The following is a 57,671-nucleotide window of genomic DNA, read 5'->3' as shown; positions in this document are numbered from 1 at the left end:
AAGTTCCGCGGCCCCGAACAGCAGCAGCCGATCGCGTTCCGTGGGGGTCAGACGCACGCCACCACACCTCCCGTACAGGTTTAGAACTTCACTCTAACCATACGATTCACAACTCGAAAACATTGACGTGCCAGCTTGTGATGAGTCACATTGAACGCTGCTCTAAACCACCCGACGTGACCGATGCAACGACGCAAAGATCAGGGGTCCCCCATGGCGATAGAACAGCGCGGTGTAGACACCATCCCCGACGAGGAACGCACCAGCGGTCCCCGGGACATCGTCTCGATCCTCCTAGGCTCGAACCTCTGCCTCGGGGTGATCGTCTTCGGCTGGCTGCCCGTGTCGTTCGGACTCGGCTGGTGGGCCTCGGTCACCTCCGTCGTCGCGGGCACGCTCCTCGGCACCGCGCTCACCGCCCCGCTCGCCCTGGTCTCCCTGCGCACCGGCACGAACCTGTCGACGTCGTCCGGCGCCCAGTTCGGCGTCCGCGGCCGGCTCGTCGGCTCGGTCGTCGGCCTGCTCCTGTCGCTCGGCTACACGGCGCTGACCGTGTGGATCGGCGGCGACGCGATGACGGGCGTCCTGCACCGCCTGTTCGGCGTGCCCGAGTCGGGCCTCACCTACGGCGCCGTCTACGCGCTCCTGGCCGCCGCCACCGTGATCGGCGCGGTCTACGGCTACCGCGTCCTGCTGCGCCTCTCGCGCGTCCTGGCCGTGGGCATGACCGCGCTCCTGGCGCTCGGCGTCGCCGCGTACGCCCCGCACTTCACGACGGCGCCGCTGCCGGCCGCGGGCGGCTACCTCCTCGGCTCGTTCTGGCCGACCTGGCTGCTCGCCCTCGTCGCGGCCGGCCTGTCGGGCCCCATCGCCTTCATCACGCTCCTCGGCGACTACACGCGCTACGTGTCCCCGGCCCGCCACTCCCAGCGCAGCGTCCTGCGCGCCACCTGGCTCGGCCTGATCGTCGGCCTGCTCACGCCCCAGCTGTTCGGCACGTTCACCGCGTACGCGGCCCGCGCCGCCCTCGACTACGCGGGCTCGCTCGTCTCCGCCTCGCCCACCTGGTACCTGATCCCGCTGCTGCTCGCCGCCTCCGCGGGCTCGGTCGGCAACGCGGGTCTGATGCTCTACTCCATGGGCCTCGACCTGGACGCGATCCTGCCCCGCGCCTCCCGCACGGCCGCGACCTACACGGTCGCCGGCGTCGCCACGGTCTGCGTCTTCGTCGGCCACTTCGCGTGGGCCGCGCAGGACGCCATGACGTCGTTCGTCCTGCTCCTCACCGCGATCGGCACCCCCTGGGCCGTGATCACCCTGATCGGCTTCGTCCGCTGCCGCGGCGTCTACGACGCGGACGCGCTCCAGGTCTTCAACCGGCGCTCGCGCGGCGGCGTCTACTGGTACCGCAACGGCTGGAACCCGCGTGCCACCGTCTCCTGGGCCCTGGGCGCCTTCGTCGGCCTGCTCGCGGTGTCCCTGCCGTCGTACGAGGGCCCGCTGCTCTCCCTGACGGGCGGCGTGGACTGCAGTTTCCTGCTGTCGGGCCTGGTCGGCGGCGCCGCGTATCTGGCGCTGACGGCACGCGAGGTGCGCTCGGTACGCGTCAGGGCCGCCGCGGACAAGAAGTCCGAGGCGGCCCTGGTCACGAGTGGTGAAGGCTGAGCGCGAGCGGGTTGCAGCCGTGCTCACGAGCCGGTTCTAGCCGAGCTGGTGCATCCAGCCGTGCTTGTCCGCGCTCGTGCCGCGCTGGATGTCGAGCAGCGCCTCGCGCAGCTTCAGCGTGACCTCGCCGGGCTCGCCGCCCGACTGGGCCCACTGCGCACCGGCGCGCTTGACGGTGCCGACGGGCGTGATGACCGCCGCGGTGCCGCAGGCGAAGACCTCGGTGAGCGTGCCGTTCTCCGAGTCGGCCTGCCACTGGTCGATGGAGACGCGGCTCTCGACGGACTCGTAGCCCAGGTCGCGGGCGACCGACAGGAGCGAGTCACGGGTCACACCCGCGAGGAGCGAACCGGTCAGCTCGGGGGTGACGATCTTGTCCCCGTACACGAAGTACAGGTTCATGCCGCCCAGTTCCTCGACCCACTTGTGCTCGACGGCGTCGAGGTAGGCGACCTGGTCGCAGCCCTCGGCGGCGGCCTCGGCCTGGGCGAGCAGGGACGCGGCGTAGTTGCCGCCGGTCTTGGCGTCACCCATGCCGCCGGGGACGGCGCGCACGCGGTCCTCGGACAGCCAGATCGACACCGGCTTGACGCCACCGGCGAAGTAGGCGCCCGCGGGCGAGGCGATCACGATGAAGAGGTACTCGTTGGCGGGCTTCACGCCCAGGCCGACCTCGGTCGCGATCATGAAGGGGCGCAGGTAGAGGGACTCCTCGCCGCCGTGCGCCGGGACCCACGCGATGTCCTGCCGGACCAGCGCGTCGCACGCCTCGATGAACGTCTCGACCGGCAGCTCGGGCATGGCCAGGCGGCGCGCCGAGGCCTGGAAGCGCTTGGCGTTCATCTCGGGGCGGAAGGTGGCGACGGTGCCGTCGGGCTGGCGGTAGGCCTTGAGGCCCTCGAAGATCTCCTGCGCGTAGTGCAGGACGTTCGTCGCCGGGTCGAGGGCGAGCGGTCCGTAGGGCACGAGCTGCCCGTCGTGCCAGCCGCGGCCCTCGGTCCACCGGATCGTCACCATGTGGTCGGTGAAGTGGCGGCCGAATCCCGGGTTGGCCAGGATCGCCTCGCGCTCCGCGCCGGACAGCGGGGTCGAGGAGGGCTTGAGCTCGATCGTGGGCGTCGTCATGGTTGCGTGTCCTTCACCGGTTGTGTGTGACGGACCGCTTTTCACGCTCGCGCAGCTGGAAGCGCGAACTCCCCAACTACTTGGTCGTCCGAGCTTTTGCGTTCACCGCGGCCCCACGTTCGATTATCGCGCGTGGGGTCCGATGGACGAAAACGGCCCGTACGGGTCGTGCGTGAGGTGCGGCCCTGGGGTTGATGGTGGCACCCGGGGACCGCAAAGGTGAAGCCGCCGGGTGCGGATGCGACCCGGCGGCTGCTTAAGTGCATTAAGAGCGGCGGGTCAGCCGGCTACTCGTCCGGCGAGCGCGTCGCCGATCTCGTCGGTCGACCGCACGCTGGTGCCGCGCTCGGCCAGGTCGGCGGAGACGGCGTCCTCGATGCGGGCGGCCTCGGCCTCGTAACCGAGGTGACGCAGCAGGAGCGCCACGGACAGGACCGTGGCCGTGGGGTCGGCCTTGGCCTGGCCGGCGATGTCGGGGGCCGAGCCGTGGACCGGCTCGAACATCGACGGGAACTCGCGGGACGGGTTGATGTTCCCGGAGGCCGCGACGCCGATACCGCCGGAGACGGCGGCGGCGAGGTCGGTGATGATGTCGCCGAAGAGGTTGTCGGTGACGATCACGTCGAAGCGCTCGGGGTCGGTGACGAGGAAGATCGTCGCCGCGTCCACGTGCAGGTAGTCCGTGGTGACCTCGGGGAACTCCGTGGCCACCTTGTTGAAGATGTTCGTCCAGAGGTGGCCCGCGAAGGACAGCACGTTGTTCTTGTGGACCAGCGTGAGCTTCTTGCGGGGGCGGGCCTGGGCGCGGGCGAAGGCGTCACGGACCACCCGCTCGACACCGAACGCCGTGTTGACGGAGACCTCGGTGGCGACCTCGTGCGGGGTGCCGGTGCGGATCGATCCGCCGTTGCCCGTGTACGGACCCTCGGTGCCCTCGCGGACCACGATGAAGTCGATCTCCGGCTGGCCCTTGAGGGGCGTCGCCACACCCGGGAGCAGCTTGCTCGGGCGGAGGTTGACGTGGTGGTCGAAGAGGAAGCGGAGCTTGAGCAGGAAGCCGCGCTCGAGGACGCCGGACGGGACCGAGGGGTCGCCGATCGCGCCGAGCAGGATGGCGTCGTGCTGCTTGAGCGCCTCGACATCGGCGTCGGTGAGGGTCTCACCGGTCGCGTGGTAGCGCCTGGCGCCGAAGTCGTATTCCTTGGTCTCCAGCTTCACATCCTGCGGGAGGACGGCGCCGAGGACCTTGAGCCCCTGGGCCACGACCTCCTGGCCGATGCCGTCACCGGGGATCACTGCGAGATTGAGGATGCGAGAGCTAGCCGACATACGGGCACCCTACTTCGGCGTCCCATGGGATGACACTCGCTGTCCGCCATTCGGACAGACGTGGTGCGGGCCGCCCCGGGGTCTGCCGTACGGGCCGCCGCGCGGTCGATATCTGTTCACCCGCAGGTATGGCCCTTGTTGGTTGTTACTGGGAAGTTTTCTTCCCATGGACACACCAAACGTCGGCATTCCCGAGCAGCTGGCCCGCCGTCTGAGCATGCCGGAGCAGCACGAGTACCTGCGGGCCCGGTTCAGCAGACGGCGCGCGCTGACCGGGACCGCGGCGAGCCTGGGCGGTCTGACCCTCCTGGGCGGCTCGGCCTCCTCGGCGTACGCGGCGCCCTCCGCCGCCACCTCGCCCGCCGTTCCCGTCCGCTCGGCGGCCGTGCAGGTCGACGGCTCCCTCGTCGCGCCCTTCGCCCGCCATCTGGCCTTCGGCGCCGACCCGAAGACGCAGATGCGGATCTCCTGGCAGGTGCCGTTCGCGGTGCGCAAGCCGTTCGTACGGGTGGGTCTCAAGCCCTGGGACCTCAGCCGGAAGATCGAGGCGGAGGTGCGCGCGCTGCACACCCCGAGCCTGTCGAAGAAGCTCCCGGCGGTCGAGCAGCTCTATCTGCACGCGGCCCTGGACGGTCTGACGCCCGGGACGACGTACTACTACGGAGTGGGCCACGACGGCTTCGACCCGGCGTCCGCGGAGCGCATCGCGACGATCGGCTCGTTCCGCACGGCTCCGGCGAAGGCGGAGAAGTTCGTCTTCACGGCCTTCGGCGACCAGGGCGTCAGCTATGACGCGCTCGCCAACGACCAGTTGATCCTGGGCCAGAACCCCTCGTTCCATCTGCACGCGGGCGACATCTGCTACGCCGACAGCAGCGGGCACGGCAAGGAGTCGGACACCTACGACGCGCGCGTGTGGGACCAGTTCCTCGCGCAGACGGAGTCGGTCGCGAAGTCGGTGCCGTGGATGGTGACGACCGGCAACCACGACATGGAGGCCTGGTACTCCCCCGACGGGTACGGCGGCCAGTCGGCCCGCTGGACCCTGCCGGACAACGGCCCGGACCCGCGGAACGCGCCGGGCGCCTACTCCTTCGTGTACGGGAACGTCGGTGTTGTCGCGCTCGACGCGAACGACGTCTCGTACGAAATTCCCGCCAACAAGGGCTACACGGACGGGAAGCAGACCGCGTGGCTGGCCGGGCGGCTCGGCGAGCTTCGCGCGCGTAAGGACATCGACTTCGTGGTGGTCTTCTTCCACCACTGCGCGTACTCGACGTCGACGCACGCCTCCGACGGCGGGGTGCGCGCCGCGTGGGTGCCGCTTTTCGCCGAGCACCAGGTGGACCTGGTGATCAACGGGCACAACCACGTCTACGAGCGCACGGACGCCATCAAGGACGGAGAGGTGGGCAAGCCGGTGCCGGTCGGCGCGTCGACCGATCCGACGCGCGACGGCATCGTGTACGTCACCGCGGGCGGCGCCGGCAAGGACCTCTACGGGTTCGGCATCGGGGTCGAGGACAGCTACGAGGGGCATGTCCACGACCGCGAGTCGATCGTGACGTTCCACTGGACGAAGTCACGCCTGCCGGACCCGGACACCGTGGAGTGGTCCCGGGTGCGGTACACCGGCTTCTCGTTCCTCGCGGTGGAGGCGGAGACCGGCGGGGCGGGCGTGACACCGACACTGAAGGTCTCCGCACTGGCCGAGAGCGGCGAGCGCATCGACTACTTCGAGATCAGGCGCGGCACACAGCCGTAGGGGCCGGGGGCCCTAACGGCTCTCGTGCCCCGTCTCGCCGCCGTTGTCCCTGCGGTCGAGGGCTCGCTGCAGGGCGGCGGCGGCGTTCTTGCGGTCTGAATCGGACGGCGATGTGTGACGGACTCGGCGGCGGACGGGCGTCGCTGTGGCCATGAGAGATCGACTCCTTGAGATCACTTGGGATTTCGAGGCGCCGGAAGAGGCGGGGAGCCTGGAGCCGCAGGGGTTGCCTGCCTTCTGCTCAGCTCACGACCGCCATTCGCTGGATCGAGCGAGACGTTCGGCTCCTACCAAGCTAAGCGAGGAGCCCGCTTCTGTCTCCACAATTACTCGGACTTCCTACTATCTGAGACGGGAGTCACGGCGACCTGCGACTTCACGCCGGGGTCAGCCGCGGCCCGGGCTCAGAGGATGTCGCCGCCCCGCCAGTCGAAGAGGAGCGCCTGGGCCGGGTCGAGTGCGGCGCCGACGCGGCGCAGGTACGGCGCGCTCTCGTCGTCCGGCAGCGGCACCGGCCCGTCGGGGCCGTACGCGGCGAAAGCGCCCTGCCACTGTTCCCAGCCGCGCACCCGGTAGAGCCCGGCCCCGTCGGGCGACGCCGACAGCGCGCCCAGTTCGTAGGCGGCGTCGATCACCCGCTCCAGGGCCGCCATGACCTGCCCGCCCAGACCGCTCCTGCGCGCGTCGGCGCGGACGGCGACGCCCTCGACGTAGCCGGTGCGCAGCGAGCGGCCCGCGTGCGCGACCCGGCGCTGCACCACGGAGCCGTGCGCGACGAGGTCACCGGCGCCGTCGCGCACGAGGGCGTGCACGCCGCCGACGGTGTGGTCCCAGTCGTCGCCGCTGAAGCCGCCGTCGAAGGCGTCGTCCAACAGGGCGCGCACGCACCGGAGTTCGGCTCGCGTGAGGTCGGCGGTGTGTGCGGTGCTCAGTGTGGTCACCGGGACACCGTACTCACGCGCCATTTGAGTACGCGTGCCGATTTCACGCCGCGTCCGCGGCGGCACAGTCGTCCTCATGAACGGCCTCTACGCTCTCAAGCCCTGGTACGCGGACCGGCTCTCCGGCCTGCGTCGCGCGCTCGCCTCCCGGCAGGTCTCGCCCGACGCCCTGACGGCGGCCGGTGTCGTGTGCGCCGCGGGCGCGGCGGCGGCGCTCGCGTGGCTGCCGGCGCCGTCGGCCGCGCTTCCCGTGGCGGTGCTGCTCGCGGGGCGGCTCGCCTTCGCGAACCTGGACGGCGCGCTCGCCCGCGACACCGGCCGCACGACGCGGCGCGGCGCGCTCCTGAACGAGCTGGGTGACCGCGCGGCCGACCTGCTCGTCATCGCGGGTTTCCTGCCGCTGGCACCGCTGTGGCTGGTGGCCGCGGCGGCGTTCGCGGCGACGCTCCCTTCCTGGGTCTCGCTGGCGGGCGCGGCGGCGGGCGCGCCCCGGCGCAACGGCGGCCCGGTCGGCAAGACGGAGCGCTGCCTCCTCGCGGTCGTGGCCGCGGCCTCGGGCTGGGCGGTACCGGTGCTCGCGGTCGTCGCGGCGGGATCCGCGGTGACAGCGGTGGTGCGGGCGGTGTGGGTGTGGAGGGCGCTTGGGAAGCCTGAGGCGGCTGTGGCTGCCGCGGCTGCTGTGGCCATCGAGCGGACTGCGGATGGGGAGAGGGGCATGGCTACAGAGAGCGATGCGGCTACGGAGAGGGCTGTGGCGAGCGAGAAGCCTGTGGCACGGGTGGCGGAGCCCGCGTCCCCGGCCACCGGTCGCCGTCCGGCCCCGGCCCCCTCCCCCAGGCCGAGCCCTCTCCCCCCGAAGCCCGCCCGCCGAGGCCTCCCGCTCGACACCGGCGAGGTGTCCGGCGGCATCACGCACACCCGCTCGCAGTCCCCCGCGGACCACGGCACGCAGCTGCGGGGCACCCGATGAGCGCCGTGTTCGTCGCCGGAGAGGTGGCCGGGCGGGCCGTGCCGGTCGTGGCCGGGGTCCTCGGGGCGGGTGGTGTCGCCGTCGCCTCTCTGCCGTCCCGGGTACGGATGCGGGCCGAGCTGCGCAGGCGGTGGCGGACCTGGGCACTGTCCGCGCCGCTGTTCATCGGGGCCTTCTTCGTGGGCCGCGCGGGCGCGTTCGTGCTCGCGGCCGGGCTCGGCGTGGTCGCCGTGGGTGAGTACGCGCGGATGGCCGGCCTGCCCCGCGCCGAGCGGGCCGTACTGGTCGCCGCGGCAATCGCCGTACCCGGAGCGGCACTTGCGGGGCCCGACCCCCGTACGACGGGAGCGCTGCTCGTCCTCGCCGTCCTCGCGGCGGTCTGCGCGGGCGACGCCGAGCAGGGCTTCACGCGCGCGTCGCGCACGCTCTTCGGTCTCCTGTGGATCCCGGTGTCGCTCAGCGGCCTGGTGCTGCTCGGCGACACGGCGCTCGCGGTGGGCGTCGCGGTGGCCTTCGGCGACGTGGGCGCGTGGTGCGGCGGTACGGCGCTCGGCCGGCGAGGGCCGCTCGCGCGGCGCCTCTCGCCGCTGTCCCCCAACAAGACGTGGGCGGGTGTGGTCGGCGCCGCTGCGGCAACTGCCGCCGCGCTCGCGGCAGTCGGCGCGTTCACGCCGGTCCTGTGGGCGGCCGTCCTGGCCGGCTGCGTCCTCGGCGATCTCGTCGAGTCGATGGTGAAGCGCGAGGCGGGCGTGAAGGACGCGGGCAGCTGGCTGCCGGGCTTCGGCGGGCTCCTCGACCGTATCGACTCACTCCTCGTGGCCCTGCTCCTCGTGATGGTGGTGACCCTGTGACGACGACCGTGACCGCTGCGGCCCGTGTGCGCCCGACCCGTGCGGCCGCCCGGCTTCGCCACGCCTTGTGGTGGCTCGTCCTCACCCTCACCGGCGGTGTGGAGCGCCGGGGCCGGCTCCCGCGCGGCGGCTGCGTCGTGGTCGCCAACCACAGCTCGCACGCCGACACCGCGGCACTGCTCGCCGCGCTCGACGGGTCGCACGCGCCCGCGATCGGTGCGGCGGCCGACTACTGGTTCGCCTCGCCCTGGCGCAGCCGGATCTGCAGCCGCCTCGCCGCCGGGTTCCCGGTGCGGCGCTCGGGCGGGGGCATGGACGACCTGCTCGGCATGGCGGACACGCTGCGCGCGGGCCGCGCCGTGGTCCTCTTCCCCGAGGGCACGCGCGCGCGTACGGGTGAGCTGGGGTCGTTCCACCGGGGCGCGCTGGTCCTGGCGGAGCACGCGCGCGTGCCGGTCGTGCCGGTCGGGATCGCGGGCACCGACCGGCTGCTGCCCAAGCACGGCAGGCTGCGCCCGTCCCTGGTCCGGGTGCGGATCGGCGAGCCGCTCCCGTACACGGCGACTCCGGAGGAGGCCCGTGAGGCGGTCGCGGCGCTGCATGACCGTACGGTCGCGGAGCCGCTGCGGGACTCCCGCGTCCGCAAGGTCCTGGCCCGCGTGATCAGCGCACGGCTCGGGCTGCTCCTGGCCTTCGCGTGGGCGTGCGCGGAGGCGCTGAGCTGGCCGCTGATGCCGGAGCTGTTCCTCGCGGTGGCGTGCGTGGCGGTGCCGCGCCGGGCCCTGAAGCTGTCCGTCACCGCGCTCGCGGGCAGCCTCGCGGGCGGCCTGCTCGCGCTCCAACTGGCTTCCATGGGCGTGTCGTTGCCCGCACCCCTGACGACGGACCGGATGCGGGCGGAGGTCCGTCACCAACTGTCCGTCGAGGGCGCGTCGGCGGTACGCCACCAGCCCTGGAACGGCATCCCTTTCAAGGTCTACGTGAAGGAGGCGGGCCGCGCGGGTGCCCCCGTCTCAAACTGGCTGTCCGAGTCGGCGCGTGCCCGCGGTTCGCGCACGCTCACCGTGGGGCTCGCGTTCGGCGCGTTCGGCTTCCTGGTGCACCGGCTGCGCCGGCTCTACGGGCTCTACCTGGGCCTGCTGTGCGGCGCTTTCGCGGTCGGCCTCTCGCTCATCGTGGCGGGCTGGAGCTGACGCGGCCGGTCGCAGCGGGACGCGCGGCGCCACGAACCAGGCGATGACACCGGCATCCCCGACCGCGCTCACGTACCTTCGAGATCATGAATTTACCTACCTCCCGCAGGACCCTCCTCGGCGCCGCGGCCCTGGCGCCGGTCCTCCTCTCCGTGCCCGGCACCGCGAGCGCGGCGCCCTCCCCCGAGGCCGGCGGTGACGCCCGGCGCCGGCTGCGCGAGCTGGAGGCGGGCTACCCCGGCCGCATCGGGGTGCACGCCCTGCACACCGGCACCGGCGCCGTCCTCGCCTACCGCGCGCACGAGCGCTTCGCGATCGCCTCGACGTTCAAGGTGCTTGCCGCCTCGGCGATCCTGCACAGGGCGCGCGAGCAGGAGCCCGGACTGCTCGACGTACTGATCCGCTACGGACGCGACGACCTCGTGGCCGCCTCGCCCCGCACCGAGCTGCACCTCGAAACCGGCATGACGGTGAGGGAGTTGTGCGACGCCGCCATCACGTACAGCGACAACACCGCGGCCAATCTCCTGATGCGCCGGATCGGCGGCCCCTCCGGAGTCACCGCGTTCGCCCGCTCGCTCGGCGACTCCGTGACGCGGCTCGACCGGTGGGAGACCGACCTCAACACGAACCTCCCCGGCGACCGGCGGGACACCACGACGCCCGCCGCCATGACCGAGGACCTGCGCGCGCTGGTCCTCGGCGACGCCCTGCACCCGCTCGACCGCGGCCAGCTGACCCGGTGGCTGGTGGAGAACACCACCGGCGACAAGCGGATCCGCGCGGGGCTGCCGCCGGGCTGGCGGGTCGGCGACAAGACCGGGTCGCCCGCCTACGGCGGGGTCAACGACGTGGCCGTGGCCTGGCCGCCGGGCGGCGGGGCTCCGCTGGTCGTCTCCGTGTACACGACCCGGCTCGACCCGGACACCCCGGGCGAGGACCGGATCGCCGCCGACATCACGCGTGTCGCCGTGGACGCACTGCTCTGACCCCGGACACGACACCGCCTCCGACCGGGGTGGGGCCCTGGTCGGAGGCGGGGGCGGGTGGGGGCGGTCCGTGCGGGCCGCCCGGGGTGGGCGTCAGCCCATGTGCGGGTAGCCGTACTCGGTCGGCGGGACCAGCGTCTCCTTGATGGCGCGGGTCAGGGTCCAGCGCTGCAGGTTCTGCGGGGCGCCGGCCTTGTCGTTGGTGCCGGAGGCGCGGCCGCCGCCGAAGGGCTGCTGGCCGACGACGGCGCCGGTCGACTTGTCGTTGATGTAGAAGTTGCCCGCGGCGTAGCGGAGCTTCTCCATCGTGTGGGCGGCCGCGGCGCGGTCGTTGGAGATGACCGAGCCCGTCAGGGCGTAGTCCGACGCCGACTCCATCTGGGTCAGCATCTCGTCGTACTTGTCGTCCTCGTAGACGTGGACGGCGAGGAACGGGCCGAAGTACTCGGTCTTGAAGACCTCGTTCTCCGGGTCCGCGCACTCGACGACGGTCGGGCGCACGAAGTAGCCGACCGAGTCGTCGTAGGTGCCGCCCGCGACGATGGTGCAGGAGTCGTCGGCCTTGGCGCGGTCGATGGCCGCCTTGTTCTTGGCGAACGCGCGGTCGTCGATGACGGCGCCGATGAAGTTCGACAGGTCGGTGACGTCACCCATCTTGATGCCGTCGACCTCGGCCGCGAACTCCTCCTTGAAGCCGGAGTTCCAGATGGAGGCCGGGATGTAGGCGCGCGAGCTCGCGGAGCACTTCTGGCCCTGGAACTCGAAGGAGCCGCGGGTCAGGGCCGTCTTGAGGACGGCGCGGTCGGCGCTCGGGTGGGCGACGACGAAGTCCTTGCCGCCGGTCTCGCCGACGAGACGCGGGTAGGTGCGGTACTTCGCGATGTTCTCGCCGACCGTCTTCCACAGGTGCTGGAAGGTCGGGGTCGAGCCGGTGAAGTGGATGCCGGCCAGGTCGCGGTGGTTGAGGGCGACCTCGGAGACCGCGATGCCGTCACCGGTGACGAGATTGATGACGCCCTTGGGCAGGCCGGCCTCCTCCAGGAGCTGCATGAGCAGCACGGCGGCGTGGGTCTGCGTCGGGGACGGCTTCCAGACCACCACGTTGCCCATGAGGGCGGGGGCGGTGGGGAGGTTGCCCGCGATGGCGGTGAAGTTGAAGGGCGTGATCGCGTAGACGAAGCCCTCGAGCGGGCGGTGGTCCATGCGGTTCCACACGCCGGTGGAGTTCGCCGGGGGCTGCTCGGCGAGGATCTGGCGCGCGTAGTGCACGTTGAAGCGCCAGAAGTCGACGAGCTCACAGGGCGTGTCGATCTCGGCCTGCTGCGCGGTCTTCGACTGGCCGAGCATCGTGGACGCGGCGAGCGTCTCGCGCCACGTCGTGGAGAGCAGCTCGGCGGCGCGCAGGATGATCGCGGCGCGGTCGTCGAAGGACATCGCGCGCCAGGCCGGGGCGGCGGCGAGCGCGGCGTCGATCGCGTCCTGCGCGTCCTGCTGCGTGGCGCCACGGCCGGTACCGATGACGGCCTTGTGGTTGTGCGGCTGGACGACGGTGAACTCGTCACCGCCACCGAGGCGCTTGACGCCGCCGATGGTCATCGACAGCTCGATCGGGTTCTCGGCAAGCTCCTTGAGCTTGGCCTCGAGGCGCGCCCGCTCCGGGGAGCCGGGGGCGTAGCCGTGCACCGGCTCGTTGACGGGAGCGGGGACCTGGGTCACGGCGTCCATTGGTTACCTCTTCCGAGTGAGTTCTGAGCTTCGGACGAGATGAACCGAAGCGCTTGCGTACGTTGAGCGGCGGTCGGGGCTTGACCGTCACGAGTCCGCTGCGGCGGGCAGGTGAGAAGCCCCACGGGGCGGAGTCACGAGTCTCTGAACGCCTTTTTCGGGCGAGACATGGACCGGCTCGGCCGGCCGGTGAGCGGATTCTGTTGGTATCAAGGGTGCTCCTTGGTGCCGAGAGACGCCGCCCACGCGTTCCATCAGCCCTTGGTAAGGATGGAGCGGGCGAAGAACAGCAGGTTGGCGGGCTTCTCCGCGAGGCGGCGCATGAAGTAGCCGTACCAGTCGGTGCCGTACGCGGTGTAGACACGCATCCGGTGACCCTCGGCGGCGAGACGGACGTGCTCGTCGCTGCGGATCCCGTACAGCATCTGGAACTCGTACTCGTCCAGCTTGCGCCCGGCGCGGCGGGCGAGCTCCTGGCTGATGGAGATGAGCCGCGGGTCGTGGGACCCGATCATCGGGTACCCGTCGCCCTCCATCAGAATCTTCAGGATGCGGACGTACGCCTTGTCGATCTCGCCCTTGTCCTGGTACGCGACGGAGGCGGGCTCCTTGTAGGCGCCCTTCACGATGCGCACGCGGCTGCCGGCGGCGGCCAGGCGGTGGGCGTCGTCCTCGGTGCGGAAGAGGTAGGCCTGGATGACGCATCCGGTCTGCGGGAAGTCCTTCCGCAGCTCCTCGTGGATGGCGAACATCGAGTCGAGGGTGGTGTGGTCCTCGGCGTCCAGGGTGACCGTGGTGCCGATCGCGGCGGCGGCCTCGACGACCGGGCGGACGTTGGCGAGGGCCAGCTCATGGCCGCCCTCGAGCGCCTGGCCGAACATCGACAGCTTGACGGACATCTCGGCCTTGGTGCCGAGGCCCAGGTCCTTGAGGCGCCCGATCAGCTCGAGGTAGGCGTCGCGCGCGGCCGCGGCCTGCTCGGGGGTGGTGATGTCCTCGCCGACCACGTCGAGGGTGACTTCGAGGCCCTTGCCGCAGGCGTCCACGACGATCGGCACGACGTCGTCGACACCCTCACCGGCGATGAACCGGTCGACGACCTGCTTCGTGCCGGGGGCTGCCGAGATGAAACGGCGCATCCTGTCGCTGCGCGACGCGGCGAGAATCACGGGACCCAGCACGGGGCACCTCCACGGAGAGTACGAACGAGGGGCCGTATCGGCGTAAACGAAGTGAATCGCAACAGACCGGTACGGCACGGAGAACCACCGTGAAATCTAAGGATCCCTCCGATCCAGTGCCATCGACAGCTGTCACGCATCTGTGGCCACCACCTCAGACATTTGTCTGAAGAGTTCGGTGGGGTGCGCGAGAATGGCGGGGTGAAGGGCGACTACCAGGAACTCGTCGACGAGATCTCGGCGCTGCTCAGCGCCCCCGCGACGCTGGAGAACCGGGATTTCGGGCTGATCGCGTTCGGCGCGCACGACAGCGACAGCGATTTCGACGAGTCGACGCTGGACCCCGTCCGCACCCGCTCGATCCTGACCCGCCGCTCCACCGCGGCGGTGCGCACCTGGTTCGAGGGCTTCGGCATCACCCGCGCCACCGGGCCCGTCCGCATCCCGCCGACCCCGGAGGCCGGGGTCTACCGGGGCCGCATCTGCCTTCCCGTACGCCATCGGGGTGTCGTGCTCGGCTATGTGTGGCTGCTCGACGACGATCCGGGGCCGACCGAGCAGCAGCTGACCGCCGCGATGGAGGTGGCGGGCCGCATCGGCGCGCTGCTCGCGGACGAGGCGCAGGCGGGCGCCGACCTGACCCGCGAGTTCCGCGAGGTGCTCACGGCCGAGCGCGGCTGGCAGCGGGACATGGCGGTGGCCGCCCTGCGCACGGCGCTCGGCTCGCGCGCGGACGGGCTGCACGCGGTGGTGTGCGTCGCGCCGTGGCCGTCGGCGGACCCGGACGACGCGCCGTCCTTCCGTACGATCCCCGCGGCCGACGCGCTGTGCACGGTGCCGTGGGGCGCGGCCGGGCAGGCCCTGGCCCTCCTGGTGCGGCTGCGTTCGGCGGACGCCCTCGGGCCGGCCATGACGGCGACGGCGAAGCTGCGGGAGCGCGCCGGTACGGCGGTCGTCGCGGCGGGGTTCGGGGGCCCGCGGCGCGAGCTGGGTGACCTCGGGGCCGCCTGGCAGGAGGCGACGGCCGCGGCGCGCGCGGCGCTCGCCGAGCCGCGTCTCGGCCCGGACGCGCACTGGGCGGCCATCGGCCCGTACCGCCTGCTCACCGCGCTGCCCCCGGACACGGCGCACGACCCGGTGCTGGCCCCGCTCCTGCTGCCGGCCAACCGCCAACTGGCCCGCACCACCGAGGTGTTCCTCGACTGCGCGGGCCAGGCGGGCCGCACGGCGGCGGAGCTGGGCATCCACCGCCAGACCCTCTACTACCGCCTGTCCCGCGTGGAGCAGCTCACCGGGCTCGACCTGGACGACGGCGAGGACCGGCTGCTGCTGCACATGGGACTCAAGGCGTCACGCCTGTGACGCGCGCATCGCCTCCAGCAACAGCCGCATGCCCTCGGTGAGTTCGTCGGCGCTGGGCGAGTAGTCGGCGTCGAAGGTGTGCTGGGCGACGAGCCCGAGGACCAGCACCGAGAAGAGCTTCCCGAGCGTGTGCACACTCGGATCGTCGACCGGCGGCTCCTCCCCCATGACCATGCCGATGAAGCCGCGCCCCGCCTCGTGCTGCGCCTGCGCCAACTGCTCGCGCACGACCGGCATCTTGTCGCCCATCGTCACGAGCTCGATGCTCAGGTGCCAGATGGACCCGGGCTTTCCGAGGCTGTCGGTGATCCCGGCCATCACGGCCCGGAACCGCTCCAACGAGCCGGGAGCGCCGGGCAGTTCACCCACCGCGCTCCAGTCGTCCGAGGCCCCTTCGGCCAGCGCCACGTACGCCTGCGCGAGCAGCGCGTCCTTCGAGCCGTAGTGGTAGCCGATCGACGCCAGGTTGGTCCCCGACTCCTTGACGATGTCGCGCGCCGTCGTGCGCACGAACCCCTTCTCCAGAAGGCAGCGCTTGGCGCCTTCGAGCAGATCCTCGCGATGTCCCATGCGGCCACCGTACCCCCGTTTCATACGGTCGTCCCATACGGACGTCCCATACCGACGTCTTACACGCACGGCCTATACGAGCGATCCATACAACCGATCTATACGTGCGTACTAGACAACTGTTTAAGACGCCCGTACAGTCCTCCCCATGACGAACTCACCGAGCACCAACTCCCGTGCGGGGCGCCGTGAATGGACGGCTCTCGCGGTCCTGATGCTTCCGCTGCTCCTCGTCTCGATGGACGTCTCCGTCCTCTACTTCGCGATCCCCTCGATCAGCGCGGACCTGGAGCCCACCGGCACCCAGCAGCTGTGGATCTTCGACATCTACGCGTTCGTGCTCGCCGGCCTGCTGATGACGATGGGCTCCCTCGGCGACCGCATCGGCCGACGCAAGCTCCTGATGATCGGCGCCACCGCCTTCGGCGCCGCCTCCGTCTGCGCGGCCTACGCGAACAGCGCGGAAATGCTGATCGCGGCCCGCGCGATCCTCGGCATCGGCGGCGCGACCCTGATGCCCACGACGATGGCCCTGGTGCGCAACATGTTCCGCGACGACAAGCAGCGCGCGACGGCCATCGGCATCTGGTCCGGCGTCATGACCGGCGGCATCGCGCTCGGCTCGGTGATGAGCGGCATCCTCGTCGAGCACTTCTGGTGGGGCTCGGTCTTCCTCGTCAACCTGCCCGCGATGGCGCTGCTCCTGCTGCTCGCCCCGGTCCTGCTCCCCGAATTCAAGGACCCGCGGCCGGGCCGCTTCGACTTCCTGAGCGTCCCGCTGTCGATGGCCGCGGTGCTCCCCCTCGTCTACGGCATCAAGGAGATCCCCTCCGAGGGCTTCGAGCCGCTCTACGTCACCTCGATCGTCGTCGGCCTCGTCTTCGGCGCCCTGTTCGTACGCCGTCAGCGCACCGTCGCGTCACCGATGATCTCGCCGGCCCTCTTCCGGGGCCGCGGCTTCGGCCCCGCCGTCACCCTCAACCTCATCTCGGCCTTCGCGATGATGGGGTCGGCCTACTTCACGACGCAGTACCTCCAGGCCGTCCTCGGCAAGAGCGCACTCGAAGCGGCGCTGTGGGCGCTCGCGCCGACCGTGTTCATCGGCCTCGCGGCTCCTGTCGCGACCGTCCTCGTGCAGCGGGGCGTGCACCGCGGCTCCGTCGTCACGGCCGGCTTCCTGACCAGCGCCTGCGGCTACGGCCTCCTGACGCTGACCGGCACGGACTCGCTGTGGACCGTCCTGGCCGGAGCGGGTGTACTCGCCTCCGGCGCGGTGATCGTGGGCTCGCAGCTGACCGACCTGGCGCTCGGCGCGGCCCCCGCGGAGAAGGCCGGCGCGGCGTCGTCCCTCCTGGAGACGGGCCAGGAGTTCGGCGGCGCCCTCGGCATGGCCGTCCTGGGCTCGATCGGTACGGCGGTCTACCGCCACGAGATCGGCGACGCGCCGGCCGAGGCGAAGGAGACGCTGGGCGGAGCGCTCGCGGTGGCGCAGCACCTGCCGGGCCGGGCGGGCGACGCGCTCCTCGTGTCGGCCCGGGAGGCGTTCACGAGCGGCATGCACATCGCCGCGCTGGCCGGCGGGGCGGTCCTGGTGGGGGCGGCGGTACTGGCCCTGCGGGGTCTGCGCGGGGTGGCTGCGCCGCAGCGGGAGGAGCAGCGGGATCCGGAGAGGGCGACGGCCTGATCTCCTTCCCGACCCCGACCCTTCCCGAATGCGCAAACGGCGGACGCGCTGAACTTCAGCCCGTCCGCCGTTCGGGTGGGCGGAGAAAAAAGAAGGGCCCGGGCCACCGAAAGGGTGACCCGGGCCCCACCACGTGCCAAGAACTAGTCCGTGAGGTTCACCGAGCGCGCCGACGTCGCGCCGATCTCCTCACCCAGCTCGCTGAGCACCCCGGCGGGAACCGTGTCGTCGACGGTCAGGACGGCCAGCGCCTCGCCGCCCACGTCCGCACGGGCGACCTGCATGCCGGCGATGTTGATGCCCGCCTCGCCGAGCACGCGGCCCACGGTGCCGACGACACCGGGACGGTCCTCGTAGCGCAGGACGACCATGTGGTCGGCCAGGGCGAGGTCCACGTCGTACTCGCCGACGGCGACGATCTTCTGGAGGTGCTTGGGGCCGGCGAGCGTGCCGGAGACCGAGATCTCCTCGCCGCCGGTCAGCGTGCCGCGCACGGTGACGACGTTCCGGTGGTCCGGGGACTCGGAGCTCGTGGTGAGACGGACCTCGACGCCGCGCTCCTGCGCGAACAGCGGAGCGTTCACGTACGACACCGTCTCGTCGACGACGTCCTCGAACACACCCTTCAGGGCGGAGAGTTCGAGCACCTTCACGTCGTGCTGGGTGATCTCGCCGTAGACCTCGACGTCGAGGCGGGCCGCGACCTCGCCCGCGAGCGCGGTGAAGATCCGGCCGAGCTTCTCGGCGAGCGGCAGGCCCGGCTTGACGTCCTCGGCGATGACGCCGCCCTGGACGTTCACCGCGTCCGGTACGAGCTCACCGGCGAGCGCGAGCCGCACGGAGCGGGCGACGGCGATACCGGCCTTCTCCTGCGCCTCGTCCGTGGAGGCACCGAGGTGCGGGGTGGCCACGACCTGGTCGAACTCGAACAGCGGGGAGTCCGTGCAGGGCTCCTTGGCGTACACGTCGAGGCCGGCGCCGGCGACGCGGCCCTCCTTGAGCGCCGAGTACAGCGCCGCCTCGTCGACGATCCCGCCGCGCGCGGCGTTGACGATGCGGACGGTCGGCTTGACCTTGCGCAGCGCGTCGTCACCGATGAGGCCGACCGTCTCGGGGGTCTTGGGGAGGTGCACGGTGATGAAGTCGGAGACCTCGAGCAGCTCGTCCAGGGTGAGGACCTTGACGCCCATCTGGGCGGCGCGCGCGGGCTGCACGTACGGGTCGTACGCGACGACCTTCATGCCGAAGGCCGACATGCGCTGCGCGACGAGCGCGCCGATGCGGCCGAGGCCGACGACGCCGAGGGTCTTCTCGGCCAGCTCGACGCCCGTGTACTTGGAGCGCTTCCACTCGCCGGCCTTGAGGGCCTGGCTGCCCTGCGGGATGTTGCGCGCGGTGGCGATGAGCAGGCCGCAGGCGAGCTCGGCGGCGGTCACGATGTTGGAGGTCGGGGCGTTGACGACCATCACGCCGGCCTTGGTGGCGGCGGAGACGTCGACGTTGTCGAGGCCGACGCCGGCTCGTGCGACGACCTTCAGCTTCTTCGCGGCGGCGATCGCCTCGGCGTCGACCTTGGTGGCCGAGCGGATCAGGATCGCGTCGACGTCGGCGATGGCCGGGAGCAGCTCGGCCCGGTCGGCGCCGTTGCACTGGCGGATCTCGAAGTCAGGGCCAAGAGCGTCGACGGTCGCGGGAGACAGCTCTTCCGCGATGAGTACGACAGGTTTGCCGGTTGCAGCAGTGCTCACGTGAGTCCTCACAAGTCCCATTGCGGACGGCCGTCCCGACGGCCGCAGGCGGTGGAGGGGTGTCAGCGGCGCCGGGGAAGTGCGGGTGCGTTGCCGCGTCGTTCGCGGACGCCGGGGCGTGCTTGCACTTCTTCGATGTCGCTGTGCCGCGTGGTAGACGCACGACGCTGTGGGCCCGACGCGAATGTGTTCTGCAGTCTAGTGGCGCATCGGAGGTGGTCTTGCGCCTCCGTGGAAGGATCACCCGTCCGTGGCTGGACGGGGTGGACAACCATGTTGACGCGAGAGCGCCGCGGGCCGTCCACCTCGACGTGGGGGCCGGGGCATTCGCCCCGGCCCCCTCGTCGCAAGGCTTACGCCTCGTCGTTGTCCACCCAGCTCATGAGCTTGCGGAGCTCCTTGCCGGTGGTCTCCAGGAGGTGGTTCTCGTCCTGGGTCTTGTACTCGTTGTACTTCTTCAGGCCCGAGTGGTACTCGTCCATCCAGTTCTTGGCGAACGTGCCGTCCTGGATCTCGGCGAGGACCTTCTTCATCTCGGCCTTGGTGGCGTCCGTGATGATGCGCGGGCCGGTGACGTAGTCGCCCCACTCGGCGGTCTCGGAGATCGACCAGCGCATCTTCTCCAGGCCGCCCTCGTACATGAGGTCGACGATGAGCTTCAGCTCGTGGAGGCACTCGAAGTACGCGATCTCCGGCTGGTAGCCGGCCTCGGTCAGCGTCTCGAAGCCCGCCTTGACCAGCGCGGCGGTGCCACCGCACAGGACGGCCTGCTCACCGAACAGGTCGGTCTCGGTCTCCTCGGTGAAGGTCGTCTTGATGACGCCGGCGCGGGTGCCGCCGATGCCCTTCGCGTAGGAGAGGGCCAGCTCGAAGCCCTTGCCCGTGGCGTCCTGCTCGACGGCCGCGATGCACGGAACGCCGCGGCCCTCTTCGTACTGGCGGCGCACCAGGTGCCCCGGGCCCTTGGGCGCGACCATCGCCACGTCCACGTTGGCCGGGGGCTTGATGAAGCCGTAGCGGATGTTGAGGCCGTGGCCGAAGAACAGCGCGTCGCCGTCCTTCAGGTTGTCCTTGATGGACTCCTCGTAGACCTGGGCCTGGATCGGGTCCGGGACCAGGATCATGATGACGTCGGCCTCGGCGGCGGCCTCGGACGGCGTCACCACGCGCAGGCCCTGCTCCTCGGCCTTGGCCTTGGACTTGGAGCCCTCGTGCAGACCGACGCGGACGTCGACACCGGAGTCACGGAGCGACAGCGCGTGGGCGTGGCCCTGGCTGCCGTAACCGATCACCGCGACCTTGCGGCCCTGGATGATGGACAGGTCGGCATCGTCGTCGTAGAACAGCTCGGCCACTGGATTTTCTCCTTGGTGTGCAGGTGTTGCGTCCCACCGTACGGCGGGATTGCGGAGGGAAGTTTTCGGGTCTCGGTATACGAGAGGGCGCTCGAAAGCGCCTGGGGGGCTCAGGCCGTGCGGTCGAGCGCCCGCAGGCTCCGGTCGGTGATGGAGCGCGAGCCGCGGCCGACCGCGATGGTGCCCGACTGGACGAGCTCCTTGATGCCGAAGGGTTCCAACATCTTGAGCATCGCCTCCAGCTTGTCGCTGGAGCCGGTGGCCTCGATGGTGACGGCCTCCGGGGAGACGTCCACGGTCTTGGCGCGGAACAGCTGGACGATCTCGACGATCTGCGAGCGCGTCTCGTTGTCGGCGCGGACCTTGGCGAGGACGAGCTCACGCTGGACGGCGTGGCCCTGCTCCAGCTCGACGATCTTCAGGACGTTGACCAGCTTGTTGAGCTGCTTCGTGACCTGTTCGAGCGGCAGGTCCTCGACATTCACCACGATGGTGATGCGGGAGATGTCGGGATGCTCGGTGACGCCGACCGCCAGGGAGTCGATGTTGAACCCGCGGCGGGAGAACAGTGCGGTGATCCGGGCGAGGACACCTGGCTTGTTCTCGACCAGGACGGAGAGCGTGTGCTTGGACATGGCTCTTGGTCTCTCTTTCGCTCTCGGTCTCAGTCGTCTTCGTTGTCGCCGAAGTCGGGGCGGACCCCGCGGGCGGCCATGACTTCGTCGTTGGAGGTGCCGGCGGCGACCATCGGCCACACCATGGCGTCCTCGTGGACGATGAAGTCGACGACGACGGGGCGGTCGTTGATGGAGTTGGCCTCTTCGATGACCTTGTCCAGGTCCTCGGGGCGCTCACACCGGATGGCGTAACAGCCCATGGCCTCCGACAGCTTGACGAAGTCGGGGACGCGGGTGCCCTTGTTGTCCTTGACGTCGTCCGGGCCGCTGTGGAGCACGGTGTTGGAGTAGCGCTGGTTGTAGAACAGCGTCTGCCACTGGCGGACCATGCCGAGGGCGCCGTTGTTGATGATGGCGACCTTGATCGGGATGTTGTTGAGCGCGCAGGTGGTCAGTTCCTGATTGGTCATCTGGAAGCAGCCGTCGCCGTCGATCGCCCAGACGGCGCGGTCCGGCATGCCGGCCTTCGCACCCATCGCGGCGGGGACCGAATAGCCCATCGTTCCGGCGCCGCCGGAGTTGAGCCAGGTGGCGGGCTTCTCGTACTGGATGAAGTGCGCGGCCCACATCTGGTGCTGGCCGACGCCCGCGGTGAAGATCGTGCCCTCGGGCGCGAGCTGGCCGATCCGCTCGATGACGTTCTGCGGCGAGAGTGAGCCGTCCTCGGGCTGGTCGTAGCCCAGCGGGTAGGTGTCGCGCCAGCGGCTGAGGTCGTTCCACCAGGCGCTGTAGTCGCCCTTGTGGCCCTCGCTGTGCTCCTTCTGCACGGCCTGGACCAGGTCGGCGATGACCTCGCGGGCGTCACCGACGATCGGCACGTCGGCGACGCGGTTCTTGCCGATCTCGGCCGGGTCGATGTCGGCGTGAACGATCTTCGCGAACGGGGCGAAGCTGTCCAGCTTGCCGGTGACACGGTCGTCGAAGCGGGCTCCGAGGGCGACGATCAGGTCGGCCTTCTGCAGCGCGGTGACGGCGGTGACCGCACCGTGCATGCCCGGCATTCCCACGTGCAGCGGGTGGCTGTCGGGGAATGCGCCGAGCGCCATCAGGGTGGTGGTGACGGGCGCTCCGGTGAGTTCCGCGAGGACCTTCAGCTCGGCCGTGGCGTGCGCCTTGAGCACACCGCCGCCGACGTAGAGGACCGGCCGCTTCGCGGCGGTGATCAGCTTCGCGGCCTCGCGGATCTGCTTGGCGTGCGGCTTGGTCACCGGGCGGTAACCGGGCAGGTCCTGCGTCTGCGGCCAGGAGAACGTCGTCTGCGCCTGCAGGATGTCCTTCGGGATGTCCACGAGGACCGGGCCGGGGCGGCCGGTCGAGGCGATGTGGAACGCCTCCGCGATCGCCTTCGGGATGTCCTCGGCCTTGGTGACGAGGAAGCTGTGCTTGGTGATCGGCATCGTGATGCCGACGATGTCCGCCTCCTGGAAGGCGTCCGTGCCGATCGCGTTGGACACGACCTGACCGGTGATCGCGACCAGCGGCACCGAGTCCATGTACGCGTCGGCGATCGGCGTCACCAGGTTCGTGGCACCCGGACCCGAAGTCGCCATACACACACCGACCTTGCCGGTGGCCTGCGCGTAACCCGTGGCCGCGTGACCCGCACCCTGCTCATGCCGGACGAGGACGTGACGGACCTTCTTGGAGTCCATCATCGGGTCGTACGCGGGAAGGATCGTGCCGCCGGGAATGCCGAATACGGTGTCGACCCCGACCTCCTCGAGCGAACGGATGAGGGACTTCGCACCCGTGACGTGCTCGACGGGGGCGGACTGCTGTCCTCGGGGCCGCGGCTGCGGATGGTGGGCCCCGGTGGCCTGCTCGGTCATCGGCATTCTCTTCTCGATGCTGAGGGTTTTTGCGAGGTTTGTACGGTGTTCGGTTACTGGTCTACACGCACTTGTGCAACAAAAAACCCCTCGTGCCGTGAGGCAAGCGAGGGGAGCGCGCCGGGTGCGGTCGCTGGGATCCGGTGTTCCGACCGGTGGGTCCCAGCTTCAGCCGACGCGCTTTCCAAGTACGAGAATTCGGGTGCGCATGGCATTGACCCTCTCTCCGGCGCACTGTGCGTGTCAAGTAAGTGGGACGGGAGTCTCATCATGTGAGCGAAGCAGGGCCGTCCGGCCGGACGGTGACGGAACGCCCGCGAACACCGGCTCGGCGGGACCGCTGGGCACCGGGTAGTTCCCCGAGGCCAGCGCGCGGCGCAGCCGGTACTCGTCGAGCGGCCCGGAGAAGGCCATCCCCTGTCCATGTGTGCACCCCATGGCGCGCAGTGCGACGACCTGCTCGGGCAGGTCGACGCCGTCGGCCACGGAGTTCAGGCCGAGGTCGCCGGCGATGCGCAGCAGACCACTGGTGATCTTGTGCAGGCGAGCGGATTCCACTACTCCTTCTACGAGACTGCGGTCGAGTTTCAGTACATCGACAGGGAGCCTGCGCAGCGCCGTGATGGCCGCGTATCCGCTGCCGAAGCCGTCCAGGGCGATCCGGACGCCGAGTCTGCGCAGCGCGGTGAGACGGCGCTCCAGTTCGTCCAGGGGGACCCTGGGGTCGCTGTCGGCCAGCTCGATCACCAGCGCGCCGGAGGGCAGCCCGTGCCGGGTCAGGAGCGCCTCGATGGAGCCGAGGGGCAGCGACCGGTCGAGGAGCCTGCGGGCGCTGATCCGGACGGCCACGGGCACGGCATGACCTCTGCGGCCGCGCTCGGCGGCCTGCTCGACGGCCTCCTCCAGCATCCAGCGGCCGAGCTCGGCGGTGCGCTCGCCCTCCTCGGCGGTGCGCAGGAACTCGGCGGGCGTGAACAGGATGCCCTGGGTCGAGCGCCAGCGGGCCTGCGCGGCGACCGACGTGATCCGGCCCGTGTCGAGGGAGACGACGGGCTGGTGCAGCAGGGCGAACTCTCCCTCGTGCAGGGCGGTGCGCAGTCGGGTGGCCAGCTCCGCCTTGCGGACGACATCGGCCTGCATCTGGGGCGCGTACAGCTCCACCCGGCCCTTGCCCGCGGCCTTCGCCCGGTACATCGCCAGGTCCGCGTTCCGCAGCAACTCGCCTGCGGACACGTCGGGTTCGGCGAAGGCGACGCCGATGGAGGCGGCCACCCGGACATCGTTGCCGTCGATGGTGTACGGCTGCGAGAGCGTGACCCTGAGGCGGTCCGCGAGCTCGTAGATGTGCTGCTCACGCGCGGTGTCGTCCCGGCTGCCCTCGCCGACGATCAGCGCCGCGAACTCGTCGCCTCCCAGTCGGGCGGCGGTGTCCCCGGAGCGCACGGATTCGGCCAGCCGCCGGGCGGCGTGGACGAGGAGTTCGTCGCCCGCCTGGTGGCCGATGGTGTCGTTGACCTGCTTGAAGCCGTCGAGGTCGATGAAGAGGACGGCCGTGCCGTGGTCGGTGGCGCGGCGACCTCCGAGCGCATGGCCGACCCGCTTGGTGAACAGGGCGCGGTTGGGCAGGTCGGTGAGCGGATCGTGCTCGGCGTTGTGCTGCAACTGCGCCTGGAGACGCACCCGTTCGGTGACGTCCCGGCTGTTGAGGATGAGGCCGCCGTGATGGCGGTTGATCGTCGACTCCACGTTCAGCCAGGCGCCGGCGCCGGAGCGGAAGCGGCACTCGATCCGGGTCGTGGGCTCCTCGATCTGGCTCGCCGCGAGGAAGCGGCGCACTTCGTGGACCACGCGCCCGAGGTCCTCGGGATGGATGATCGAGGCGAGCTCGGACCCGACGAGTTCCTCGGCGTCACGCCCGTAGACCCCGGCCGCGGCCGGGCTGACGTATCTGAGGATGCCGTTCGGCGCGGCGATCATGATGACGTCGCTGGAGCCCTGCACCAGGGAGCGGAAGTGGTTCTCCTTCTGTGCCAGCTCCTGGGTGAGGGTGATGTTGTCGAGGAGCATGATGCCCTGGCGCACGACGAGCGCCAGGACGACCGTGCAGGCCGTGAAGAGGACCACGCGGTCCACGCTGTGGCCGTTGAGGACGTTGTAGAGAATCCCCAACGTGCAGACGGCGGCGGCCAGATAGGGCGTGAGCGCCGCGAGCGATCCGGAGATCGGGCGGGTGACCTGGTACCGCGCGAACGCGGGGCCCCCGTCGTGCTCCCCGTGCCGCGGCCCCACCCAGGGCGCGCACGCGAGCAGCAGCGACCCGGCGAACCAGCCGGCGTCGAGGATCTCCCCCGAGCGGTAACTCGCGTGCAGCAGTGGCGAGGTGAACAGGGCGTCGCACATCACGGTCAGGGCGAGCGCGCCGATCGCGGTGTTCACCGCCGTGCGGTTGCCGGGCGAGCGGCGGAAGTGCAGCGCGAGCACCATGCTGACCAGCGCGATGTCGAGGAGGGGGTACGCGAGGGAGAGCGCGGTACGGGTGACGCTCTGCCCCTCGAACCGCGCGGTGTGCGCGAGGGCGAGGCTCCAGGACAGCGTGATCAGAGAGCCGGCGATGAGCCAGGCATCGAGCGCGAGACAGACCCAACCGGCCTTGGTGAAGGGGCGCTTGGCGAGGACGAGCAGCCCGATGATGGCGGGCGGCGCGAAGCACAGGAAGAAGAGGTCGGCGAGGCTCGGCGTCGGCACGGGGCGCTGGAGGACGACCTCGTACCAGCCCCACACTCCGTTCCCCAGGGACGCCATGGCGGAGGAGACCGCGAACAGGATCCACGCCGGTCGAAAGCGGCTGCGCCGGCTGCGTGCGTACGCGAAGTTCGACACGGCGGCGACCGCGGCGGCGGCGCTGAGCCCGAAGTCACCCATGAACAGGGCGAGCCGGTCGGATCCCCAGCCGAGCGCGGACCCCGTGGCGTACCCGCCGCACAAGAGGGCGAACACGAGCTGCGAGGCGAGGCTGGACCCTCCGCCCTGGAACAGACGACGGCCGGTGATCACGGTCCCGGGGGCGCTCACGGGGCCACTCCGGTCTGTGCCGCCCCCGTGTCCCGGTTTCCGTGCGCTGCTTGCTGGGGCCTTCTGCGTCCGCCGCTCCTGTGGCGTCCGCCCCTGCGGCTGCCGTGGCAGAAGGGGCGGCTCGTGCGGACCGGTGTGCGCGCGGGTCGTCGCCGGCGGCCCCGCCGCGTCGGATCGTTCGCCCATAGGTCGTGCATCGCCCGTCGCCCCCTCGCAATCCGGTTGTCCGTCCCCGGCGCCGAACTCTCCACGGCGCTACCCCAGTCGGGACGATACACCAGACTCGTCACTCAGGGACATAGTCTCTCTACTCTCCGTGACGACCAGCGGCGATGCGCGTACAGGGCGCGTCCGGGCGGGCGCGGAGCGTGTGCGGGGGCGCGCGAGGCCGGGCCGGGAGGCGGCGGATGGGCCTCTCCGGAGCCCGCCCTCAGTCCGTCGTCAGGACGACGTTCTCGAGCGGTTCTCCCGCCGCGAACCGGGTCAGCTGCGCGGCGAGCAGGCGCTTGGCCCGCGGCCAGAAGGCGGATGTGGAGCCGCCGACGTGCGGGCTGACGAGTACTCCCGGAGCGTGCCACAACGGGTGCCCCTGGGGCAGGGGTTCGGGATCGGTGACGTCGAGAGCGGCGGTGATCCGGCCGCTCTCCAGTTCGGCCAGGAGCGCCTCGGTGTCGACGACGGGCCCGCGCGCGACGTTCACGAGGAGGGCGCCGTCCTTGAGTCGTGCCAGGAAGGCCGCGTTCGCGAGACCACGCGTCGCCTCGTTGAGCGGCGTCGAAAGGATCACCACGTCCGCGTCCGGGAGCAGCGCCGGCAGGTCGGTGAGCGGGTGCACAGGGCCGCGTGCGGTCGTGCGGGCGGAGCGTGCGACGCGCACCACCCGCGCGCACTCGAAGGGAGCGAGCCGGTCCTCGATGGCGGAGCCGATCGACCCGTACCCGATGATCAGTACGTTCTTGTCGGCCAGCGCCGGATAGAAACCGGAGCGCCACTCCTCGCTCTCCTGTCCGCGCACGAACCCGGGGATGCCCCTCAGGGACGCCAGGATCAGGGCGACGGTGAGCTCGGCGGTGCTCGCCTCGTGCACACCGCGCGCGTTGCACAGCTGCACGCCCGACGGGAGCGACTTGAGGCCTCCCTGTACGTGGTCGACGCCGGCGGAGAGCGTCTGCACGGCCCGTACGGACGTCATCTGCGCCATGGGACGTACGCCGACGTCCGCGCCCTTCATGTAGGGGACCACGTAGAAGGCGCAGTCGGCCGGGTCGGCGGGGAAGTCGGGGCCGCCGTCCCAGAAGCGGTAGTTGAGCCCCTCGGGGAGCCCGGGGACCTCGTCTGCACGGAACGGGAGCCAAACGTCGGCGGATACCTCAGCACTCATGGTCAGGAGGCTAATGGGAGGTGGGCTGTGCGCGGCGGGCCGGGTCCCAGAGGTTAGTTTGGGTGCCTCTCGAACACGCAGGGGGAGGCTACTTCCAGGTGGAGCGCAGGACGATCGGGGCGGCAGCGCTCGAGGTGGGCGCGATCGGGCTCGGGTGCATGCCGATGAGCTGGGCCTACACCGGCTCGCGGCAGCGGGGGGACGAGTCCGTACGCACTGTGCATGCCGCGCTGGACCGGGGGTCGACCCTGCTGGACACGGCGGACATGTACGGGCCGTTCACGAACGAGCTGCTGCTCGGACGGGTCCTGAAAGAGCGCCGGGGCGACGCCTTCGTGTCGACCAAGTGCGGGCTGCTCGTCGGGGAGCAGCACATCGTCGCCAACGGCCGGCCCGGGTATGTGAAGCGGGCCTGCGACGCGTCGCTGCGGCGGCTCCAGACCGACACGATCGATCTGTACCAGCTGCACCGGGCCGACCCCGAGGTGCCCGTCGAGGAGACGTGGGGCGCCATGGCGGAGCTGGTGGGCGCGGGGAAGGTGCGGGCGCTCGGGCTGTGCGCGGTGGGGGCGCGGGCGACGCGGCGGGGCAGGGCCGGGCTGCATGCGGGAACGATCCGGCAGTTGGAGCGGGTGCAGCAGGTGTTCCCGGTGAGCGCGGTGGAGGCCGAGCTCTCGGTGTGGTCGCCGGATGCCCTGGAGACGCTGCTGCCGTGGTGCGAGGCGCGGGGCGTGGGGTTCCTCGCGGCGATGCCGCTGGGCAACGGCTTCCTCACGGGCACGCTGACGCCGGGGCAGGGCTTCGAACCGGATGACCTGCGGGCCCGGCATCCCCGGTTCACCGCGGAGATGATGGCGGCCAACCAGCCGATCGTGGCGGGCCTGCGCCGGATCGCCGCGCGGCACGGGGAAGCGGTCACTCCCGCGCAGGTGGCGCTGGCGTGGGTGCTGAGCCGCGGACGGCACGTGGTCCCGGTGCCGGGGGCCAAGCGGGAGCGGTGGGCGGCGGAGAACGCCGCGGCTGCGGAGCTGCGGCTCACTGACCGTGACCTGACGGAGATCGGAGAGCTGCCGCGGGCTCGGGGGTCTTGGGACTGAGGGGGCTCTGGAGACTGGAGGGCTCCGGCGGGGGCGGGGAGGTCTGAGGGTTCGGGGGGGCTCTGTGGGCTCGGGGAGGTCTGAGGGCTGGGGAAGCTCTGTGGGCTCGGGGAGGGAAAGTTCTGGGGACCGGGGAAGCTTCGGCGGCCGGGGCTGTGGGAGCGGCGGGCGGGAGTGGGTTGGTCCGAACGCGTCGGCGTTGATCGGGAACCTGCGGGATGGCTGCGGTGTATGAACAGTAGAACCGCAGCGCAGAAGAGCAGCCCAGTCCGCAGCGTCGAGGGGATCCGATCGTGCAACGTCCAGGTGTGCAGCCCATGTTGGCCGTGTTGGCCTGCGCCTCGATCCTGTTCACGGCGGGGTGTTCCTCGGGTGACGACGGTCCGCCGGACAGCCGGCACAGCGCCTCCCCCGGCTCGTCCGAACCAGGATCGTCCGCTTCCGGGAGCTCGGGGGGCGACACCGGTCCGGCGAAGGGTTCGGTGAAGGTGGTGCGCACGGTCGCCGAGGGTCTGAATTCCCCCTGGGGCCTGGCCCCAGTGCCGGGCGACGGCCTGCTGGTGTCCTCGCGGGACGAGGCGACGATCACGCGGGTCGACACGAAGACGGGCAAGAAGACCGAGGTTGGCACCGTGCCCGGGGTGGTCCCGGGCGGCGAGGGCGGACTGCTCGGGCTGGCCCTCTCCCCGTCGTTCGCCTCCGACCACTGGCTGTACGCGTACTTCACCGCGAAGTCGGACAACCGCATCGTGCGGATGCGGTACGACGCGAAGAAGCCGCCGGGTGACCAGCTGGGCGCGCCCGAGACGGTGTTCAAGGGCATCCCGAAGGGCACGAACCACAACGGCGGGCGCATCGCGTTCGGCCCGGACAAGCTGCTCTACGTGGGCACGGGCGAGACGTACGTCACGAAGTACGCCCAGGACAAGAAGTCCCCGGGCGGCAAGATCCTCCGGATGACCCCGGACGGCAAGCCGGCGCCCGGAAACCCCTTCGGCGATTCGGTGGTCTATACGTACGGTCACCGCAATGTGCAGGGGCTCGCCTGGGACAAGGACAAGCGGCTGTGGGCCTCGGAGTTCGGCCAGGACACATGGGACGAGCTGAACCTGATCGTGCCGGGTGACAACTACGGCTGGCCCGACGTGGAGGGCAAGAGCGGCAAGTCCGGCTTCCACGACCCGGTGGCCGTCTGGCACACGTCCGAGGCGTCACCGAGCGGCATCGCCTACACGGAGGGCTCGGTCTGGATGGCGGGCCTGAGAGGCGAGCGGCTGTGGCGGATCCCCCTGAAGGGGGCGAAGGTGGCGGCCGAGCCCCAGTCCTTCCTCATCGACAAGGCGACCGAGCAGGGCAAGTACGGAAGATTGCGCACAGTGGTCGCCGCGGGCACGAACAAGCTGTGGCTGACGACGAGCAACACGGACTCGAGAGGCACACCCCGGAAGGGCGACGACCGGATCCTGGAGCTGGAGGTGTCCTGACGGCCGGGGAGGTCCCCGGTCCCGGTTGCGGCGAGAGTGGAGCCAGAGCTCAGGTCTCGCCGTCGGAGGGGGCGGGGACGGCGGGGTCGGGCGCGTCCGCCTCGGGGGCCGGCTCCCCCGGCTCCGATTCGTCCGTCGGGTCCGTCGGACCTTGATCCGTCGTGTCCGTCAGGCCCGGTGGGCTCTGGGCAGGGATGCGGACCACCACCTTGCCGGAGGTGAGGTCTATGGGGCCGCGCCCCGGGTCGCCGTCGTTGAGGTCGACGCGGGTCAGCTCCAGCCGTTTGCGCTCCTCGTTGGTGTGCTTGCGGCCGGGTGAGAACAGCTCCTCGAACATGTTGAACACGGCGCCTCCGGGTGGCCGAGACCTCCGTCCAGCGTACGACAGCGCGAAATTTCACCCTTCGTGACGACCCCGTGCGGGCCTGGGGCTCAGCCCGTGGGCGCGAACAGTCTCAGGCGGTGGGCCAGGGCGGCCGCCTCGCCGCGGCCGCCGACGCCCAGCTTGGCGAGGATGTTGGAGACGTGGACGCTCGCCGTCTTCGGGGAGATGAAGAGCTCCTCGGCGATCTGGCGGTTGCTGCGTCCGGCGGCGACGAGACGCAGGACGTCGCGTTCGCGGCTGGTCAGGCCGAGTTCCTCGGCGGGGTCGGCAGGGACCTGAGGACGTGGCGCGGCGGGGTTCAGGGTGAGGCGGGCGCGCTGGGCGAGGAGGGCGACCGCTTCGGTGAGCGGGCGCGCTCCGATGTGGTCGGCGACGGCTCCGGCGAGCCGCAGCAGTTCCGTGGCCCGCTCCCTCTCGTCGTCGAACGTGGCGGCTGCCGCGAGGAGGGACTCCGCCGCGCGGAAGCGGACGCGGGCGAGGTCGTGGGGGCGGTCGAGCGACTCGAAGGTGGTGAGGGGATGGGACCAGTCGTCAGGGGTGTCGCGGCCTTCGGCACGCAGGAGTTCGGCGCGGACCCACTGTTCGTGGGCGAGCCACACGGGCATGGGGGTGGCCAGGTGCTTGGCGGCCGTGCGGATGCGGTCGACGGCTTCGGCGCGGCCGGGCTCCGCGGTCGGCAGGCCCCGCGCGTCGGCCTCGGCGACTGCGGCGGCGACGAGAAGGGGCCAGGCATAGCGCTGGTTGCTGGGCGGGATGCCCTCGGCGACGACGCGGGCGAGTTCGGCGCGGGCGTCGAGGAGTCCCTGGGTGCCGCCGGCGGCGGCCGCGATGCCTACGGCGAGGGCGGACAGGGGCAGCGCGTACTGAGGCATGGTGTCGTGGGTGCCGTAGGCGGCGCGGGCGGCGGCGAGCTGGGCGGCCGCCTCGGCGTGGTCGCCGCGGCCGAGAGCGACGGTCGCGCGGCGGAGGGCGGCCGTGCCGCGGGGCTTGGCGCTCAGGGCGGAGGACCGCAGTGCCGTGTCGACCACGGCGTCGGCCTCGGTCCAGCGGCCCAGGGAGGTGAGGGACTCGGCCATGTTGGTCAGGACCCAGCCCTCCGAGTCGAGGAGGCCGTACCGGCGGCACAGGTCCATGCCCGACTCGGCGACGGTCACGGACTCGAGGGAGCGGCCCGCGCTCTCCAGGGCGGAGGCGAGATTGATGTGGACGCGGCCGACCTGCGGGACGAGGCCGATCTCGACGACGCGGTCGCGGACGGCGTACATCTCGGCCAAGCCGCGGTCGGCCTCGCCCGCGTCGACGAGGAGGCTGCCGAGGGTGAGTCTCGCGTTCAGTTCGATGTCCTCGGCCTTGACCATGCGGGCGTATTCGACGGCCCGTTCGGCGGCGGCCAGGGTCTCCTCGCCGGGGTTGTGGAGCATGCCCCAGGAGGCGACGTTGGTGAGGACCTCGGCGTGCACCTCGGACGGCGGCAGTCCGCGTACGAGTTCCTGGGCGGTGGCGATCTCGGCCCAGCCGTCGCCACGGCCGAGGGACGGGACGAGGCGGGAGCGCTGGATCCAGAACCAGGCGGCGCGCAGGGGGTCCTTCTCGTCGTCGGCGTCGTCGATGAGACGCAGGGCGCGCTTGGTGATCTTGAGGGAGCGTTCGCGCTCACCGCACAGCCGGCCGGCGACGGCCGCCTCGGCCATCAGGTCGAGATAGCGCAGGGGCGTGGTGGCGGGGTCGCAGCCGCAGGGCGGGTAGACCTCGGTGTAGTCGACGGGGCGCAGTTCGGCGCGAATGTCCTCGGGGGTCTCGTCCCAGAGGTTCATCGCCCGTTCCAGGAGCCGCAGTTGCTCGGAGTAGGCGTGCCGGCGGCGGGCCTCGACGGATGCGTCGAGGACGGCGGGCAGGGCCTTGGCCGGGTCGTGGGCGTGGTACCAGTAGCTCGCGAGGCGCGTGACGCGTTCGTCGGCGCGGACGAGCGAGGGGTCGGCCTCGAGCGCCTCGGCGTAGCGGCGGCTGAGGCGGGAGCGTTCGCCGGGCAGGAGGTCGTCGCCGACGGCCTCGCGGACCAGGGAGTGGCGGAAGCGGTAGCCGTCCCCGTCGGGGGTGGCGAGCAGGATGTTGGCGCCGACGGCGGCGCGCAGGGCCTCGATCAGTTCGTCCTCGCCGAGCCGCGCGACGGCGGCGAGCAGCGCGTACTCGACGGTGGAGCCGCCCTCGGCGACGATCCTGGCCACGCGCTGGGCGTCTTCGGGAAGGCTCTCGACGCGGACGAGGAGCACGTCGCGCAGCGTCTCGGACAGACCGGTGCAGCAGCCGTCGCTGGTGGCGACGGCCAGTTCCTCGACGAAGAACGCGTTGCCGTCGGAGCGCTCGAAGATGTCGTCGACCTGGGCCTGTTCGGGCTCGGCGGCGAAGATCCCGGCGACCTGGCGGGCCACCTCGTCGCGGCTGAAGCGGTCGAGTTCGAGGCGGGTGACGGTGCGCAGGCGGTCGAGTTCGGCGAGGAGCGGGCGCAGGGGGTGACGGCGGTGGACGTCGTCGGCGCGGTACGTGGCCACGATGACGAGACGGCCGCTGCGCAGCGTACGGAAGAGGTAGGAGAGGAGGTGGCGGGTGGAGGCGTCGGCCCAGTGGAGGTCTTCCAGGACGACGAGGACGGTGCGGTCCGCGGCCACGCGTTCCAGGAGACGGGCCGTCAGCTCGAAGAGCCGGGCCATGCTCTCCTCGTCGTGGCGTCCGTCGCGTCCGGTCGGCGCCGGGGAGAGTTCGGGCAGGAGCCGTGCGAGCTCGGTCTCCTGTCCGGCGGCCGCCGCGACGAACTCCTCGGGCAGCAACCGGCGCAGGGCGCGCAGAGCGGTCGAGAAGGGGGCGAACGGAAGCCCGTCCGCACCGATCTCGACGCATCCGCCGAGCGCGACGACGGCGCCCTCGCGTCCCGCGGCGAGCGCGAACTCCTCGACGAGACGGGTCTTTCCGACTCCCGCCTCCCCGCCGAGCAGCATGGCCTGCGGCTCCCCCGTGGTGGCACGGGCGAGCGCCTTGTTGAGTACGCCCAGTTCGCCGGCGCGACCGACGAACACCGGGCTGACGCACCTGGTCTCCACAGGGGCGAGCATCGCACAGGGGTCCGACCCAGCGGCACCCGTTATCGCCGAGGGCAGAGTCGGGCGCGGGTCGACGACCTCGATGTGCCTGTCGGCCGCGTTGAAGGCGGAGTTGAAGTGGAAAGGGAGGACCACACCCGTGTGGCCCTCCCCCTGCTCTGCCGTCATCGTCAGGCCGCACGCGCGAAACGCGAGCGGCGTGAGCCCGAACTGTTCACCCGACCCTCCGCGTCCTGGCCGGCAGAGGCGGTGCGGCGCTCCGCGCGCCGGCTGCGCCGGGCCTCACGGGCCTCGCGGACCAGACGGCTGTGCTCGGCCTGGCGGACGAGTTCGGCGGCGCGGACCTGGTGGATCTCGTACTCGTACATCTGGTGCTCCCTGGTGGCGAGTGGGTTTCGGCTTCGCTTTCTGCGATGCCTCAACACTCGTCTCCCAGGGGGGTCCGCCACATCGGGAGAGTGCCGCATGTTCCGGGTACGGGGTGCCTTAGACGTACCTCGGAGGGCCTCAGGCCGGGTCTGAGGTACCCCCGACCCGGCCTGAGGCACCCCGACGCACGTCTCAGGAAGCAGGGTCAGGAAGAGGTCGAGGGCAGCGCCATGAGGATGTCGGTGTACTTCGCCACGGCGAGAAGCAGACCGAGGACGCCGAGGGAGACACCCGCCCAGGCGACCGACTTGATCCACACGGCCTGCGGCCTGCCCGGGGCGCCGAACGCGGGCCTGGCCAGGACGACCGCGCCGACGATCAGCGCGAGGAGCGCGAAGATGCCGCCGACCAGGGCGGTGGCGTGCCACGAGTCGCCGTAGACCTCGGAGACCTGCTTGGCGACGCTCGCGCTCTGCGAGGTCTGGAGCTGGCCGATCAGGGACTCGCGGGCCGAGGCGACGGTCGCGACCCAGCTGCCGCTGAGCGCGACGACGCCGAGTGCCGCGGAGACGACGGCGCCGGCGCCCTGCCCCGCGCCGGAGGAGTCCTCCACGGGCGCGGCGGTCGCGAACTGCTCGTCGTCGAGGTCCGCGTCCGTGCCCTCGGGGGCGTCGGCAGCCTCGACGGCGTCGGTACCTTCTGCCTCCTTGGTGACCTCGATGACCTCAGGAGTCCCGGCAGCGGCCTCGGCGGTGGTGGACTCGGGGGTCTCGGTCGTCTCGTCATCAGTCTTCGTAACCATGCCCCGCACCGTACGGACGGAGTCTGAGAGCTCTCTTAACGAGCTGAGTCCGGGCTGAGGCCGGCCTGTGCCGGGCCTGTGTGCGGTCGGGGCACTCGCCCGATCAGGCGCATACCAGCACACGTCGATAGAATTCGGTCATGGCAGAGCGGCCCGTCGCGCCGACTGCGCCCGAGCTTGTGCTCGAAACCGATGCCGGACCCACGGTGATGAGCCCGAGCAGGGACTACCACGTCGGTCGCGACCCCCTGAGTGACATCGTCATCGACGACGCCCGCGTCTCATGGCACCACGCGGTGCTCCGGCCCGTCGCCGACCACTGGTGTCTGGAGGACGAGGACAGTACGAACGGCACGTACACCGGGGGCCGGCGCATCCACGAGTCCGGGGTGGGACCGGGGACGGTCATCCGGTTCGGTCACCCCGCGAACGGGCCGCGCGCCGTCCTGGTCGGCCATGAGCCACCGTCACCGCCGCCCGAGCCCGTGACGGATCACCTGGCGGATCACATACCGGACCGCATCCCTGATCACGTACTTGATCAGGTGTCAGCGACACCCCGCGCCCCCGAACGGCCCTCCTCCGTCTCCATGCCCGGCGCGACCGGCACGTTCCGGCAGCCGACGACCGTACGGCCGCTGCCCGTCCGCACCGTGCGCATCGGCCGCAGCGCCGACAACGACCTCGTGGTCGACGACCTGATCGTCTCCCGCCGCCACGCGGAGCTGCGGGCGCAGTCCGACGGCACGTACGAGATCGTCGACCTCGGCTCGCACAACGGCACCTACCTCAACGGCACACCGGTCTCCCGTGCCCGGGTCTCGCCCGGGGACATCGTGGGCATCGGCCACTCCGCGTTCTGCCTGGTCGGCGACACGCTGCAGGAGTTCGTCGACACCGGCGAGGTCTCGCTCGACGTCCAGGGCCTGGCGGTCACCGTGGACCGGGGCCGCAAGACGCTCCTCGATCACGTCTCGTTCCCGGTCGGCGAGAAGTGCCTGCTCGCCGTCGTGGGCCCGAGCGGCGCGGGCAAGTCCACGCTGCTCAACGCCCTGACCGGGCTGCGCCCCGCCGATCAGGGCACGGTCCTGTACGACGGCCGCGACCTGTACCGCGACTACGCCGAACTGCGCCAGCGCATCGGGCTCGTGCCGCAGGACGACATCCTGCACTCGCAGCTGACCGTGCACCGGGCCCTCGGCTACGCGGCCGAACTCCGCTTCCCGCAGGACACCGAGAAGTCGGAACGGCGCGACCGCGTCGACGAGGTCGTCCGCGAGCTGGGCCTCGAACAGCGGGCGACGCAGCCGATCCACAGCCTCTCCGGCGGCCAGCGCAAGCGCGTCAGCGTCGCCCTCGAACTGCTCACGAAGCCGTCCCTGCTCTTCCTCGACGAGCCGACGTCCGGGCTCGACCCGGGCATGGACCGCTCGGTGATGCACATGCTGCGCGGCCTCGCCGACGACGGGCGGACCGTCATCGTCGTCACGCACAGCGTCCTCAGCCTGGAGGTGTGCGACCGACTGCTGGTCCTCGCCCCCGGCGGGAAGATCGCGTTCTACGGCCCGCCGGGGGACGCGCTCGGGTTCTTCGGCTTCGAGGAGTGGCCGGAGGCGTTCGAGGCGTTCGAGAACGACCGCGACCGCGGCTGGGCGGAGGACTACAGCACGTCCCTGTTCCACCGTCAGTACATCGTGAACTCCACGGCGCAGCCGCGGGTACCGAACGCCCCCTCGGCGGAGGTGGCCCCGCCGCCGAGGACCCGGAGCTGGGGAGCGCAGCTGCGGACGCTCGTACGCCGGTACACGGCAGCGCTGAGCGCCGACCGGACCTTCCTCGCCATCATGATCGCGCTGCCGTTCGTCATGGGTGCGATGGTGCGTGCGCTGGCCGGCAGCCGTCTCACCCAGGAGACGGCGATGAACGCCCTGCTCCTCCTGTGTGTGGGCGGTGTGCTCACGGGCGCCGCCAACGCCGTGCGCGAGCTGGTGAAGGAACGGGTGATCTACCAGCGGGAACGTGCCGTCGGGCTGTCCAGATCCGCGTATCTGATGTCCAAGGTCGTCGTCCTCGGCACGATCACGGTGCTGCAGGCCATCGTGCTGACGCTCGTCGGACTCGTCGGTGTCGACCTCAACGCGCCAGGCGGCAAAGGCGTGTTGATGCCTCCGCTGGCGGAGATCACGCTGACCGTGGCACTCCTGTCGTTCACGGCGATGATGCTCGGTCTGCTCGTGTCCGCGCTGGTGCGCAAGGAGGAGGTCACCATGCCGCTCCTGGTGCTCCTCGCGATCATCCAGGTCGTGTTCTGCGGTGCGCTGCTCAAACTGCACGGGGTGCCCGGAATCGAGCAGTTGTCGTGGCTGGTCCCGTCCCGGTGGGCGCTGAGCGCGATGGCGGGCACGGTCGGTCTGTCCCGGATCGTGCCGGGGAAACTGACGAGCGACCCCCTGTTCGAACACGCCACCGGGGTGTGGCTGCTCAACATGGGGATGCTGGTCGTGCTCTCGGTCGTCTTCGGATTCGCCGTCGCGCGCCTGCTGCGCCGGCACGAGCCCGCCATCATGCGGAAGTAGCGAGAGGCGCCCATGGCGACACCGGAGTTCCGCCCCACCCATGTCGTGCCCCCGGACGGGATGCCCGCCTGGGAGGAGCCGGACGTGTCCCGGCCCACGCAGCCGCTCGACCCGCTGCTCCCCGTCGAACTGGTCGACCGGCGCGCGGACTGGGGCCGGATCGTGTGCGCCAACGGATGGTCGGCGTGGGTCGACGGTCGCCTTCTCGTCGCTGTGCCGCGCGACCCGCCGGAGGCCGGAAAGCCCATGGCCCGCACGGCGGATCCGCGCCCGCTGATGGCGCGCGTCGAGGAGGCCGCGGGCCAGTACCGGCGGGCCGCGCAGGAACTGGCCGAGGAGCGCATCGACGGGGAGACGTTCCAGCGCCGCACGCAGGGGCTGCGGGTGGGCATGGTCGTCGACGGCGAGGCGGTGTGGCTGTACGACGCCGAGCACGAGCGGTGGGTGTACTGCGACGGCAGGCAGCTCAGTACGTACGCGGCGGGGGCGGGGCCGGGACGGCCGAGCGCGGCGACACCGGAGCCCGCAGCCGCGCCCACTCCCGCACCCGCCCCGGCACCGGAACCCACGCGCGTCGTGGACCCGGAAGAGGTCGCGGATTCGGGCCCGCACGAGACGGCCCCCGGCCCGGACGAGAACAGCCAGAACGGCCAGAACGGCGAGAACACCGGTGGGGCACCCCCCGCCCCCGAGCCGACACGCATCGTGGACCCGACAGAGATGAACGGCTACGACCCGGCGGAGCGCGGTACGCAGGAGTCCTCCGCCCCCACTCCCGTACGGGACGGCCCCCGGCCCGGTGACCGATGATGACGGACGATCCGCAGTTGCCCGCCGGCCGGCCGTCCGATCTGCTCGGGCGGCAGATCGCCGGGTACCGCGTGGAGAGCGAGATCGGCCGGGGCGGCATGGCGGTCGTCTACCGGGCCAAGGACCTGCGCCTCGACCGCACCGTCGCGCTCAAACTGCTCGCCCCCGAACTCGTACGTAACGACACCTTCCGTAAACGGTTCACGCACGAGTCGCGCGTCGCCGCCGCGATCGACCATCCGCACATCGTGCCGGTCTTCGAGGCCGGCGAGACCGAGGGCATCCTCTACATCGCCATGCGCTTCGTCGCGGGCCAGGACCTGCGCGCGCTCATCGACCGTCAGGGTCCGCTGCCCGCGGGGACGGCGATACGGATCGCCGCGCAGGTCGCGTCCGCGCTCGACGCCGCCCACGACCACGACCTGGTGCACCGGGACGTGAAGCCCGGCAACATCCTGGTCGCCGCGGGAACGGACAGCGACCACCCCGAGCACGTCTACCTCACCGACTTCGGCCTGACGAAGAAGTCGCTGTCGCTGACGGGGTTCACGTCCGTGGGCCAGTTCGTCGGCACGCTCGACTATGTGGCGCCCGAGCAGATCTCCGGCCGCCCGGTCGACGGCCGGTGCGACGTCTACAGCCTCGCCTGCGTCGTCCAGGAGACCCTGACCGGCCTGCCGCCGTTCCAGCGCGACGACGACATGGCGCTGCTGTGGGCCCACCAGTTCGACCCGCCGCCGCCCGTGACCGGGCTGCGTCCGGATCTCCCGGCGGCGATGAACGGCGTACTCGCCAAGGCACTGGCGAAGAGCCCGGACGACCGCTACGACTCGTGCCTCGAGTTCGTGGCGGCCCTGCGCGCGGCGGCGCGCGGCGGCGTCCGGGACAACCATCCCCCGACGCAGGTCAACGGCCGCATCAGTACGTGGTCCCCCACGGCCGAGCCCCCGCCCGCACCCCCGCGATGGGCGCTGCCGGTCTTCACGGGCCTCGTGCGCTAGCCCTTCCCCTCCCCCGCCCTCTCCCCCTCCCCTCCCTTCAGCTCAGCTCAGCTCAGCTGCGATCCCATCCGATCCGGTCAACCCCGGTCCGGCTTCGCTGTCTCGACCTCTCCGCGCCGGTGGCGCCGGGACGCGAGCAGGCCGCCGAGGAACCCGGTGACCAGGCCCCACAGGACCGCGAGGCCGAGGGCGCTCCACACGTTCGGGCGGAGCGACACCTCCCCGCCGAGCCCACCGCCGATGTCGCCGAGGCCGAGGAGCGACAGACCGTAGTGCGCGGAGACACGGGCAAGGAGGCAGATGGCGAGCACGGTCAGGAAGAGGGCCACCGCCATGTGGAGGGCGTGCTGCCAGGCCCGCATCCGGGCGGGTGACCGCAGCGCCATGCCGAACGCGGCCGCCAGCGTCAGGATCGCGGCCACCGCGACCGACCACCAGACACGGCCGTCCTGCTCGGCGAGCGTGCTGACGTCGACGGTGGAGATGTCGGGGGTGCGGAGCACGGCGTCGAGGATGTGCGGCATGGGCAGGCCGAACGGACCGTCGATCTTGCCTTCCCAGGACGCGCCGAGGCCGATGGTGTAGCAGAACCAGACGAGGTTGGGCAGACCGAGGAGGATCACGGCGAACGTCTCGGACGCGTGGCCGCGCGTCGCGGCGACGACGAGACCGATGACGACGCCCAGCGCCACGTACACGAGCAGCAGCGCCACCATCGCGTACGCGGCCGGGCGCACCGACTCCTGGAAGCGGACGAGGCGGGCGGGGAGCGGGGCGCCGCGCGACACGAGGACGGCGAGGATCATGACGCCCACGAGCCACAGCAGGCCGAAGAGCAGCGTGAGGGGCAGGTTCGTCCGGAATCCGACCTTGGGTGGGCCGTCCAGGACGCCCTCGATGATGCCGCCGGTCGGGTCCGTGACGGGGATGTCGAAGTCCTGCCTGGCCAGGAGCGAGAGGACGACGAGCGCCACCACCCACGGCACGGCCACCCGCCCGGCCCAGCCGAGGAGTTCGCCGCCGCTCGCGATGGCCCGGTGGCGCAGGGGCCGCAGGAAGCCCGCGGCGATCACCAGTGCTCCGGCGAGGGCCACGGAGAGGGGCAACACCGAGATGTCGGCGTGCGTCTGGGCGAGTTCTCCGGCGTTTCCGGCCAGTTCGACGGAGCCGCCGGCCGCCATCACCACGACGGCGGCGACCACTCGGGGGAAGGCGCTCCCGGGAAGCCCGGCCGCGCCCGCGGCCCACAGGCCGAGGGCCGCCGTGACCACCATGGCCACGAGCCCGGCGAGCACGGCCACGAGGGCCGCGGCCCAGCCGTGTCTCGCGCTGCGCCTGGTGCCGGTCCGGCCGTCGGATGCCTGTTCACTCACGGGGCCACGCTAGGCAGGCGCCGGGCGGTCCGCCCCTCGGGAGGGCCGACCGCGTCGCGTCGCGGGCCGTACGAGTTCGGCTTGCGGGCCGTACGAGTCCGGAGCACACAATGTGGAGGTACCGGGGTATAGGGGACAGGATCGCCGGACTGCGAGGCGCCCCCTCCCCCTTCCCGCCCCATGCCTCCTACGGTGAGAAGAAGCGCCCGTGAGTGACCGACCGACGGAGCCCGGCCGCCCCACCGGCCCCCCATCCGGCCCACTCTCGGGCCCGACCCAGCCCGCGTCCGTACCCCCACCGCCGCCCGGGCACCCGTCAGGACCACCGCCCGGCGAAGGCTCCGGCTCCGGCTCCGGCAGTACGGGCGGCGGCCCCGGCGGTACGCCACCGCCCCCGGGCGACACCCCACCCCCCGGCGGTACGCCACCGCCGGGCGGCACCCCGCCGCCGGACGGCCCGCAGCCCGATCGCCCCTGGTGGCGGTTCACGCCCAAGAAGCTCGCGGCGCTCGGCGTCCTGATCGTCGCCGCGGTGGTGCTCGCCGTCGTCCTCACCAGTTCCGGCGGCGGTGGAGGCGGAACCGCGGCCGGCGACGAGCTCTTCCTCCAGAGCGCCGACTCGGCCGGCCCCGACCCGTACACCGAGTCGAGCACCCGGAAGGGCGCCACCGCGACGACGCCGAGCGCGCTGCCGAGCGCCTCGGGGACCGGCCCGTCGGAGAACGCGAACATCGTCCGGGGCGTCGAGGGCTCCGCCCCCGGTCTCTACGGCGGCACCCGCAACGTCTCCAGCTGCGACGTGGAGAAGCAGATCCGCACGCTGGGCGCGGAGCCGGACAAGAACAAGGCGTTCGCCTCCGTCCTCGGTCTCGACCCGTCCGGCGTCCCCGCCTATCTGCGGTCGCTGACACCGGTCCAGCTCCGCCTCGACACCCGGGTCACGAACCACGGCTTCCGCGACGGCGCGGCGACGGCCTTCCAGTCCGTGCTCCAGTCCGGCACGGCCGTGCTCGTGAACGACCACGGGGAGCCGCGCGTGCGGTGCTCGTGCGGGAACCCGCTGCTCGCGCCGGTGCCTCTGCAGGGGTCGGTGAAGCGTCAGGGCAAGGCCTGGGCGGGGTACAAGTCGTCGAACGTGGTGGTCGTGTCGCCCGCGCCGCAGCCGGTGAACAGGTTCGTGATGTACGACCCGGAGACCGAGGGCTGGTTCACCCGAACCGCGGGGACCACGGGCGGCAGCGACCGGAAGACCACGCCGCGCACCCCGCCCGGGGCCTCCCCCTCGAACGCCTCGACAGCCCCATCGTCCGAGACGTCACCGTCGCCCCAGTCGTCCGAGTCGTCGCAGCCGCCGTCGTCCGAGGCACCCGGAGCCTCGTCGGCCCCGCCGTCGAGCGCAGAGTCCCCCGCCCCCGAGTCACCCGCCTCACAACCGGCGAGCTAGGTCCCTTCGTTGGGACCAGGCCGGATCAACGCGCGCGCCACTCCGCCGCGAGAACCGACCACACCTCAAGATCCTGCTTGACGCCCTTGTGCGTGCTCGCCTCGCGCAGCACGCCCTCCCGCTTCATGCCGAGCCGCCGCGCCACGTTCAGGCTGGGCCCGTTCTCGGAGGAGGCGACCCACTCCACGCGGTGGATGCCGCGTTCGAGGACCGCCCAGTCGATGAGGACGCGCGCGCCGCGCGTGACGAGGCCGCGCCCGGCCGCGGCGGGCTCGAGCCAGCAGCCGATCTCGCAGTTGCCGCCCTCCGCGTCGAAGATCCGGAAGAGCAGGCCGCCGACGAGCGTCCCGTCCAGCCAGATCCCGTGCAGGCTTCCGGTGTCGGAGGCGCGCTTGTCGGCGTAGGACCTGAGCAGGTCACGGGCCGAGGCGACGTCCTTGATGTTCGAGCCGAACGAGACGTGCTGCCCGATGAACTCGCGGCCGCGCTCCAGATGGGTGAGGAACTGCTCGGCGTGCCACGTCTCAAGGGGCCGCAGTTCCGCGCCGTCGTCACCCAGGGAGATCGTGTACATCGCGCTTGCGCTCCTCGGCTTCGGCCTTCACCAGTGTGTGCAGCAGGGCGCCGTCCGCGGCTTGGTGCTGTCCGGGAATACTCGCATGCGGCTCGCGGCATTCGGACGGCTCGATGCTGATGCGGGGCAGCCGGCGGTCGAGCCACTTGGGCAGCCACCAGTTGGCGCCGCCGAGCATGTGCATGAGGGCGGGCACCAGGAGCGTGCGCAGGACGAACGCGTCGAGGGCGACGGCGGCGGCCAGGGCGATGCCGAACATCGCGATGACGCGGTCCCCGCTGAGGACGAAGGCCAGGAAGACCGAAATCATGATCACGGCCGCGGAGTTGATGACGCGGCTGGTCTCGGCGAGCCCGACGCGGACGGCCCGCCGGTTGTCGCGGGTCTCCAGCCACTCCTCGTACATGCGGCTGACCAGGAACACCTGGTAGTCCATCGAGAGCCCGAACAGGACCGACACCATGATCACGGGGAGGAAGGGCTCGATCGGGCCCGCTCTGCCGAGGCCGAGCATCTCGCTGCCCCAGCCCCACTGGAAGATCGCGACGACGACGCCGAAGGCGGAGGCGACGGCCGCGACGTTCATCGCGGCGGCCTTGAGGGGGATGCCGATCGAGCGGAAGGCGAGGAGCAGCAGCACGCAGCCGAGTCCGATGACGACGCCCACGAAGAGCGGCAGTTTGCCGATGATGACGTCGGCGAAGTCGTCGTAGCTGGCGGTGACGCCGCCGAGCTGCACATCGAGGGACGTGCCCTTCTCGGCCTCGGGGATGACGTCGCTGCGCAGCCGGTCGACGAGTTCGCTGGTCCTCTGGGACTGGGGCGCGGACTTCGGCACGACGGTCAGGAAGGCGGCGGTGCCGCTCTCGTTGTACGTCGCCGGGGTCACCGAGGAGACGCCCTCGGCCGAGCCGATCATGGACTCCAGACGGCTCACGGCCACCTGGTCGCCGGCGCCGTCTATGGGCGTGACGAGGGTCAGCGGCCCGTTCACGCCCGGCCCGAATCCGTCGGCCAGAAGGTCGTACGCCTGCCTGGTCGTGGACGACGACGCGTTGTTGCCCTGGTCGGACGTGCCCAGGTGCAGGAAGAACGTGGGCACCGAGAGCACCGCGATCACGCCGACGGCGAGGCCGCCGAGGAGCCGGGGGTGGCGCTCCACGAAGGCGGCCCAGCGGGCGGCGAGCCCGGTCGGCAGCTCGGGCTCGGGCCCGTGTGCGGCGAGTCTGCGCCGTTGGCGCCTGCTGAGCGCGCGCATGCCGATGAACGACAGGAGCGCGGGCAGCAGTGTGACGGACGCGGCGACGGTGAGGAGCACGGTCAGGGAGGCGGCGATCGCGACGCCGTTGAGGAAGCCGAGGCGCAGGATCAGCATGCCGAGGAGCGCGATGCAGACGGTGGCGCCGGCGAAGACGACCGCGCGTCCGGTCGTGGCGACGGCGCGCTCCGCCGCCTCGTTCACGGGCAGGCCCTGTTTCAGGCCGCGCCGGTGCCGGGTCACGATGAACAGCGCGTAGTCGATGCCGACCCCGAGGCCGACGAGCATCCCGAGCATCGGGGCGAAGTCGGCGACGGTCATCACATGGCCGAGGAGCACGATGCCGGAGGCGGCGGTGCCCACGCTGACCAGGGCCGTGGCGATCGGCAGGGCGCTGGCCGCGAGGGAGCCGAAGGCGAGCAGGAGGACGACGGCGGCGACCACGACGCCGACGATCTCGGCGACATGCCCCTGGGCGGACTCGGTCAGGGCGACGGCGCTGCCGCCGAGTTCGACCCGCAGCCCGTCGGGGGCGTCGACCTCGGCGGCCTTGGCGGTGTCGACGAGACGCTGCGCGTCCGCCTTGGCGATGTCGCCGGACTGCTTGTCGAAGGTGACCGTGGCGTAGGCGGTGCGTCCGTCGGCGCTCGTCTGGCCGGCGCCCTGCTGCTCGTACGGGCCGGTGACCGCGGCGACGCCGGGCAGGTGCTCGATCCTGTCGAGCGTGCGGGTCATGCGCTCTTTCACGTCGGCGGCGCGGACCATGCTGCCGTCCGTGTGCCAGACGACGGTGTCGCTGTCGCCGCCGAGGCCGGGGAATCCCTCGTTGAGGAGCTGGGTGGCGCGTCCCGACTCGGTGCCCGGTGCCTCGTAGTCGTTCGAGTAGGAGGAGCCGGCGACGGCCGCTGCCGCGCTCGTGCCGCCGAGGGCGAGGAGCCACAGCAGGACGACTACGAGGCGGTGCCGTGCACACCATCGTGCGAGTGCTGCCACGGTCGTGCTCCCAGGGTTTGTGGATCTTCACCGGGAACGGCCCGCAAAGACACATGAGCAATGGCCAGCCACTCTTACAGCAAGAAGTGATCCTTTGTCGCTTTCGTGGCCTTAGTCACAGGAGTGCGCGGGAATTCACGGTCACCCTCCGGTCCGACGGGCTGCTCGCTCTCCGTGACCCGTCAGCCGAGGAACTGAAGTCCCGCCCAGAGCGCCACCGTTGACACGACCAGCGTCGCCGGGACCGTGAGCACGCCGAGCCGGGTGAAGTCACCGAGCTGGGGATGCACGTCGTGGGCGTGGACGATGCGGCGCCACAGGAGCGTGGCGAGGGAGCCCACGTACGTGAGGTTGGGGCCGAGGTTGACGCCGATGAGGACGGCGAGGACCGGCCCCGGACCCGCGGGCCCCGCCACGGGGAGCAGCGCGAGAACGGCCGGAAGGTTGTTGATCAGGTTGGCGAGCAGGGCCGCGACCCCGGCGACGGCGAGCAGCGCGGGCAGCGACGAGCCCTCGGGCAGCAGCCGGTCGATGCCGTCCCCGAGCCCGTTGTCGACGACCGCCTTGACCACGATCCCGAGCGCGAGCACGAAGAGGCAGAAGTACGGGTGCGCCGACTTCACCAGCGCGAGCGGGGTCGTGCGCCGCTGCCCGAGTGCCCGCACCGCGAGGACGGCCGTGCCGACGATCGCCGCCCACAGCGGATCGATCCCGGCGAACGAGGTGACCACGAAGCCCACGAGCGTCAGGGCGAGGACGGTGAGGGTGAACACCGGCAGGCCGGGCGGCTCCTCGGCGTCCGGCTCGTGCGCGGGCGCCGCCAGGTCGTCGGCGAAGTACCGCCGGAACACCGCGTACTCGACGGCGATCGCGCCCAGCCACGGCAGGGCCATGAGCCCCGCGAACCGCGCGAAGGTGAGTCCGCTCGCGGTGAAGGCGAGCAGATTGGTGAGGTTCGAGACCGGCAGGAGGAGCGAGGCGGAGTTGGCGAGGTGGGCGCTCGCGTAGACGTGCGGGCGCGGCCTCGCGCCGATCCGGCGGGCGGTGGCGAGGACGACCGGCGTGAGCAGCACGACCGTGGCGTCCAGGCTCAGTACGGCCGTGATCACGGCGGCGGCGGCGAAGACCCCGCCGAGCATGCGGCGCGGGCTGCCCTTGCAGGCCCGCGCGATGGCGTCGCCCGCGGCCTTGAACAGGCCCTCGTCGGCGCAGAGCTGAGCAAGCACCAGGACGGCCGCGAGGAACCCGACGACCGGGAGCAGGTCCTGCGTCTCGGCCCACGCGTGCGCGGGCGACACGGCGCCGACGGCCACGACGATCGCCGCGGCGGGCACGGCGACGACGGCCTCCGGCAGCTGCCGGGGACGGACCACGGCGAAGCCGAGGATGAGCAGGAGGAGGGTGACGGAGAGGAGTTCGGCGGGGATGGTGCTCAACGTGCGCTCCGGAATTCATACTCCCCACCTCGAACGCCGACCGGACGGTTCAGCCCGGCCGGCGTTCGAGGTCGAGGGAGCGGAAGTGCGGGGACGGAGCCCCCGCAAGAACCGCCTAGCCGTCGGAGACGCCCAGCTTTTCCAGGATCAGCTCCTTGACGCGCGCCGCGTCGGCCTGACCGCGGGTCGCCTTCATGACGGCACCCACGAGGGCGCCGACGGCGGCGACCTTGCCGCCACGGATCTTGTCGGCGATCCCGGCGTTGCCCGCGATGGCCTCGTCGACGGCCGCGCCGAGCGCGCCCTCGTCCGAGACGACCTTCAGGCCGCGCTTCTCGACGACCGTGTCCGGGTCGCCCTCGCCCGCGAGGACACCCTCGATGACCTGGCGCGCCAGCTTGTCGTTGAGGTCACCGGCGGAGACGAGCGCCGCCACCCGGGCCACCTGGGCCGGGGTGATGGGCAGCTCGTCGAGCGCGGTGCCCGACTCGTTGGCGTTACGGGCGAGCTCGCCCATCCACCACTTGCGGGCCGAGACGGAGTCCGCGCCGGCCTCGATCGTGGCGACGATCGGGTCGACCGCGCCCGCGTTGAGGATCGACTGCATGTCGTGCTCGGAGACGCCCCACTCCTCGCGCAGCCGGTTGCGGCGCACGCGCGGCATCTCGGGCAGCGCCGAGCGCAGCTCCTCCACCCAGGCGCGGGCGGGCGCCACCGGCACCAGGTCCGGCTCGGGGAAGTAGCGGTAGTCCTCGGCGTTGTCCTTGATGCGGCCCGACGTGGTGGAGCCGTCCTCCTCGTGGAAGTGACGGGTCTCCTGCACGATCGTGCCGCCGGACGACAGAACAGCGGCGTGGCGCTGGATCTCGTAACGGGCGGCGCGCTCGACGGAACGCAGCGAGTTGACGTTCTTCGTCTCCGAGCGGGTGCCGAACGGCGCCTCGGGGCCGGTGCGCAGCGACAGGTTCACGTCGCAGCGCATCTGGCCCTTGTCCATGCGGGCCTCGGAGACGTCGAGCGCCTTGATGACCTCGCGCAGCTCGGCGACGTACGCCTTCGCGACCTCCGGCGCACGCTCCCCGGCGCCCTCGATCGGCTTGGTGACGATCTCGATGAGGGGGATGCCGGCGCGGTTGTAGTCGAGCAGGGAGTGCGAGGCGCCGTGGATACGGCCCGTCGCGCCACCGACGTGCAGCGACTTGCCGGTGTCCTCCTCCATGTGGGCGCGCTCGATCTCCACGCGGAAGATCTCGCCGTCCTCCAGCTGGACGTCGAGGTAGCCGTTGAAGGCGATGGGCTCGTCGTACTGGGAGGTCTGGAAGTTCTTCGGCATGTCCGGATAGAAGTAGTTCTTCCGGGCGAAGCGGCACCAGTCGGCGATCTCGCAGTTGAGCGCGAGGCCGATCTTGATGGCCGACTCGACGCCGATCGCGTTGACGACCGGGAGCGAGCCGGGCAGGCCGAGACAGGTCGGGCACGTCTGCGAGTTGGGCTCGGCGCCCAGCTCGGTGGAGCACCCGCAGAACATCTTCGTCTTCGTACCCAGCTCGACATGGACCTCGAGGCCCATGACGGGGTCGTACGTCGCGAGTGCCGCGTCGTACGACATCAGTTCAGTGACGGTCACGGTGAGACTTTCCCTCTCAGCCCAGCAGGACGTCGTCGTCGCCCAGGCGCTTCAGCTCCCGGTAGAGGATCGCCAGGCCGGTAGCGATGGCGGCGGCGGACACCGCGGCGTCGATCAGCCGCAGGGTGTCGTGGTCGTTACGAGCCATCCTGGCCTGCTTGGCGACGCTGATCGCGCCGAAAGCGGTGCTCGCCAGCGACACGTACACGCCGGTCTTGGACTTCTTGAAGTTCTTGGCCTTCTTTGCCATGGCACTCACAGCGACGGAGCCTCCTCGAGCAGCGGGTGGCCCCACTTTTCCACGAAGGCTGCCTCGACGGCAGCGCCGACCTTGTACAGACGGTCGTCCTTCATGGCGGGGGCGATGATCTGCAGCCCGACCGGAAGGCCGTCCTCCGGCGCGAGGCCGCAGGGCAGGGACATGGCGGCGTTGCCCGCCATGTTGGTCGGGATCGTGCACACGTCGGCCAGGTACATCGCCATCGGGTCGTCGGCGCGCTCGCCGATCGGGAAGGCGGTGGTGGGCGTCGTCGGCGAGACGATCACGTCGACCTGCTCGAAGGCCCGCTCGAACTCCTGGGTGATCAGGGTGCGGACCTTCTGGGCGCTGCCGTAGTACGCGTCGTAGTAGCCGGAGCTGAGCGCGTACGTGCCGAGGATGACGCGGCGCTTGACCTCGTCGCCGAAGCCGGCCTCACGGGTGAGGGCGGTGACGTCCTCGGCCGACTTCGTGCCGTCGTCGCCGACCCGCAGGCCGTAGCGCATGGCGTCGAAGCGGGCCAGGTTGGACGAGCACTCGGACGGCGCGATCAGGTAGTACGCCGACAGGGCCAGGTCGAAGGTCGGGCAGTCCAGCTCGACGATCTCGGCGCCGAGCGACGTGAGCAGCTCGACCGACTCGTTGAAGCGCTGGACGACGCCGGCCTGGTAGCCCTCGCCGGAGAACTGCTTGACGACGCCGACGCGCATGCCCTGGACCGAGCCGTTGCGCGCAGCCTCGACGACCGGCGGGACCGGCGCGTCGATGGACGTCGAGTCGAGCGGGTCGTGGCCGGCGATGACCTCGTGCAGCAGCGCCGCGTCCAGGACCGTACGGGCGCAGGGGCCGCCCTGGTCGAGGGAGCTGGAGAACGCCACCATGCCGTAGCGCGAGACGCCGCCGTAGGTCGGCTTGACGCCGACGGTGCCGGTGACGGCCGCGGGCTGGCGGATCGAACCGCCGGTGTCCGTGCCGATGGCGAGCGGGGCCTCGTAGGCGGCGAGGGCCGCGGAGGAACCACCGCCGGAGCCGCCGGGGATGCGGGTGAGGTCCCACGGGTTGCCGGTCGGGCCGTAGGCGCTGTTCTCGGTGGAGGACCCCATGGCGAACTCGTCCATGTTGGTCTTGCCGAGGATGACGACGTCGGCGTCCTTGAGCTTGCGCGTCAGGGTGGCGTCGTACGGCGGGATCCAGCCTTCGAGGATCTTCGAACCGACCGTGGTCGGGATGCCCTCGGTGGTGAAGATGTCCTTCAGCGCGAGCGGTACGCCGGCCAGCGGGCCGAGCTTCTCGCCCGCGGCGCGCTTGGCGTCGACGGCGCGGGCCTGCGCGAGCGCGCCCTCACGGTCGACGTGCAGGAAGGCGTGCACCTTCTCGTCGACGGCCTCGATCCGGGCCAGGTGGGCCTCGGTGACCTCGACGGCCGTGAGCTCGCCGGCGGCGATCTTCGAGGCGATCTCGGCGGCGGTGAGCTTGATGATGTTGCTGTCCGTCATGGTGATTAGTCCTCCCCCAGGATCTGCGGCACCTTGAAACGCTGCTGTTCCTGGGCCGGGGCGCCGGAGAGCGCCTGCTCGGGGGTGAGCGACGGACGAACCTCGTCCGCCCGCATGACGTTCGTCAGCGGGAGCGGGTGGGAGGTCGGCGGTACGTCTTGGTCGGCGACCTCCGAGACGCGGGCGACCGCGCCGATGATGTCGTCGAGCTGTCCGGCGAAGTGGTCGAGCTCTTCGTCCTTCAGCTCCAGACGCGCCAGCCGTGCGAGGTGTGCGACCTCCTCGCGCGTGATGCCAGGCATGCAGCGATCCTCTGGGGTGAGTGAGTGTGATTTGGCCCCAATCCTATGGGGCAGGGGGCCGTGCCCCCTAAACGGTTTCCCGTTCGGAGGTCCTGACGCCCTCGGTCACCCCTGTACGGCTCAGTTGACCGTCTGTCCCGACGACTGGTCCTCGGCCTCGGCGGCGAGGACGGAGGGCCGCTGCCATCCGCGGGAGCCGCGTGCCCGCAGCCACGCCGTCGTCTCGTCCGGCGGCATCGCGGCGGCGACCAGCCAGCCCTGGACGGCGTCGCACCCGAGGTCGCGAAGGCGCTCCCAGGTCTCGTCGTCCTCGACGCCCTCGGCGACGACGAGCAGGCCGAGCGAGTGCGCCAGGTCGACGGTGCAGCGGACGATCTCCGCGTCCTCGTTGTCCACGGCGAGGCGGGCCACGAACGAGCGGTCGATCTTCAGCTCGCTGACCGGGAGGCGGCGCAGGTGGACGAGGGAGGAGTAGCCGGTGCCGAAGTCGTCGAGGGACATCTTCACGCCGTGCCCGGTGAGCCCGGCGAGGGTGTCGGCGGCGCGCTGGGGGTCCTCCAGCAGGACGTGCTCGGTTATCTCCAGCTGGAGGGCGCCCGGGGGGACGCCGTGCCGGGCGAGCCGCGCGGCGACCGCGCCGGCGAATCCCGGGGTGTGCACGTCCCTCGGCGACACGTTCACCGCGACCGGCACGCGCAGGCCCTGCGCACGCCAGCGGGCGACCTGCGCGAGCGCCGTCTCCAGGACGTACTCCGTCAGATGGGGCATGAGTCCGGACGACTCGGCGATGGCGATGAACTCGTCCGGCGGGACCTTCCCCCGCTCGGGGTGCACCCAGCGCACCAGCGCCTCGAGTCCGGCGACCTGTCCGTCGAAGCGGACCTTCGGCTGGTAGTGCAGCTCCACGTCGCCCGCGTCGAGCGCGCGGCGCAGATCGCCGAGCAGGCCGAGGCGGTCGGGGGTGTTGGAGTCCCGCTTCGACTCGTAGACCTCCACGCCCGTACGGTCGCGCTTCGCCTGGTACATGGCGACGTCCGCGCGGCGCAGGAGCCCTTCGGCGTCGAGCGCGTGGTCGGGGAAGACGGCGAGTCCGGCGCTGGCCTCCAGGACCAGGGTGAGTCCGTCCAGGTCGAGCGGGGAGCCGAGGGCGGCGACCAGGGTGCGCGCCACTCGGGTGGCGGAGGTCGTGGAGTCGGCCACGGGCAGGAGTACGGCGAACTCGTCGCCGCCGAGGCGTGCGACCTCCGCCCCGCGGGGCAGGGCCATCCGGAGCCGGTCGGCTATCTGGAGCAGGAGCCGGTCCCCCGCCAGGTGGCCGAGGGTGTCGTTGACGGACCGGAAGCGGTCCAGGTCGATCAGCATGAGGGCGCTGCGCGCGCCGATCCGCTCGGCGTCGTCGAGCGCGGTCCAGGTCCGCTCCAGGAGCCACTGCCGGTTGGGCAGCCCGGTGAGCGGGTCGCGCAGCTGCTCCTCGGCGCGGGCCCGGGCGATCCACAGCGTCGAGTCAAGGGCGATGAGCGGGACGGCGAACAGCGGCAGCAGCACGGGCAGCGCGATCGCGACCACGCAGATCAGCGGGGCGATGCCGAGGAGCGCGACGCCGACGAGGCCCTGCCGGAGAAGGGCCGTGCGGGCGACGGTGGGCAGGCCGGAGGTGCGCGGCGCGTGGACGTACCAGAGCACGCTGCGGGTGACCGTGAGGTAGGCGGCCGCGACGAGCGCCACCTCGGGGGCATTGAGGACCGTCCAGGTCTCCGGCTTCCACGGGGACTCCACGGACGGGACCTGGCCGAACACGGCGAGCACGAGGCCGCTCGCGCCGATGCCGATGATGTCGACCGCGCCGTGCAGGATGCCCTGGCGCCAGCGGTGCCGGCGGGCGATGCCGACGAGGACGACGACGGTGAGGCTGACCATGCCGGCGGGCACCCAGCCGTAGAGCAGCAGGACCGCGAGCGTTAAGGCCGCGCCCGAGCCGGTGCCGCCCCACCAGCGGTCGCGGCCGAGCGCGACGAGGTGGCCGACGATGATGCCGGTCAGTACGGCCAGGGACCAGCCGGCGGCGCCGGACGGGAAGAGCGCGTGGCTTCCGGTGAAGGCGCGGTAGAAGCCGGTGCCGAGGACGGCGCAGGCGAGGGCGACGATCGCGAGGGGCAGCATGGGCAGCGCGCCCAGCCAGGAGCGCTTCCGGCCGTCCCCCTCTTCGCCGAAGGCCTCGCCGAGCGTCCCGTATGCACGCGGCCAGCCGCCCGCGTCTCCTGCCTCGGCGCCCGTCCACCCGGAACCACCGTCAGCGGCGGCCCCGGTCCAGCCGGTCCCGCCGCTCACCGCCGCTCCGGAGCCGGTACCGCCGATGGCACCGATGCCCGCCCCGCCGTTCGAACCCGGGACGGGCCAACCGGGCGCCGCCGCACCGGATCCGGGTACGCCGTAGGCGCCGATCCCGGCCCCGCCGTTCGAACCGGACGCGGGCCAGCCGGGTGCGGGCGCCGCGGATCCGGCCGATACGCCGGCGGAGGCGCTCCGTCCGCTCTCGGCCTGCGCACCGGAGCCCCCGCGACGGCGCGTAGTACGCCCTGCGCCGCTGATCCCGAACGCTGCGCGCCACGCACCGCGCCTGCTCACCGAACCACCGCGCTCGCTCCCGTCGGGACCGTCGTCCGCGGAGCGCGCTGCCGGGGCGGCGTCGTCCGCACGGCGCCCGTCCGCCTGGTCCGTGTCGTCGGTCTCGTCCTGTCCCGCCACGCTGCGCGCGGCCTGCGCCGGGCTCTCGGCGCCTCGCCACACGCGCCAGCGCGTGCGCAGCCGTGAGTCCGGAGCGGCGCTCTCGGTCGGTTCCATTCCCGTCCCTCTCACAGCCGGCGGTGCCCACGCCACACGATCCGCCGCGGACGACTTCCGTCAGCGGTACCGCGTCCTCGTTCACTGCCCCGTGCCCGTGGTGGGCAGGGGGTGCCCCATCCGCAGCCGGGCACGGCAGGCGCACCCCTCAACAGTAGGCCGCAGAAGGCTTCCAGGGGCAGCGGTCGCCCACGGTTGCCCGAATGCGTCCCGGCCACCCGTATGCATCTGGTATGCGCTGAACGGGTGGCCTTCAACCGCTACTCCTCGGTCGGAAGCGCCGCGTCCGCCGCCGCGTCCGGCCCCTGTTCGAGCAGGACCGCGAACCCGTCCTCGTTCAGAACCGGAACCTTCAGCTGCATCGCCTTGTCGTACTTGGATCCCGGGTTGTCCCCCACTACGACGAAGGAGGTCTTCTTGGAAACGGAGCCCGTCACCTTGGCCCCTCTGCTCTGCAGGGCCTCTTTCGCGCCATCTCGGGTGTTGTGCTCAAGAGTGCCGGTGACGACGACCGTGAGGCCTTCGAGGGGACGCGGTCCCTGGTCCTCGCCGGCGCCCTCCTCCTCCATCCGCACCCCGGCGGCCCGCCACTTGCGCAGGATCTCGCGGTGCCAGTCCTCAGCGAACCACTGCTTGAGCGAGGCCGCGATGATCGGCCCGACGCCGTCGGTGGCGGCGAGCTCCTCCTCGGTGGCCTGCTCGATGCGGTCCATGGAGCGGAACTCGCGGGCCAGCGCCTCCGCGGCGACGGGCCCCACATGGCGCACGGACAGGCCGGTGATGACGCGCGCGAGCGGCCGCTCCTTGGCCGCCGCGATGTTCTCCAGCATGGACAGGGCGTTCTTGCGGGGCTCGCCCTGCTGGTTGGCGAAGACCGTGGCGATCTTCTCCTCGCCGGTCTTCGGGTCCCGCTTGGGCAGGCCGCTGTCCTGGTCGAGGACGTACGCCCGGATCGGCAGCAGCTGCTCGATGGTGAGGTCGAACAGATCGCCCTCGTCGGCGAGCACCGGCTCGGCCGGCTCCAGGGGCTTGGTGAGGGCGGCGGCCGCCACGTAGCCGAAGTTCTCGATGTCGAGGGACTTGCGGCCCGCGAGGTAGAAGAGGCGCTCGCGCAACTGGGCCGGGCAGGACCGGGCGTTCGGGCAGCGGAGGTCGATGTCGCCCTCCTTCATGGGCCGCAGCGGCGTGCCGCACTCGGGACACTCGGCGGGCATCACGAACTCCCGCTCGCTGCCGTCGCGCAGGTCGGCGACCGGGCCGAGGATCTCCGGGATGACGTCGCCCGCCTTGCGCAGGACGACGGTGTCCCCGATGAGGACGCCCTTCTTCTTGACGACGTCCTGGTTGTGCAGGGTCGCGAACTCGACCTCGGAGCCGGCCACGGTCACGGGCTCGACCTGTGCGTACGGCGTGACGCGGCCGGTGCGGCCGACGCCGACGCGGATGTTGACCAGCTTGGTGTTGACCTCCTCCGGCGGGTACTTCCAGGCGATGGCCCAGCGCGGGGCGCGCGACGTGGAGCCGAGGCGGCCCTGGAGGGGAATCTCGTCGAGCTTGACGACGGCGCCGTCGATCTCGTGCTCGACGATGGAGTGGCGGTTCTCCCCGAAGTGGGCGATGAACTCCCGTACGTCCTCGATGCTGTCGACCACCCTGTTGTGCCGGGCGGTGGGCAGGCCCCATTCGTGCAGCAGCTCGTAGGCCTGGGAGAGGCGGTCGATGTCGAAGCCCTCGCGGGCGCCGATGCCGTGCACGACCATGTGGAGCGGGCGGGTCGCGGTGACGCGGGGGTCCTTCTGGCGCAGTGAACCCGCCGCCGCGTTGCGCGGGTTGGCGAAGGGCTTGTCGCCGGCCTCCACCAGGCGCGCGTTGAGTTCCTCGAAGCTCGCCATGGGGAAGAAGACTTCGCCGCGGATCTCGACGAGTGCCGGGACACGGTCGCCCTTGAGGCGGTGGGGGATCTCCGCGATCGTGCGCACGTTGGGAGTGATGTCCTCGCCGGTGCGGCCGTCTCCGCGGGTGGCGGCGCGGGTGAGCCTGCCGTCCTCGTACGTGAGGTTGACCGCGAGGCCGTCGATCTTGAGTTCGCACAGGAAGTGGTAGTCGGGCGTGCCGACGTCCCGGGCGATGCGGTCGGCCCAGGCGGCCAACTCGGCGTCGTCGAAGGCGTTGTCGAGGGAGAGCATGCGCTCGCGGTGCTCGACGGCGGCGAACGACGTGGACACGGCCGCGTACGAACCCGCGACCTTCTGCGTCGGCGAGTCGGGCGTGCGCAGCTCGGGGTACTGCTCCTCCAGCGCCTCCAGGGAGCGCAGGAGCTGGTCGAACTCGCCGTCGCTGACGACCGGCTGGTCCTTCACGTAGTACCTGAAGCGGTGCTCCTCGACCTGCTCGGCGAGCTGCGCGTGCTGCTCCCGTGCCGTCGTGGGCACCTCTGCGGGCTGTGCGTGCTGCTGTTCGCCGGCCACCGTCTCGTCCTCCCGTTTGTCCCTGTGCGGACCTGGACCCGTCACTCTGGGTTGTCCGCGAGTGATCTCGCCGCCCGGACGCAGTGGGCGAGCGCGGCGCGCGCGTACGCGGGAGAGGCCCCCGCGAGACCGCACGACGGAGTGACCGTGACCGACTCCGCGAGGGAGCCGGGGTTCAGCCCCAGCCTGCGCCACAGCGTCCTGACTCCCATGACGCTACCGGCAGGGTCTGACAACGGGCCGTCCGTGCCCGGCACGACACCTGCGAAGAGCCGCGTGCCTGCCTCGACGGCCTCACCGATCGCGTCGTCGTCACGTTCGGTGAGCAGCGAGAAGTCGAAGGAGATGGCGTCGGCGCCCGCGCGGCGCAGCAGGGCGAACGGGACGTCGGGGGCGCAGGAGTGCACGACGACGGGCCCGTCGTGGACCGAGACGACCTCGCGGAGCGTGCTCTCCACGAGCTGGCGGTCGACGGCGCGGTGGGTGCGGTATCCGCTGGCGCTCTTGATCTGGCCGCGCAGTACAGCGATGAGGGACGGCTCGTCGAGCTGGAGCACGATCTCGGCGCCGGGGACGCGGCGGCGCACGTCGTCGAGGTGGAGGCGCAGGCCCTCGGAGAGCGAGCCGGCGAGGTCGCGGCAGGCGCCTTCGTCGGAGAGGGCGACCTCGCCGTTGCGCAGTTCCAGGGCGGCGGCGAGCGTCCAGGGGCCGACCGCCTGCACCTTCAACGGCCCCTGGTAGCCCTGCGTGAACTCCTCGAGGGCGTCCAGGTCCTCGCCCATCCAGGACCGGGCGCGCCGGGTGTCGCGGCCCGGCCGGTCCCCGAGGCGCCAGCCGCTGGGCTCCACGCGCGCGTAGAGCTCGACGAGCAGTCCGGTGGTCCGGCCGATCATGTCGGCGCCGGGTCCGCGTGCGGGCAGCTCCGCCAGATACGGAAACTCCTCGACACTGCCGGTGACCGTCTTGGCCGCCTCGCGCGCGTCGCCACCGGGCATCGATCCGACACCGGTGGCCGGCCCCGGCCTGAACTTGCTGTTTTCGCTCACCCGCGAAGCGTACGTAACGGGGCCGGGGCCGGCTCAAGCGCAGGTGGACCGAGACGGGTCCGTCAGCGGCCGGGGCGCACCGTGAGGTCGTTGACCTCGGCGTCGCGCGGCAGGTCGAGGGCCATGACGATCGTCGTGGCGACCGACTCGGGGTCGATCCAGCGGGCGGCGTCGTACGGCTTGCCCTCCTGCTGGTGCACCTTGACCTGCATGGCGCTGGCCGTGCGGCCCGGGTAGACCGATGTGACCCGCACGCCGTTGCCGTGCTCCTCCTGGCGCAGGGAGTCGGCGAGCGCCTTCAGGCCGTGCTTGGAGGCGGCGTACGCGGACCAGTCGGCATGCGCGCTGAGGCCCGCACCGGAGTTGACGAAGATCACGTGGCCGTGGGCGACGCGGAGCTGGGGCAGGAAATGGCGGGTCAGCTCGGCGGGGGAAACCAGGTTCACGTTCAACTGGTGGCGCCACGACTTGGGAGTGAGCTCGCCGACCGGGCCGAGGTCGACGACACCCGCGATGTGCAGCAGCGAGTCCACCCGGTCGGGCAGTGACTGGTGCGAGAACGCCCAGGAGAGCTTGTCCGGGTCGGCGAGGTCGCCGACGAGCGTGCCCGCGCCGGGGAACTGGGCCGCGAGTTCCTTCGCGCGGGCCGCGTCGCGCGCGTGGAGGACGAGTTCGTCCCCGCGTGCGTGCAGACGGCGCGCCACGGCCGCGCCGATACCTGATCCGGCCCCGGTGATCACATGTGTTGCCATACGGGCCATGCTCGCATTAGAGCGTGCCGACTGATTCCTCCAGGTAGGCCAGCGCGCCGACGGGCTCCTCGGCGAAGAAGACCAGTTCGGTGAGCGGCAGCGGCAGGAACCCCTCGTCGTCCATGCGGCGGAACTGCTCCTTGAGGCCGTCGTAGAAGCCCGCCGTGTTCAGCAGGACGACCGGCTTGGAGTGCTTGCCGTGCTTCTTCAGCTCGAGGATCTCGGTGGCCTCGTCGAGCGTGCCCGTGCCGCCCACCATGATGACGACGGCGTCGGCCTTCTCCAGGAGCAGCGCCTTGCGCTCGGCGAGGTCACGGGCGATGAACATCTCGTCGGCGTTCGTCCGCGCCTTGGCGGCCAGGAAGTCCACGGAGACGCCCACCAGGCGCCCTCCGGCCTCCTGCGCGCCGTCCGCGACGACCTTCATGAGCCCGCTCTCCGAACCTCCCCAGACGAGCGTGTGCCCGCCCTTGCCGAGCAGTTCGGCGAACTCACGGGCGGGGCGGGTGTAGCGGTCGGAGAGGTCGGCGGCGGAGAGAAAGACGCAGATGTTCATGCGTCCTACGGTACGGGGGAAGAACGGCGCCCTTTCCGGTGCTGTGCCTGGTATGGCTGATGGACACACGATCACGATCGAGCAGGGCACCGGTTCCGTACGCGTCGTCCACGGCGGGGTGGTGCTCGCGCAGAGCACGCGTCCGCTGCTGCTGCGCGAGACGGGCTGTCCCGTGCGCTACTACATCCCGCCGGCGGACGTCCGCGTCGATCTGC

The 57,671-nt window shown here is 71.4% G+C and carries 46 protein-coding genes (2 of these 46 running past the window's edge); 15 read left to right on the top strand and 31 right to left on the bottom strand.

Going from position 1 to position 57,671, the window contains the following annotated elements; all coding sequences use genetic code 11:
- A protein-coding gene (ureA, locus tag LGI35_RS30315; RefSeq protein WP_227297366.1) for an urease subunit gamma crosses the window boundary here: on the bottom strand, window positions 1-57 show its beginning. The gene continues 633 nt to the left of window position 1, outside the view; the window shows 57 of its 690 coding nt (coding positions 1-57); it begins with the start codon at window positions 55-57; the stop codon falls past the left edge of the window.
- A 156-nt stretch (window positions 58-213) separates the two neighbouring features.
- Here ureA and LGI35_RS30310 point away from each other — a divergent pair, with 156 nt between their 5' ends.
- Complete coding sequence (locus LGI35_RS30310) at window positions 214-1,665, top strand: cytosine permease (protein ID WP_227297365.1); 1,452 nt, start codon at window positions 214-216, stop codon at window positions 1,663-1,665.
- A 36-nt stretch (window positions 1,666-1,701) separates the two neighbouring features.
- On the opposite strand, the gene LGI35_RS30305 is transcribed toward LGI35_RS30310, so the two are convergent.
- Together LGI35_RS30305 and LGI35_RS30300 are read right to left on the bottom strand one after the other, a co-directional pair.
- Complete coding sequence (locus LGI35_RS30305) at window positions 1,702-2,790, bottom strand: branched-chain amino acid aminotransferase (RefSeq protein WP_227297364.1); 1,089 nt, start codon at window positions 2,788-2,790, stop codon at window positions 1,702-1,704.
- A 279-nt stretch (window positions 2,791-3,069) separates the two neighbouring features.
- Entirely contained in the window at window positions 3,070-4,119 is a 1,050-nt protein-coding gene (locus LGI35_RS30300) for a 3-isopropylmalate dehydrogenase (protein ID WP_227297363.1), read from the bottom strand.
- Between the two features lie 166 nt (window positions 4,120-4,285).
- Between LGI35_RS30300 and LGI35_RS30295 the strand changes: the two genes are divergently transcribed.
- Entirely contained in the window at window positions 4,286-5,884 is a 1,599-nt protein-coding gene (locus LGI35_RS30295; protein ID WP_227297362.1) for a purple acid phosphatase family protein, read from the top strand.
- 12 nt (window positions 5,885-5,896) lie between these two features.
- On the opposite strand, the gene LGI35_RS30290 is transcribed toward LGI35_RS30295, so the two are convergent.
- On the bottom strand, window positions 5,897-6,037 hold the full coding sequence (locus LGI35_RS30290) for a hypothetical protein (RefSeq protein ID WP_227297361.1): 141 nt from the start codon (window positions 6,035-6,037) through the stop codon (window positions 5,897-5,899).
- A 251-nt stretch (window positions 6,038-6,288) separates the two neighbouring features.
- Window positions 6,289-6,849 (bottom strand): GNAT family N-acetyltransferase, encoded by a 561-nt coding sequence (locus LGI35_RS30285; RefSeq protein WP_376690459.1) that lies wholly within the window; start codon window positions 6,847-6,849, stop codon window positions 6,289-6,291.
- A 52-nt stretch (window positions 6,850-6,901) separates the two neighbouring features.
- Here LGI35_RS30285 and LGI35_RS30280 point away from each other — a divergent pair, with 52 nt between their 5' ends.
- The 4 genes from LGI35_RS30280 (at window position 6,902) to bla (ending at window position 10,828) form a co-directional block, all read left to right on the top strand.
- Entirely contained in the window at window positions 6,902-7,795 is an 894-nt protein-coding gene (locus LGI35_RS30280; protein WP_227297359.1) for a CDP-alcohol phosphatidyltransferase family protein, read from the top strand.
- Complete coding sequence (locus LGI35_RS30275) at window positions 7,792-8,646, top strand: phosphatidate cytidylyltransferase (RefSeq protein ID WP_227297358.1); 855 nt, start codon at window positions 7,792-7,794, stop codon at window positions 8,644-8,646. The genes LGI35_RS30280 and LGI35_RS30275 overlap by 4 nt, the downstream gene beginning before the upstream one ends.
- Window positions 8,643-9,839, top strand: a complete 1,197-nt coding sequence (locus LGI35_RS30270; RefSeq protein WP_227297357.1) for a lysophospholipid acyltransferase family protein — start codon at window positions 8,643-8,645, stop codon at window positions 9,837-9,839. The genes LGI35_RS30275 and LGI35_RS30270 overlap by 4 nt, the downstream gene beginning before the upstream one ends.
- 86 nt (window positions 9,840-9,925) lie before the next feature.
- Window positions 9,926-10,828: a class A beta-lactamase gene (gene bla, locus LGI35_RS30265; RefSeq protein ID WP_227297356.1), complete on the top strand. Its 903-nt coding sequence runs from the start codon at window positions 9,926-9,928 to the stop codon at window positions 10,826-10,828.
- A 93-nt stretch (window positions 10,829-10,921) separates the two neighbouring features.
- Here bla and pruA read toward each other — a convergent pair whose 3' ends face one another.
- Both pruA and LGI35_RS30255 read right to left on the bottom strand, forming a co-directional pair.
- Window positions 10,922-12,553, bottom strand: a complete 1,632-nt coding sequence (gene pruA / locus LGI35_RS30260; protein WP_227297355.1) for an L-glutamate gamma-semialdehyde dehydrogenase — start codon at window positions 12,551-12,553, stop codon at window positions 10,922-10,924.
- A 254-nt stretch (window positions 12,554-12,807) separates the two neighbouring features.
- The gene (locus tag LGI35_RS30255) at window positions 12,808-13,734 is read right to left on the bottom strand and encodes a proline dehydrogenase family protein (RefSeq protein WP_227297354.1); all 927 of its coding nucleotides are present in this window, start codon (window positions 13,732-13,734) and stop codon (window positions 12,808-12,810) included.
- A 183-nt stretch (window positions 13,735-13,917) separates the two neighbouring features.
- Between LGI35_RS30255 and LGI35_RS30250 the strand changes: the two genes are divergently transcribed.
- Window positions 13,918-15,096: a PucR family transcriptional regulator gene (locus LGI35_RS30250; RefSeq protein WP_227297353.1), complete on the top strand. Its 1,179-nt coding sequence runs from the start codon at window positions 13,918-13,920 to the stop codon at window positions 15,094-15,096.
- On the opposite strand, the gene LGI35_RS30245 is transcribed toward LGI35_RS30250, so the two are convergent.
- Window positions 15,085-15,666 (bottom strand): TetR/AcrR family transcriptional regulator, encoded by a 582-nt coding sequence (locus tag LGI35_RS30245; protein WP_227297352.1) that lies wholly within the window; start codon window positions 15,664-15,666, stop codon window positions 15,085-15,087. The two genes, LGI35_RS30250 and LGI35_RS30245, sit on opposite strands and share 12 nt — an antisense overlap.
- Window positions 15,667-15,814: 148 nt before the next feature.
- On the opposite strand from LGI35_RS30245, the gene LGI35_RS30240 reads away from it, so the two are divergent.
- Entirely contained in the window at window positions 15,815-17,350 is a 1,536-nt protein-coding gene (locus tag LGI35_RS30240; RefSeq protein ID WP_227297351.1) for an MFS transporter, read from the top strand.
- Between the two features lie 143 nt (window positions 17,351-17,493).
- On the opposite strand, the gene serA is transcribed toward LGI35_RS30240, so the two are convergent.
- The 6 genes from serA to LGI35_RS30210 form a co-directional block, all read right to left on the bottom strand.
- Window positions 17,494-19,119, bottom strand: a complete 1,626-nt coding sequence (serA, locus tag LGI35_RS30235; RefSeq protein WP_227297350.1) for a phosphoglycerate dehydrogenase — start codon at window positions 19,117-19,119, stop codon at window positions 17,494-17,496.
- Window positions 19,120-19,451: 332 nt separating this feature from the next.
- A complete protein-coding gene (gene ilvC, locus LGI35_RS30230) occupies window positions 19,452-20,453 on the bottom strand; it encodes a ketol-acid reductoisomerase (protein ID WP_116509561.1) in 1,002 nt (333 codons plus the stop codon).
- Window positions 20,454-20,563: 110 nt separating this feature from the next.
- The gene (ilvN, locus tag LGI35_RS30225; RefSeq protein WP_100594986.1) at window positions 20,564-21,088 is read right to left on the bottom strand and encodes an acetolactate synthase small subunit; all 525 of its coding nucleotides are present in this window, start codon (window positions 21,086-21,088) and stop codon (window positions 20,564-20,566) included.
- A 29-nt stretch (window positions 21,089-21,117) separates the two neighbouring features.
- A complete protein-coding gene (locus LGI35_RS30220; protein WP_227297349.1) occupies window positions 21,118-22,959 on the bottom strand; it encodes an acetolactate synthase large subunit in 1,842 nt (613 codons plus the stop codon).
- A 243-nt stretch (window positions 22,960-23,202) separates the two neighbouring features.
- Entirely contained in the window at window positions 23,203-26,031 is a 2,829-nt protein-coding gene (locus LGI35_RS30215; RefSeq protein WP_423835734.1) for a putative bifunctional diguanylate cyclase/phosphodiesterase, read from the bottom strand.
- Window positions 26,032-26,461: 430 nt separating this feature from the next.
- The gene (locus LGI35_RS30210; protein WP_227297347.1) at window positions 26,462-27,412 is read right to left on the bottom strand and encodes a 2-hydroxyacid dehydrogenase; all 951 of its coding nucleotides are present in this window, start codon (window positions 27,410-27,412) and stop codon (window positions 26,462-26,464) included.
- A gap of 98 nt (window positions 27,413-27,510) precedes the next feature.
- On the opposite strand from LGI35_RS30210, the gene LGI35_RS30205 reads away from it, so the two are divergent.
- On the top strand, window positions 27,511-28,509 hold the full coding sequence (locus tag LGI35_RS30205; RefSeq protein ID WP_227300594.1) for an aldo/keto reductase: 999 nt from the start codon (window positions 27,511-27,513) through the stop codon (window positions 28,507-28,509).
- Window positions 28,510-28,826: 317 nt separating this feature from the next.
- Window positions 28,827-29,993, top strand: a complete 1,167-nt coding sequence (locus tag LGI35_RS30200; RefSeq protein ID WP_227297346.1) for a PQQ-dependent sugar dehydrogenase — start codon at window positions 28,827-28,829, stop codon at window positions 29,991-29,993.
- A gap of 49 nt (window positions 29,994-30,042) precedes the next feature.
- Here LGI35_RS30200 and LGI35_RS30195 read toward each other — a convergent pair whose 3' ends face one another.
- The 4 genes from LGI35_RS30195 to LGI35_RS30180 form a co-directional block, all read right to left on the bottom strand.
- A complete protein-coding gene (locus LGI35_RS30195; protein ID WP_351434679.1) occupies window positions 30,043-30,330 on the bottom strand; it encodes a DUF6191 domain-containing protein in 288 nt (95 codons plus the stop codon).
- A gap of 95 nt (window positions 30,331-30,425) precedes the next feature.
- Window positions 30,426-33,485 (bottom strand): helix-turn-helix transcriptional regulator, encoded by a 3,060-nt coding sequence (locus tag LGI35_RS30190; protein WP_227300593.1) that lies wholly within the window; start codon window positions 33,483-33,485, stop codon window positions 30,426-30,428.
- A gap of 158 nt (window positions 33,486-33,643) precedes the next feature.
- Window positions 33,644-33,841, bottom strand: coding sequence for a hypothetical protein (locus tag LGI35_RS30185; protein ID WP_227297344.1), 198 nt, complete (start codon window positions 33,839-33,841; stop codon window positions 33,644-33,646).
- A gap of 206 nt (window positions 33,842-34,047) precedes the next feature.
- Window positions 34,048-34,644, bottom strand: a complete 597-nt coding sequence (locus LGI35_RS30180) for a hypothetical protein (protein ID WP_227297343.1) — start codon at window positions 34,642-34,644, stop codon at window positions 34,048-34,050.
- A gap of 140 nt (window positions 34,645-34,784) precedes the next feature.
- Between LGI35_RS30180 and LGI35_RS30175 the strand changes: the two genes are divergently transcribed.
- From LGI35_RS30175 to LGI35_RS30165, 3 genes are read left to right on the top strand one after another with little or no spacing between them, the layout of a single operon-like run.
- Entirely contained in the window at window positions 34,785-37,220 is a 2,436-nt protein-coding gene (locus LGI35_RS30175) for an FHA domain-containing protein (RefSeq protein WP_227297342.1), read from the top strand.
- Between the two features lie 12 nt (window positions 37,221-37,232).
- A complete protein-coding gene (locus LGI35_RS30170; RefSeq protein ID WP_227297341.1) occupies window positions 37,233-38,030 on the top strand; it encodes a hypothetical protein in 798 nt (265 codons plus the stop codon).
- The gene (locus LGI35_RS30165) at window positions 38,030-39,031 is read left to right on the top strand and encodes a serine/threonine-protein kinase (RefSeq protein ID WP_227297340.1); all 1,002 of its coding nucleotides are present in this window, start codon (window positions 38,030-38,032) and stop codon (window positions 39,029-39,031) included. The genes LGI35_RS30170 and LGI35_RS30165 overlap by 1 nt, the downstream gene beginning before the upstream one ends.
- Window positions 39,032-39,108: 77 nt before the next feature.
- Here the strand turns inward: LGI35_RS30165 and LGI35_RS30160 are convergent, their stop codons facing one another.
- Window positions 39,109-40,404, bottom strand: coding sequence for a streptophobe family protein (locus tag LGI35_RS30160; RefSeq protein ID WP_227297339.1), 1,296 nt, complete (start codon window positions 40,402-40,404; stop codon window positions 39,109-39,111).
- Window positions 40,405-40,612: 208 nt separating this feature from the next.
- On the opposite strand from LGI35_RS30160, the gene LGI35_RS30155 reads away from it, so the two are divergent.
- On the top strand, window positions 40,613-41,848 hold the full coding sequence (locus LGI35_RS30155) for a DUF6777 domain-containing protein (RefSeq protein WP_227297338.1): 1,236 nt from the start codon (window positions 40,613-40,615) through the stop codon (window positions 41,846-41,848).
- A 25-nt stretch (window positions 41,849-41,873) separates the two neighbouring features.
- Here LGI35_RS30155 and LGI35_RS30150 read toward each other — a convergent pair whose 3' ends face one another.
- From LGI35_RS30150 to LGI35_RS30095, 12 genes are all read right to left on the bottom strand, one after another.
- Entirely contained in the window at window positions 41,874-42,422 is a 549-nt protein-coding gene (locus tag LGI35_RS30150; RefSeq protein WP_227297337.1) for a GNAT family N-acetyltransferase, read from the bottom strand.
- Entirely contained in the window at window positions 42,400-44,673 is a 2,274-nt protein-coding gene (locus LGI35_RS30145; protein ID WP_227297336.1) for an MMPL family transporter, read from the bottom strand. The genes LGI35_RS30150 and LGI35_RS30145 overlap by 23 nt, the downstream gene beginning before the upstream one ends.
- Before the next feature lie 182 nt (window positions 44,674-44,855).
- Window positions 44,856-46,109 (bottom strand): SLC13 family permease, encoded by a 1,254-nt coding sequence (locus tag LGI35_RS30140; protein WP_227297335.1) that lies wholly within the window; start codon window positions 46,107-46,109, stop codon window positions 44,856-44,858.
- Window positions 46,110-46,224: 115 nt separating this feature from the next.
- Window positions 46,225-47,736, bottom strand: a complete 1,512-nt coding sequence (gene gatB / locus LGI35_RS30135) for an Asp-tRNA(Asn)/Glu-tRNA(Gln) amidotransferase subunit GatB (RefSeq protein ID WP_264484690.1) — start codon at window positions 47,734-47,736, stop codon at window positions 46,225-46,227.
- 16 nt (window positions 47,737-47,752) lie between these two features.
- Complete coding sequence (locus LGI35_RS30130) at window positions 47,753-47,986, bottom strand: hypothetical protein (RefSeq protein WP_116509595.1); 234 nt, start codon at window positions 47,984-47,986, stop codon at window positions 47,753-47,755.
- 5 nt (window positions 47,987-47,991) lie between these two features.
- Window positions 47,992-49,497 (bottom strand): Asp-tRNA(Asn)/Glu-tRNA(Gln) amidotransferase subunit GatA, encoded by a 1,506-nt coding sequence (gatA, locus tag LGI35_RS30125; protein ID WP_227300591.1) that lies wholly within the window; start codon window positions 49,495-49,497, stop codon window positions 47,992-47,994.
- Entirely contained in the window at window positions 49,497-49,793 is a 297-nt protein-coding gene (gene gatC, locus LGI35_RS30120) for an Asp-tRNA(Asn)/Glu-tRNA(Gln) amidotransferase subunit GatC (protein WP_016642027.1), read from the bottom strand. Before gatC ends, gatA begins: the two co-directional genes overlap by 1 nt.
- Before the next feature lie 120 nt (window positions 49,794-49,913).
- A complete protein-coding gene (locus LGI35_RS30115) occupies window positions 49,914-51,968 on the bottom strand; it encodes a putative bifunctional diguanylate cyclase/phosphodiesterase (protein ID WP_227300590.1) in 2,055 nt (684 codons plus the stop codon).
- Between the two features lie 926 nt (window positions 51,969-52,894).
- Entirely contained in the window at window positions 52,895-55,102 is a 2,208-nt protein-coding gene (ligA, locus tag LGI35_RS30110) for an NAD-dependent DNA ligase LigA (RefSeq protein WP_227297334.1), read from the bottom strand.
- A 41-nt stretch (window positions 55,103-55,143) separates the two neighbouring features.
- On the bottom strand, window positions 55,144-56,148 hold the full coding sequence (locus LGI35_RS30105) for a methionine synthase (protein WP_227297333.1): 1,005 nt from the start codon (window positions 56,146-56,148) through the stop codon (window positions 55,144-55,146).
- 62 nt (window positions 56,149-56,210) lie between these two features.
- Window positions 56,211-56,909 (bottom strand): SDR family oxidoreductase, encoded by a 699-nt coding sequence (locus LGI35_RS30100; RefSeq protein WP_227297332.1) that lies wholly within the window; start codon window positions 56,907-56,909, stop codon window positions 56,211-56,213.
- Window positions 56,910-56,916: 7 nt separating this feature from the next.
- Window positions 56,917-57,456, bottom strand: a complete 540-nt coding sequence (locus LGI35_RS30095; protein ID WP_227297331.1) for an LOG family protein — start codon at window positions 57,454-57,456, stop codon at window positions 56,917-56,919.
- 52 nt (window positions 57,457-57,508) lie between these two features.
- Between LGI35_RS30095 and LGI35_RS30090 the strand changes: the two genes are divergently transcribed.
- A protein-coding gene (locus tag LGI35_RS30090) for a DUF427 domain-containing protein (RefSeq protein ID WP_227297330.1) crosses the window boundary here: on the top strand, window positions 57,509-57,671 show its 5' portion. The gene runs 161 nt beyond the window's last position; the window shows 163 of its 324 coding nt (coding positions 1-163); it begins with the start codon at window positions 57,509-57,511; the stop codon falls past the right edge of the window.

Origin of the sequence: Streptomyces longhuiensis, from assembly GCF_020616555.1 — a bacterium.
In the GTDB taxonomy this organism is placed as follows: Bacteria; Actinomycetota; Actinomycetes; order Streptomycetales; family Streptomycetaceae; genus Streptomyces; species Streptomyces longhuiensis.
This window is presented reverse-complemented; position numbering and strand designations above follow the sequence as displayed.

Excerpts from the sequence above, each read along its gene's own strand:
- LGI35_RS30310 (WP_227297365.1), top strand. The coding sequence starts at position 214 with ATGGCGATAGAACAGCGCGGTGTAGACACCATCCCCGACGAGGAACGC.
- LGI35_RS30305 (WP_227297364.1), bottom strand. The coding sequence starts at position 2,790 with ATGACGACGCCCACGATCGAGCTCAAGCCCTCCTCGACCCCGCTGTCC.
- LGI35_RS30300 (WP_227297363.1), bottom strand. The coding sequence starts at position 4,119 with ATGTCGGCTAGCTCTCGCATCCTCAATCTCGCAGTGATCCCCGGTGAC.
- LGI35_RS30295 (WP_227297362.1), top strand. The coding sequence starts at position 4,286 with ATGGACACACCAAACGTCGGCATTCCCGAGCAGCTGGCCCGCCGTCTG.
- LGI35_RS30290 (WP_227297361.1), bottom strand. The coding sequence starts at position 6,037 with ATGGCCACAGCGACGCCCGTCCGCCGCCGAGTCCGTCACACATCGCCG.
- LGI35_RS30285 (WP_376690459.1), bottom strand. The coding sequence starts at position 6,849 with ATGGCGCGTGAGTACGGTGTCCCGGTGACCACACTGAGCACCGCACAC.
- LGI35_RS30280 (WP_227297359.1), top strand. The coding sequence starts at position 6,902 with ATGAACGGCCTCTACGCTCTCAAGCCCTGGTACGCGGACCGGCTCTCC.
- LGI35_RS30275 (WP_227297358.1), top strand. The coding sequence starts at position 7,792 with ATGAGCGCCGTGTTCGTCGCCGGAGAGGTGGCCGGGCGGGCCGTGCCG.
- bla (WP_227297356.1), top strand. The coding sequence starts at position 9,926 with ATGAATTTACCTACCTCCCGCAGGACCCTCCTCGGCGCCGCGGCCCTG.
- pruA (WP_227297355.1), bottom strand. The coding sequence starts at position 12,553 with ATGGACGCCGTGACCCAGGTCCCCGCTCCCGTCAACGAGCCGGTGCAC.
- LGI35_RS30245 (WP_227297352.1), bottom strand. The coding sequence starts at position 15,666 with ATGGGACATCGCGAGGATCTGCTCGAAGGCGCCAAGCGCTGCCTTCTG.
- LGI35_RS30240 (WP_227297351.1), top strand. The coding sequence starts at position 15,815 with ATGACGAACTCACCGAGCACCAACTCCCGTGCGGGGCGCCGTGAATGG.
- serA (WP_227297350.1), bottom strand. The coding sequence starts at position 19,119 with ATGGGACTTGTGAGGACTCACGTGAGCACTGCTGCAACCGGCAAACCT.
- ilvN (WP_100594986.1), bottom strand. The coding sequence starts at position 21,088 with ATGTCCAAGCACACGCTCTCCGTCCTGGTCGAGAACAAGCCAGGTGTC.
- LGI35_RS30220 (WP_227297349.1), bottom strand. The coding sequence starts at position 22,959 with ATGACCGAGCAGGCCACCGGGGCCCACCATCCGCAGCCGCGGCCCCGA.
- LGI35_RS30210 (WP_227297347.1), bottom strand. The coding sequence starts at position 27,412 with ATGAGTGCTGAGGTATCCGCCGACGTTTGGCTCCCGTTCCGTGCAGAC.
- LGI35_RS30200 (WP_227297346.1), top strand. The coding sequence starts at position 28,827 with ATGTTGGCCGTGTTGGCCTGCGCCTCGATCCTGTTCACGGCGGGGTGT.
- LGI35_RS30195 (WP_351434679.1), bottom strand. The coding sequence starts at position 30,330 with ATGTTCGAGGAGCTGTTCTCACCCGGCCGCAAGCACACCAACGAGGAG.
- LGI35_RS30190 (WP_227300593.1), bottom strand. The coding sequence starts at position 33,485 with ATGCTCGCCCCTGTGGAGACCAGGTGCGTCAGCCCGGTGTTCGTCGGT.
- LGI35_RS30185 (WP_227297344.1), bottom strand. The coding sequence starts at position 33,841 with ATGTACGAGTACGAGATCCACCAGGTCCGCGCCGCCGAACTCGTCCGC.
- LGI35_RS30180 (WP_227297343.1), bottom strand. The coding sequence starts at position 34,644 with ATGGTTACGAAGACTGATGACGAGACGACCGAGACCCCCGAGTCCACC.
- LGI35_RS30175 (WP_227297342.1), top strand. The coding sequence starts at position 34,785 with ATGGCAGAGCGGCCCGTCGCGCCGACTGCGCCCGAGCTTGTGCTCGAA.
- LGI35_RS30170 (WP_227297341.1), top strand. The coding sequence starts at position 37,233 with ATGGCGACACCGGAGTTCCGCCCCACCCATGTCGTGCCCCCGGACGGG.
- LGI35_RS30165 (WP_227297340.1), top strand. The coding sequence starts at position 38,030 with ATGACGGACGATCCGCAGTTGCCCGCCGGCCGGCCGTCCGATCTGCTC.
- LGI35_RS30150 (WP_227297337.1), bottom strand. The coding sequence starts at position 42,422 with ATGTACACGATCTCCCTGGGTGACGACGGCGCGGAACTGCGGCCCCTT.
- LGI35_RS30130 (WP_116509595.1), bottom strand. The coding sequence starts at position 47,986 with ATGGCAAAGAAGGCCAAGAACTTCAAGAAGTCCAAGACCGGCGTGTAC.
- gatC (WP_016642027.1), bottom strand. The coding sequence starts at position 49,793 with ATGCCTGGCATCACGCGCGAGGAGGTCGCACACCTCGCACGGCTGGCG.
- LGI35_RS30100 (WP_227297332.1), bottom strand. The coding sequence starts at position 56,909 with ATGGCCCGTATGGCAACACATGTGATCACCGGGGCCGGATCAGGTATC.
- LGI35_RS30095 (WP_227297331.1), bottom strand. The coding sequence starts at position 57,456 with ATGAACATCTGCGTCTTTCTCTCCGCCGCCGACCTCTCCGACCGCTAC.